The following is a 45,058-nucleotide window of genomic DNA, read 5'->3' as shown; positions in this document are numbered from 1 at the left end:
GCTTTCGCGTCCGTTTTTTTATGCTCAATACTTTATGGCAAAATAGCCGTGATTTCATCCCAGTGCCAATGATAGAACCACAATGCCAGTCCCGTCACAATTGCAACAGTAGCGATGGCCACTCGCCATATAAACCGACTGCTTCTCGGCACTAGCTCTGCTTCACACTCTTCAAATACCGTTTTAAAACGGGTCTTATCATCCAAGCGATACTCATCTTCATGCACCATTTTATTTCTAATCGTGGCAATAAAGCGTAATTTCTTAATCACATCATGTGGCAGGCGCTCTTCGCAACTGCTTATCAATTCATGCAGACCTTTTCCATCTGCATGGTAATGCTCTTTCAGTAAAGTCTCTAGTCTACGACTTCGAACAATCACAAACTCAATATCTGACATGTCTTCCTACCAAAAATATCTCAGTCATTCATTAACTGTACATTAAAAATAGACTCTATTTGAAGCTTATCGTCAAATTTTAACCTTAAGCTTTCATAAACATAACCTTTTCTATAAAATTATTACCTAACCACCATCAATGAAAGAACCTCATGCCTATTATTTATATTCTCTCTCTACTCGGTTTGATCTTACTCGCCGCATTTTTTTACCATAGATTTTATCGAAAACATATGCGTGGTGAAAATGCTCCAGAGCTCAGTACTCTTGTTACCATTTTAGAGACTCAAATTGTTGAGTTACCAGAGACAAAAACAGGAGAGGAGAGCCAACAGTATTGGATTTATGTGCAGAAAGGCGAGCGAGGGCCAAAACGCGAATTTGAGGTGGGTATCCACTACTATCATGCGCTTAAAGCAGGTGACCGCGGTATATTAACGTATCAAGGTACACAATTTTTGCATTTTGCATTACAACGAGATGAGTAGCAGATCATTATGATCTGCTCCATATCACTGACGGTTTACGCCTGTTGACGAGTGGCCGCAATCACAATTTCGCGCACACACACATGCTGAGGTTGATTGTAAGCATAACTGATCGCATTCGCGATATCTTCTGGCGCAATAGCCCCCCCCATGCTCTCTTTCCAATCTCCGTAACCATCAACAATATCTTGATTGGTGGTATGACCTAACAGCTCAGTCTCAACCGCACCTGGTGCAATAGTGATCAAGCGAACACTCTCATCAGATACCTCTTCTCGAATGTTTTCTGTGATGGCATGAACCGCAAACTTGGTACCACAATAAGCGGCATGACTCGGAAACGTTTTGCGACCTGCAATCGAACTAATGTTAATCACGGTTCCTGTATTGCGCGCTTTCATGCTAGCCAGAACTAAATGAATGCCGTTCAACAACCCCATAATATTGACATCAAACATGGTCTTCCACTCAGCAGGGTCTTGCTCGTGAGCCATACCCAAAAGCATCATGCCTGCATTATTGATTAATCCTCCTACAGGCCCAAATTTAACCTCAGCTTCAGTGATTGCATCACGAAATGATTCCACATCAGTGACATCCACTTTCCGTGACATCGAATTAGGCAGATCCATCGCTTCAAGACGATCCACTCTGCGAGCTAATAAAAGAAGCGGATGACCTTCCGCTGACAACTTACGCGCTGTTGCTTCACCAATACCAGAACTTGCGCCTGTTATTACCACTAATGCTTTTGACATAATCTTCACCTATTAAATTACATACTCAAAATGAGAGCTTCTGAGCCGATAGAAAGAAATATACGCGGCATAAGTGTAGAAGAAAAATATCCATTTCTTCTGTTTACGATAAGTTAAAGTTATGGATAATCATATTATTGCATTAATTATTCAAATAATGAGATTAATATGGATTTACGACTACTGCGCAGCTTCGTTGCCGTTTATGAAGAGAAGAACATCACTCAAGCGGCTGAACGCTGTTTTGTTTCTCAGCCCTCGATTTCAAACGCCATTAAACAACTAGAAGAAGAACTACAAACTCAACTGTTCACAAGGCATAAAAAAGGCGTGAATCTAACCGATGAAGCTCACTACCTTTATCCTCTTGCTATTCGTTTACTCAACGACGTCAATAAACTGCCTAACCTATTTAAAGAGAGAACCACAAGGCTACCTATCACTTTGGCGAGTTTTCCAGATTTGAGCCAAAAGATGTTGGCTACTATTTCAAAAACCTTAGCGAAAGCGATCCCGCAACTGCTCATTGAGTTGGTGGATCACGATGCACCTTCTGATGCAAGAATCACGTTAGATATGTTTAAAAGAGATGATGAAATTTTTCTCCCTATTTGGGAAGAGGAGTATGTGTTGTGCATGTTGCCCGACCACCCACTCGCCTCTCAACAGGTTGTTGAACCACACCAACTTCATCAATATGACTTTATTGAGTGCCCACCATGTGAGGCCCACCAGCAAACGATCGGTTTACTGGCTTGCGATGGCTTAGCGGTAAACTTAGTCGCGAAAGCGGAACATAAAACTCAAGTGATGCACTTAGTACAAGCAGGGCTTGGGATCTCATTTCTGCCTACAGGAGTATTAGAAGCCGCCACGACTTTAGTGACTGTGCCGATGAAAGGACCTCGAATGTTTCGCCGTCTTGGGCTCTGTTATCCCTCCAATAAAACCCTTAACCCTGCTCTACTCGAAGTGGTGAAAGTATTAAGTGTGTTTAGGCAGCGCGATAGAGATAACAGTGGTGATCAATAGAAAGGCAAAAGAGACCCATAAGCAGGCTGCAAGGCCTGCAACTTGAAATACCCAGCCAGAGAGTACAGTGCCGATTAAACGGCCCATCGCATTCGCCATGTAGTAGAAACCGACATCCATAGAGACACCATCTCCTTTGGCGTAACTGACAATCAGATACGAGTGCAGTGAGGAGTTAATCGCAAAAACCGCCCCAAAGAGCAACAGACCAATAACAATCACCCATTGAGGTTGCCAGCCAAGCTGCACTAAATAGGCAATGATCCCAGTCACCATGGTAAGCAAGGCGACCCACATCAGTGCCGCGGCGCCATCGGGGGCATCCTGCTTGGTTTTTCCGGTTATCTTAGGTGCAAAACCCTGAACCAAACCGTACAGAATGATCCAGATGGCTAAAAAACCTCCCACCCAGTAGTGATCCCAGCCAAATACAGACCCTAAGTAGATAGGAAGCGCTACCACAAACCACACATCCCTCGCGCCAAACAGGAACATTCTCGCCGCCGACAGAATATTAATACTGCGACTTTTTGAGAACATTTGACTAAACTTGGGTTTGGTTTTAGCTTTGCCGATATCCCCAGAAAGCCACATCAGACTGATACAGAAAACCACGCATAACACAGAGGCCATCAATATCATGGAATGTTGAAATCCGACCAGAGTCAGCAGCAACCCACCCAAGAAGAAACCGGCACCTTTCAGCGCATTTTTAGATCCAGTCAGCAACGCGATCCACTTAAACAGTGCACCTTGCTCATTATCTGGAACTAAGGTCTTTATCGCACTCTTAGCACTCATTTTGTTCAGATCTTTGGCAATACCAGATAAAGCCTGCGCCGCCATCACCCAGGGAATGGTGAGCCAGCCACTGGGCATCGCCAACATCAGCAGCGCAAAGATCTGTAAGCCTAACCCAATGTTCATAGTGCGATTCAGACCAAGCCTAGCCCCTAACAAGCCGCCGATAAGATTGGTCACTACTCCAAACAGCTCATAAAATAGAAACAGCGAAGCGATAGCCAGTGGTCCGTAACCCAGTTGATGAAAATAGAGCACCACTAACATTCGCAAAGCGCCATCAGTTAGGGTGAAATTCCAATAGTTGAAGGTCACTAACATATATTGTCGAACGCTAAAACTGAGGTTATTAAACGATGAGAGCAGTGCCATAATCCATTAATCCATTAATCCGTTAAGCTTTTTAGGTAACGCTGATGACTTTGTAGAGTAAACGCATTCGGTCTGAACTGTTGCACCTCGCTCATGATGGACTCAGCGCTCCAATTGAGTTCAGACAATAAGTGTGCGGCAAGTAGACCCGTTCGGCCTGACCCTCCCTTACAGTGCAATGCGACGTTACCACCAGCGTTCAGAATTTGATGCACTTCGGCACTCGTTTGTGGCCAACTATCCATAAATGCTTGCTGCGGAGTTTTATCATCCTCTATCGGTTGATGGAACCATTCAATGCCCAACTTTTCACACTCAATGCCGATATCCGACACTTGGTTATTCTCAAGTTCACGTTGAGTCATCGCAGTAACAATGCCTTTGACCCCTGCACGTTGTAGCTGAACGAGAGACTCGGTCAGTGGTACCTCTTTTGTCCCAGGGCAAGGAGTGAGCACTAAGTTCGACTTCCCATTCCGTACTGGCAGTAACCACATAGGGTGTGTTGCACTATTATTATCACTCATCGTCACTCTCCTAAGCTAAACCAACACGACGAACCAATTCGGCAGTTCGAGCCGCATACCCCATTTCGTTATCGTACCAGGCATAAATTTTCACCATCTTATTACCGACTACCATAGTTGATAATGCGTCCACTACCGTTGAACGCTGGTCGCCACGGTAATCGATTGATACTAATGGTCGCTCTTCATAACCTAAAATACCGGCAAGCTCACCTTCCGACGCGTCTTTGAGTACTTGGTTAATCTCAGCAATGGTTGTGTCTCGCTGTACATTAAAAATAATGTCTGTTAATGAAGCGTTCGCTAGCGGGACCCTCACCGCATGACCATCAATTTTATTTTTAAGCTCAGGAAATATTTCAACAATCGCAGTGGCTGATCCCGTTGTGGTCGGAATCAAGCTCATTCCACACGCTCTGGCACGACGCAGATCTTTATGTGGTGCATCTAAAATAGTTTGTGTATTAGTGAGATCATGAATCGTAGTGAAGGCGACTTGCTCAATTCCAATTTTTTCTTGGATCACTTTTACAATTGGCGCCAAACAGTTGGTAGTACAAGATGCTGCTGTCACTATCTGGTGTGTTTCAGGGTCAAAAATATCATCATTGACTCCAACTACAATGTTAGCAACACCCGGCTCTTTCACCGGAGCTGATACAACTACTCTTTTAACTCCCTGATCCAAATAGTGTTGTAGCATCGCTTTTTTCTTATGCACTCCTGTCGCTTCCAGCACTACATCGCAACCAGACCAATCGATAGCAGTAAGATCAGACTGCTGACTGCACTGAATAACCTGATTGTCGATAACAATGGTATCGCCTTGCGCAGAGATATTACGCGGCCAGCGCCCTTGAACAGAGTCGAACTCTAAAAGGTGCGCTAAGGTTTTCGCATCCCCAGCCACATCATTAATATGAACAAATTCAACCTCAGGCCAATCAAATGATGCTCTTAGTGCTAAGCGCCCAATTCGACCAAATCCATTAATACCTACTTTTATCGCCATCATTTATCCCTTTTCTCTATTTTTTAGCGCAAGGACGATTTTCCATACGCTGTAATCTTTGAGTGTCTTGTTGATATTGCGTCGCTAAACAGTTCGATTGCTGCAAACCTGAAATTACCTTTCTTAACCAGCCAGGCAGGTCATCAGACACGCGGTAATATACCCACTGGCCTACTCGCTCATCAGTCAGCACCCCCGTTGATCTTAACTGTGCTAAATGACGTGAGACTTTAGGCTGACTCTCATCCAGTGCTGCTGTGAGTTCACACACACACAACGTGCCTTCACGTAGAATCAATAGCAAACAACGTAATCGAGTCTCATCGGACAGCACTTTAAAAAACTGATGGGGTAACATATTACCACCTTATTCTCATATTCGAATATCCATATATACTAGCTATAAAAAAAGCACTCGTCTATAAGTGCTCTCTCATTGTCATATAAATTTCATCTACGAAAGTGTATAGGTACAACTCCAGCTATCTGCCCATGAAAAGCGCTCTTGTACCACACTCTCCTCTATCTCAAGTTGCTGACACAGTTCACGCACTTGCAGCCAATCCCCATGTTCGTAGGCCTCTTGCAAAGAGATAATGTTACCCAACACCCCCTCTCGCTGTAACAGCGCCTGTTTAATCTCCTGATTTACAGGTAAGAGACTGACCAACTCCACAATCGAGTGGTCAAACAGAGAGTCCAATAAGGAGAAAAGTCCAGTCATAAATGCTTGTTCTCGGGTCTCCACTCCACATGTTTGGGCACTGATCAGATCACAAAAACGGGCACGCCTTAAAGAGAGTCGATAGAGCTCTCTGGGTTTTTTATTACTGATCTGAGCCGTTGCGATGACCGATACAAAAATTTTTAACCGCTCTTCTCCCAGATAGATCAATGCTTGCTTAAACGAAGAGATTGGAGACTCAAGCTGAGACAGAGACGTATTCACAAAACGCAATAACTGATAAGAGAGGGGCGCATCTTGAATTATGATCTGTTCAACTGTCGCAAAATCGACCTCTGGTTTACTCACCTGTTGAAACAATTCAAGAATGAGCAGTTGCTCTGCTTTAATTGAACGATTTTTAACTACCTCAGGTTTACTAAAAAAATACCCTTGGAACAGATCAAAACCCGCCTCTCTCGCCATGTGGTACTCATCATAAGTTTCTACTCTTTCCGCTAAGAATTTACATTTAGCACCTAACTCTTTCTGCTGCTTAACGTAATCACACGAATTTAGAATACCTAACTGCATGATATCCAGTTTAATTACATGAATAAAAGGCAAAAAACAGTTCCAATCGGGGTGGGGGTTAAAATCATCAAGAGCGATAATATACCCCTTGCGGTAAAGGTGCTTAATGGCAGAAAAGAGTTCACTGTTTGGAGTGCATGTCTCAAGGACTTCAATAACAATTTGACCCGCGGGTAAAGAGAGAGGGATAAGATTGATTAAGCTGTCGTGAGGGAAGTTAATGAAGCTGCGAACAGACTTAACATTGGGGTTCAGCCCAGCGGAGAGAAAATTCTCAAGAACCAATCGGCTAGTCGCTTCATTTTCATCCATCGATGGAAATGCATTATGTTCACCATTGCGAAACAACAGCTCATGGCCAACAGTGTTCAATTTACGATTTAAGATTGGTTGACGAGCGACATAAGAATACATATTTACCCAATACTAAAAAGCACCGCTATTTATCAAATTTATCGAAAATACACTGTAATATACGAAGAAATTATCAATAGCATTGCGTATTCTAATTCGAGACTATGGTCACAATCATTTTTTGTTCATAATTCCTACCGCCCCTTTAAATGGACCTTGTTTCCAAATATGGTGGTAGCTGTTGCATTAAATTGTATTTTTTTGGCTAAAAGCATCGAATTCACATGTTACTCTATAGAGTAACAAGCTAAATAACAGAGAACCTTATGACTCAATCAGCCTCAATGAAACCACCAGCGTTCACCCAAGAGATTGAGTTTTCTCATGCCATCAATAACCAAATTGCTCAATTTTGGCAACAACGTGAAGAGGGGGCATTCACTGCGGAAGAGGAAATCAAACTACAGTGGGTTAAGTTTACCGATCCAAACCACAGTAAATCCATCACTGTGGTTAACGGACGGATTGAAAGTTTCTGGAAATACCAAGAGCTGTTCTACGATTTTTTCCAACGAGGTTACGACATATACTCTTATGACCATCGTGGACAGGGAGTCTCTGACAGAGTAGCGGACGATCCTCAAATCGGTCACGTAACCCACTTTGAAGACTATATTCTCGATCTACAACGTTTTGTAAATACAGAGCTCCCCAGCGAGCAATACCAGCATAATTTTTTACTCTCTCATTCAATGGGCGGAGCTATTTCCACTCGTTATGTTCAACAGCATACACACCCATTTACCGCTCTGGCCCTTGGCTCCCCCATGTTTGGTATCCACCTCCCTCTACTGCTTCGTCCTTTTGCTTACTCCGTCTCTAAATTAATCGATACGTTATGTCCATTTAATCTATTTGCACTTGGTGAAGGGGGATACAAAAGCAAACCTTTTGCCGGTAACTTACTGACTCAAAGTGAAGTGAGATACTCATGGTTTCGCGATCTCTATCAACACAAACCAGAGTTACAGTTAGGCGGCCCAAGCAGCCGTTGGGTATGGCAAGCGATGCAAGCAGCAAAGCAGTGTATCGAACAGGCAGAGAAAACAGAGATCCCGGTCTTACTGCTGCAAGGAGAAAAAGATGTGATTGTTGATAACAGCGCCCAAGACCGTTTTCACACTAAGATGCAGCAAGCTCATCTACAGTGCATTAAGCATCAAATTCCAGAAGCAAGGCATGAACTATTTGTTGAAAAAGATGCGTTAAGAAATCAATCTCTTGAGAAGGTAGATCAGTTCTACAATCAAACAGCGACTACTATTAAAAGGGGAAGGTAACTTTTACCCTCTTTTGTTTTAAAAAAGTCCTTTAATATAGTCATCTGTTCTGCGTTCCTATATTAACTTTCTTAAAGAGGATTTATGATTAAAATTGTTGCATCTGATCTCGATGGCACTCTATTGATGCCTAATCATCAAATTGCCACCTTCACCAAAGAGACGTTAAACGCTTTACATCATAGTGGAATAAAATTTATTTTTGCGACAGGACGTCACCATGTCGATGTATCAGGCATACGCGAACACGTTGGGATTCCGGCTTATATGATTACCTCAAATGGGGCTCGCGTGCATGATGAAAAAAATAACCTCATCTTCAGTCAAAACTTGGACCCCGATGTTGTCACAGACATTATTAACATGACAAAAAATGACTCCGCGCTCTCTATCCACATCTATGCGGATGATAACTGGTTCATTAATCAAGAAGACGAAGAGTTAAAAGAGTTCCACGCTACGGGGTTTACCTATCAGGTATTTGATACTGAGAACCCTCCGCTCTCAGGGGTTGCAAAAATCTTCTTTACCAATAAAGACCATGACTACCTTACTGAATTAGAGACACGATTTAATAGTGAATTTAGTGGTAAAATAAATGTCTCATTTTCCACACCTTGGTGCTTAGAGGTGATGGCCAAAGATGTCAATAAAGGTGAGGCACTAAAAGCCGTTGCCAAGATTTTAGGCCATGGTTTAGAAAACTGTATCGCCTTCGGTGATGGCATGAACGACGCCGAAATGTTAGCGATGGCTGGCAAAGGGCTCGTGATGGCAACTTCTCATGAGAAAGTGAAAGCGGCGTTGCCGAATAATGAGGTGATTGGCGCCAATGCTGATGAGGCGGTTGCGCACTACCTCAATGAGTTATTACTAAAAACATAATCGAACCAAATAAGGGAATTGAGTGACACTTATTACATTATCACCTCTTAAAATGATAGCTTCACTGCTCTGCTTGGCTTCACTATTGGCTTGCAGCATCCCCCCAAGCAAAACCAATGAGCCTCAAGAAGTGCTAGATGTAACATTAGAAGAGGGTAAGAGTGTCACTCCTCAAACCTTCATGTTAAGTGGCATGGTGAATCTGCAATCCGATATTCAAACTATTCAACCCTGCTCCAGTTCAGTTCAATATTGGTTAGAAATATCCTCTAACCAGTGGAACACGTTGGCTCCCTTAACCAAAAGATCCTCTCTACCTCTGTATGCTGAAGTGATTGGCTACTTTAAAGCACCACCGAAAGGGGGCTTTTCCGCCGACTTCCCTGCTCGATTTATTGTGACGCATATTAACCAGGTAGCCACTGAGAATAATCAAGCTTGCTCCTCTCTTACCTCACCCACTAAAGCATTTGGTAGCGAACCATTTTGGGCAATTAAAATTCAAAGCCAACAACTCACTTATGGTCAACCCGCCAAAAAAACAGAAGTCGAGTCCATCTCAACACAGCAGATCAAACATCATAGCCGAGCTTACCAAAGTGACTCTTTCTCCCTCACAATGCAAAGAGAGTACTGTTCAGATACCATGAGTGATGCGATATACGGATGGAGTAGCCAACTGACAGCCCTAGATACAACTCAATCAGGTTGTGGTGCAATCTCAAATCATGATACCACTCAGGTCTGGGCTGGTGAGTATCAAGCCGTAACTCCTCATGGCTTAGCCATCACCTTAACCCTCAACAGTGATCACTCTGCCACTACGCTCTATCATTCCGAGCAAGAGAATTCCAATACCGAAGAGAGTGGCGTATGGCAACAGGTGAACTCAAACCAAATTCATGTATTGATGAGCCGGCATCAGCGTTTGTATATGATTTCCGAGAGAATATTCACTCGAAAAGAGCAGTCGATTTCCGCGGAGAATGAAAAAGTGAATGGACAGGTTTATGGGCTCGGTCCTAACGGCATCACACTGTTTAAAAAGAAATAACCATGACAATACAATCAAAACCAACAGACGCTTGCTCGCAGTGTGGCTTTATACACAACTGCATCTGTCACTTACAGCCTGAAATCCACAATACGTTTCAATTGGCGATTCTCAGCCATCCCAAAGAGCTGAATAAAGAGACCAATACTGGTAAGTTACTGGAACATAGTCTCTCTCACTGCCAAGCCTACACTTGGAGTCGGGTAGAACCAGTTGAAGAGCTGATCCAAGCGGCTCAAGATCCTAACATTCGTACCTGGTTGCTGTTCCCGCACCCCGAGGCCACCAGCAGCTTAGAGTTTCAAAAACAAACTGAACAAGAGTGCATTCAACCACAACAGAATCTATTCATCATCATTGACTCTACCTGGCAAGAAGCAAAAAAAATGCTACGTAAAACGCTTTGGTTACAAAACCTGCCCTGTTTATCACTGGATCTCACACACACGTCTGAATATCAATTGCGACGCAATCAACAGACAGGAAGTTTATGTACCTGTGAAGTGGGCATTGAACTGCTAAAACTGATGAAGATGCCAGAGTCAGCCCAGCAACTTCATCACTATTTCACTGCATTTAATACCGTTTTCCAAGCCGATAAGAGTGGGCACACCTACCAAAGAGAAGTGAATAACGGCAGTAAAAAATAATTACGCACTCAATTGATGAAACCCTACAGGCTCACTAAAATAGTAGCCCTGTAGATAATCGATACCAAAATCTTCTGCGATACGACAAACCTCATTATTGTGTACATACTCAGCCACCGTTTTCGCTTCAAAAACATGACACAACTTAATGATCTGTTTCGTTATTTTTCGCTGCCGCTTATCAATATCCAGATACTTTATTAATGAACCATCTAACTTAATCGTGTCCGGCTTTAATTGAATGATCCGATAAATATCTGAATACCCAACCCCAAAATCATCAATCACAATGCTAACGCCCAAGCGTCGATAATGTTCGCACATATCAATAATGCGTTTAAAATCATGAATTTGATCTGTTTCTACAATTTCAAAACTCACTCTTGATAGATCGTTTATATGGCTAAGTACCGTTTCTAATAGTCGTACTGTCTGATCATCGACAAAATCTTGATAGGTCAGATTAATCGAGAAGTGTTCCTGACGATCTTTCATGACATCAAACGTTCGTTGGATCATTTTTCGACTCAATTTATTGTAGAGCAGTGTTCCTTCTACCGACGTCAGAAAGCGCGATGGAGAGTAGACCCCTTCTCTATTAGAGATTCGCATTAAACTTTCATAACCATGCAGCCGATGGCTGCATGCATGTACTATGGGTTGAAAGTAGGGTTCGACATGATTATCTAAAATCGCATGTCGAGCGATGCTCATCCAATGTAATTTATCTTGTCGACTTTTTTCTTCAACCAATAGCTCTTGAGCGTTGCATATATAGCGCTTACTGTTCACTGCTAATCGTCTGGCCATCACGAGTTTTACAACAATCTGATCACCGCTACACTGTCGGAAGTCTCGTTGGCTGATTAAGCCACCTGAAATATCTAAACAGATCGCCGCCACAATCGAGGCATCATACAGTTGTTCACTCACATTTTCGGCCAACTCCGCTAAGTCAGTACAACGCTTTAATAATTGCTTACTCATCAGGTTCGATGAAAATACAATCGCCCATATCCCTACCCCCATTCGATAACACTCAGCATTAGAGAGTTTTGTTATCGATTCTGACTGTAGAAATTGGCTAAATTTATTGAGTAACTGGTCACCATTATCGTAACCAAATCTCTCATTAATCACACTCAAGTTGGTAATTTTGAATGTCACTATATGCTCATCGTCTAGTAAGTGATGCGCTCTTTGAATGAGATCTGAACGATTTGGGAGATCATGTGTTGCTGTTCCTTTTGTCTCTTCCTTCAACTCCATTGAATAAGTGTGTAATTGCTTCATCGACGAAACAAACCTTCTGGTTTTAATAAATAATTGTGGGGGTAATAGTGACTCGCTAAAGCGCAGTAAGGACTACCAACACGAACGTGTCATGTGATTTGAGAACGGCGCTAATATGAACAGTTTTTGTCTTTTTCGCAAGCTAAAGATAGTATTAAATATGAGATTAAATAAAATTATTTTAATCTTTATATACAATCAGTTAGAAGTGAAATTAGACCGTCACTCTCAAGAAAAGGAGTAAATAAATCAATACCACTCAATATAGCGACTCCTGAATGCCAAGCTTTCTCAATAGTGACGGATAGCCCCAGCCCTCTTTACCTTCGGTAACAGGCTCTCCAGTTAAGTATTCATACAGAGTAGGTGCTAGTGAACCATTAGCTTCGCTGCTCAACGCCATACCCGGTTTATCAATAGGTGTGCCCCAAAAACCAATAAAGGCATCTTTTTCAAAGTAACTCTCACCCGCATGTCTACCCGGTACCTTAGTATTGAAACCTATGCCTGCACGAGGAAAAAGGTTAATCGTGCCTGCACGTTGCTCAGAGTAGAGTTCAGCCAGCTGCACAACAGAGTCTGGGCGAGGGGTAAACCGAGTTAACGCTCTCCACTGTTCAACATTACACCAAGTGGTGACGTCATTTTTATTCGCTCGATCTAAGCACTGTTGACGAAGTTGAATAAAGTCCCTGCTATCAGCCTCCGATGGGGCTGAAAGGTAGGGGTTTGATTCCGTTATTTGCAATAAAGAGGCATGAGCATCTTCCGCTTGGTAGTAATATTTATCCCCCTGTTTTTCTATCCATTCATCCACACGAGATCCCTCACGGATCGCAATCAAACGCACCTGACAGCTCTGTTCTGAGCAGTCCTGCTCTCGAATCACCATATAATCAAGCGTATCTCCAAGATGATGTAAGGTGTGAGCAACTAGATCCACACTTTGACCGTTATCCGCATTAATCGGCGTCCATTGAGTCAGCTCCCTATAGATAGGTTGAGCAGTCCAACCCTTCTCGGAATTAAATAGATCCAACATGAAGTTCCCTCCAGCGGTAGAAGCAACGACTACGTCTATTCCCTTATTCGTTGGGTAGTTAAGGGCATTGGTCATTTTTGGCCCCTCTCCTTCGTCGGATGATATTTTTTTAATCACCAGCGGGTAGCCGAGCTGTTGCTCCATTGGTTCAAAAATCGATTTTTCTGGGTTTAAGGTGTAATACACTGGCGCTAAACCGTGGTCCCCTGCCATCCCCCATAGAGTTCGATCATAAACCCCCGCTTGCTTATAGGTACTCTCCACTTGTCGAATCCAGTAATCAAGGCGATTAAGTTCACCCGTTGGCATAATTATCTCGTCACTGAAGGGACCCACAAAGTGCGCAAAGTGATCCGGCCACGGGTTATAGATTAAGGTGTAATCGGGCATCCCTTGTCCATCAAGGCTGGCATAGTCCGTAATGTCTTGTTCAATCTTCCATTTTCTGCTCAATTTGGTATAAAAATCCCAAAAAGGAAGCGCTTGATAATCGCGAATATTAGCCATTAACTCACTTCGCATCGCGGTCAGTTCGACCTCAACCTTAGCCCTTTCACTCAACTCTCTCACACAGCGCTTTTCACCAAAATCACGCATTGCCTCCCCTGCCCCCAAGTTCACCAAACTGTCATAGCTGGTGTGGGCATTCCAGTCATATTGTGCATTGCAATTCAGTGTTTTCAGATGCACCAGGCGATCGAACATGGTTTTCACCTGATTCGCCTGCATTAATCTATCTAGCTGCAAGGCATCATTACCAAAGAAGTAATAGGCTCTATCTTCTTGCCTATCGACAAAGTGAAAGTTAGGAATACCGGTACCATGATCACCAGAGACTTTTGCCCCCGTTTTGATGATTGGCAGGTTGCGTACACTGATGGTAGGCGTAGAGGAAACGCCGACTCGTGCAATGGAGTCGTAATGCTCTCCATACAATCGCTTAAAAAAAGGTAAGTAGTGAGGGTCTTTATAGGTTTGTTCTGCTAAGGTCTGCAAAAACCTGACGTCTTGAATATGCTCTGGGCGGTTAACAGCTTGAGTGGAGAGTTCATTTTGGCTGTTCAGGTGGTCTTGATAAACCCGTTTAATAAAAGGCGTATCTGGGTGAACTAACCCTTCCAATAAACCTTGTTGCAGGCCATCGACGGTAATTTGCACCGCCAAACGGCGATTCTGCTGAGAATGTAAAAACTCAATCGCGCTGTTAGGGTTACTATCAAACGCTTGCTGAAGCCACTCATCTAAAGCCACTTCGCGCTCATCTTGAAAGACAAATTGTCGGTACGCTTTGAGAACATTCAAGCGGACAAAATCCACCATCGTCACGGTCAACGCTTGTGCCTTATTGTTCTCTTTCTGCTGATTTTCTGGCTTGGCATCTTCAACAATCGCTAATACTGCACTTTTCATATCGCCAGCGTCCATGCCGCCGGCGGTTTGCTTCAACATTGCAACCACAATGGGCTGAATCGTCTTTATCAAAGCCAAATCTTCGGCGTTATTGGTTAAATAGGTATACTCATCTGGCAGGCGGTCCATATCTTGCCATTCACCAATTTGAACCAAGGCATCATAAACCGTCACCATTGATGCCATGAAGTCAGCATCAATTTTTAGCCCCTCTTGGTGGGCTTGGTCTTTTACATGTTCAGTTTGTTCAGCAATGCTCTTGCCCCCAAGCTGAAACAACGAGTGTTCAAATCCCGTTAACGCTTGTTGATCATAAACCGTCTGCAGATAAGCTTTAAACTCATCATCGTCACTGATTCCCGTATAACGGTCGTAAAACTGATAGAGAAAGTGGCCAAGAGGAATCGAATAGGTTGGATCCGCGAGCTGCCCCATCACTCTCGCTTTAGTTTTCGCCTCTAGCGGTAGGGTTAACAAATAGGCTTCAAGTGTCAGCCCACCAATGGTAAATATGGCGGCATCACGCGTTAGCTTAGTCGAATAAGAAAGAGAGTTGGTGATCTGATTTTTCAGCACCTCTGCAGAATTAAACAGACCGCCAACGATAGGCACACTGCCCACATCAGCTTGAGCAATGCTCAATGGAGCTAACGCCACAAAAAGAGCGGATGAGAACCCCTTACCACCAAACCAAGCCATTGAATACTTTCCTTTTTAACCAAAATCCTGTTGTCCATTCTGGCAGGAATCACTCATAGTGCAAGTTGTAGAGTAATAGAACGTTTTATTTATATATCACAAGCTGATTACTCGCATCAAACTTTCTCATTGATAAACAGATAACTAACTAATAACATCTACTTAACGTTTTCATTAAGGGAAATATAATGACAGCATCAGACAGTAACCAAGATCACAAAGAGTCACTGATAAATACTATATGGAATTACTTATTGCTCTTGGCTGGCCCCTTACTATTGCTTGCCTCATTCTCCGCTTATCATTGGTTTTTCTATGATTTGTCTCAATGGCTAATCGTTTCAGTGGGTTTTATCGGGATTTTTCTCTGCCTGATAAACCTACAATGGAAGTTCACCTTGGGATTATTTACGCTGCTAGCCATTGTATTTAGCTATCTACCTAGAGAGGCGATTCCGCAATCACTCTCGTTAGAAAGAGTCGCCTCACCGGTTATTGGGGATTACTACCCCATGGACGTGTTTGATATGCAGATGGTCAAGGCTCCGGATGAATTTCCCTTTGTCATTCACCGCGTGAAATCTTTTGATGAGATGAGTATTACGTTCCATGTCTCCACTAAACGCTTCTCACAAGAGGGAGTAGACCAACTGCTTGACCCAACCCACAAAAAAGTACAGAAAATTTTCTATCTACGAGAAACAAGAACCTTTAGCAAAAAGGATTTATCAACTGAACTGCGTCTACTTAATATTGCGAACGTCACACGATTTGCTCATGAAGCAGAGCGCTCCATCTATTGCTGTATTGATAGGAAGTAACAACATAAAGAGTAGGAAGGTAATGAGCAGCAATTCGTATTTTTTTGATTCCAATTACTGCTTTCTATAATGTTACGTTCAATTTGCCTGACCTGTTATGCATTCACACCCGCAACAAAACCAGAGCTCCAGGCCCATTGGAAGTTATACCCTCCCAACCAACCGCTGACGTCCATCACTTCACCCACAAAATAGAGGCCCGCCACTTTTTTCGCTTCCATGGTTTTTGAAGAGAGCTCGTTGGTATCTACACCGCCCAAAGTAACCTCGGCTGTTCGGTAGCCTTCAGTGCCATTGGGCGTAATCTTCCACTGGTGGAAATAGTCAGCAATGGCTGAGATATCTTTGGGGTTAAGCTGTTTTAATGGTTTATCATCCAGATCTTTACGCTCAATCAACGCTTCAATCAGACGCTTTGGTAACAGCTTTGCAAGGGTGTTTTTCAGGCTCTGATTGGGGTGTTGTTCCCGCTGAAGAGTCAAGATTTCCAGCAGATCCCTGTCTGGTAGTAGATCGACCGTGACTTTCTCACCAGGTGTCCAGTAAGAGGAGATCTGCAGTACCACAGGACCTGACAAACCTCGATGGGTAAACAGCAAGCTCTCTTTGAAGCTGGTACCATTTTCGGTTTCGATAGTGACAGGGATAGCAATGCCAGAAAGCGCTTCAAAGCTCTCTTTATCAGCTTTATGTAGGGTAAAAGGGACCAAACCAGCCGTTGTTGAGATCACATTCAAACCAAACTGCTGCGCGATTTGATATCCAAAGGGAGTGGCACCCAGCTTTGGCATGGACAATCCCCCCGTAGCCACCACCAGTGACTGGCAGTGCACCATGTCATTATCCAGTTGCAAATTGAAGCCTGCACCCTCTTTTTTAATCACTCCGACTTCACAGCGATATCGATGAGAAACAGAGGGTAAATCGCATTCACTCATTAGCATCTCAACGATTTGTTTGGCTGAATTTTCACAAAAAAGTTGACCATGCAGGCGCTCTTCATACGCAATCTCATGCTTAGAAACGAGCGAAATGAAGTCCCATTGAGTATATTGAGAGAGGGCTGATTTAACGAAATGAGGGTTTTGACAGACGAAATTATTGGCTTCAACATCGTAGTTTGTGAAGTTACAGCGACCTCCCCCAGAGATAAGAATCTTACGTCCAGGTTTCTTGCCACTGTCGACAACCAACACCTTACGGCCTCGTTTGCCTGCTTCTGCTGCACACATCAAGCCTGCTGCGCCTGCACCAATAATTACTACATCAAACTCTGTTGTCATTTTTTACTCTACTGACTGTCAATTACCGCTGCATTCTACCTAGCACAGACAGTCGAGCCAAGACAATAGTTATAAGTTAAAAGCCAACACTGCAAATAACATAACAATAGTGAGTAAAATCAATGCACTTGTCAGCACAAATAGTCGCTTCACTTTGGAGCATTTCGTCACAAATATGGGGTCATGATGATGCAGATGTTCGTTGTAACGAAGATAGTGAAACAGACGAACTTGTTTAGATACGTTGCCATGGCTAGTAAAAAAACCTCGGCCATCAACTTGCTGATATAGCAACGGATGAGCTTCTCGCATCACGACAAGCAAGGTACGAAGGGTGCTAATGTATCGGGCAACATTAATGCCCGACACCAGAATTAACGTAAATAGTATTGTGTCACCACTAACCATCACTCTCTCCTTAACATCGCTAGGAGTAAACCGCTTAAGTGATAATCAATGATGATCGTTATATTGCACGTTAAGCAGTTACATCCATAATCGACGTAGAACCAGATGTTGCCATCTCTTTTAAGTCTTTATCGATAAAGAACAGCGCTTTACCATCTTCACCAACAAGCTCAATTTTATCTAAAATGCCTTTGAACAGTTTTTCTTCTTCGTGTTGTTCAGACACATACCATTGTAGAAAATTGAACGTTGAGTAGTCTTGAGTGGTAAACGCAACATGAGCCAGTTTATTGATTTGAGCTGTAATCATCTGCTCATGCTCATAGGTTTTACGAAAAACGTCACCTAAACTGTCAAATTCATGTTCTGGTGCATCAATCGCACCTAAAATTGGCATTGAGCCCGTTTCGCTTACATAGGTGAAAAGACGCTGCATATGTTCAATCTCTTCCGTCGCGTGAGTTCTTAAAAACTCAGCCGCTCCTTCAAAACCTTTGTCTTCACACCAAGCACTCATCTGTAAGTATAGATTAGATGAGAAAAACTCTAGATTAATTTGTTTGTTAAGTTCAATAACCATTTCTTGAGCAAGCATTAAAAAAACTCCCTTACTATCTTTAAGATGCATAAATAACTGTGGGACTATACCACAAAAACGGTTTGAAATTATTGCGATCAAGCTTCCATGATTTCTATTATTGAAGTGCTAATCTTATAGGCAAGAACGTTATTTTACCCCTTCAAGGAGCCATACCATGTGTTATAAGCATATTTTAGTTGCCGTTGATCTATCTGAAGACAGTAAAGTGCTCGTTGAAAGAGCCGTGGCATTAGCAACACCACTACAAGCGAAAGTCTCACTTATCCATATTGATATTAATTATGCTGAGCTATATACCGGCCTTATTGATATCAACTTAGCGGAAACTCAAAATCGCGCCACCGAAGAGGCTCATTCAGCCTTACAAAAAATGGTGGATGACGCTAATTTCCCAATTACCCGTGCGTTAGTCAGCAGCGGCGATCTTGGCGATGAGTTGAGTGAAGCCACTGTGAGTATGGAGGTTGACCTGGTGGTTTGTGGCCACCATCATGATTTTTGGAGTAAATTTTTATCATCTAGCTCGCAATTAATTAACTCAGCACCTGTTGATGTGTTGGTGATCCCAATTAAATAACAGAGCGATACCCTTACTGTTTTTCCGTTTTTAAAGCAGAACAACTGAGGTACACTGCAGACAAATATTTCTTTAAAAAGAACAAAGTATGGCTTATTTATCTGCAGTAACCCTTTTATGGGCTTTTTCATTCAGTTTAATTGGTGTTTATTTAGCTGGCCAAGTTGACGCTTGGTTTTCGGTATTAATGCGTGTTGCTCTTGCTGCAATCGTTTTTTTACCTTTCCTAAAGCTTAAAAATATCAATAAATCACTCGCCCTAAAGCTGATGGCTATTGGGGGAGTTCAGCTCGGTTTAATGTACTGTTTCTATTATCAGTCCTTCTTACTGTTGTCTGTGCCAGAAGTATTGATGTTCACGATCTTTACCCCTATCTACATCACCATTATCTACGATCTTCTTAAAGGTCGATTCACTCCTTGGTATTTAGTGACCGCTATTATTGCAGTAGCCGGCGCTGCGGTAATGAAATACGCCAATGTTAATGAAGATTTCCTGACAGGATTCTTAGTTGTTCAAGGGGCTAACCTCTGCTTCGCCATCGGCCAAGTCAGCTACAAATTCATTATGGAGAAGGAGTCTAAACAACTGCCTCAGCATACTGTTTTCGGTCTGTTTTATATTGGTGCCTTTGTTGTGGCCTCTGCCGCATTTTTACTGTTTGGCAATATGGACAAGTTACCAACCACTAACCTGCAATGGGGCATCCTAACGTACTTAGGTTTGATCGCTTCTGGGTTAGGTTACTTTTTATGGAATAAAGGAGCTTGTTTAGTCAATGCCGGAGCACTGGCGGCAATGAACAATGCACTGGTTCCTGCCGGGTTACTGGTTAATATTCTGATTTGGAACCGAGAGGTGGATATTCCGCGCTTAGTCATTGGCGGCAGCATCATTCTTTTCTCTCTCTGGTTTAATGAAACATGGGTTAAGTCAAAAGTAAAAAGATAGATACAGAGTAAGTAAGCACTAACTCATGGCCGCTTTGACATAGACATCAAAGCGGTTTTTTTTGGTTTCAATCGCCATGCTCGGTTTCTGCTCGGCTAACCATGGAGCGTAATCAGGGCGTTTGACGACCACCCGCTTACTGGCTAATGCTAATGCCGGAGTCAGCAGTGCATCAGCATCAAGATCCGCTCCCACTAAAGATTGAAACACTCTCATCTCCTTTTTGACTAAAGCTGATTTTTTCTTATTTTCAGGATGAGGGTACATAGGATCAAGATACACTACATCCGGAGAGTCAAACTCTGGGTCATTCACCAAACGACTTAATGCATCATGACTTGATGCATGTATTAGCGACATACGCGCGGTCACCCAGTCGCCAATTTCAACGTCTGTTTTGGCTCGCTCTAATCCATCATCCAATAACGCGGCAACCACAGGATGCCTTTCAACCATCTGCACTTTGCAACCTAGCGACGCTAACACAAAAGCATCTCGTCCGAGCCCTGCAGTACCATCTAGCACCGTTGGCGTCGCCCCTTTGTTCAGCCCAACCGCTTTGGCTATCGCTTGGCCTTTACCACCGCCAAACTTTCGGCGATGAGCCACTGCGCCACCAGCAAGATCAACAAAGATTGCACCTAGTTTCGGCTCATCTAGCTTCCTCAGCTCTAATCGCTGCGCCGTTAACACTAAGGAAAATTGACTCTCATCACTGTGTGTTAACCCCCATCGTTCAGCAACAGCCGCTAACTCTGTTTGACGTTCACTGGCTTCACAAATAAGGCTTAACTGCATTGAATCTCCGACAAGACGAGAGTGAGGTAGTAATATTGGCCCTATTATAACCATGATTCTCTGGCCATGGGACGTCCATCGATGACAAAAAGCAGTTTTTATCATACTGTAAGGCCTCTGTGACTCTACTCTCAGCCGACCATAAGGATAATTTCTCTTAATGAACAATCAATCTCGTATCGACGATCTGGATCGTGAAATCTTAAAAGCCTTAATGGATAACGCTCGTACCCCATATGCAGAGTTAGCAAAGCGATTTGATGTCAGCCCCGCAACGGTTCATGTTCGAATCGAAAAGATGCGTGCCGCCAACATTATAGAACGTACTGAAGTGATCGTGAATCCAAAGTCCTTGGGTTACGATGTCTGCTGTTTTATCGGTATTAATCTCTATGCCGCTCGAGATTATCATTCGGCCATCGCAAAATTGGATGCCCTTGATGAAGTGGTTGAAGCCTATTACACCACAGGTGCTTATAATATCTTCGTTAAGCTGATGTGCAAATCCATTGAAGAGTTGCAGTTTGTGTTGATTGATAAATTGCAGTCTATTGAAGAGGTGCAATCTACTGAAACCTTGATATCACTTCAGAACCCCATTAGCCGTAACGTTAACCCTTAACCTTAGCGACGAAAAGCGAAAAAGCCAACGATTTCTCGTTGGCTTTGCTCTACTTGGTATCTTATTTGTGGCTCTACTAGCTCACAACACCACGATGACGTAACATCGCATCAATCTGCGGCTCTCGGCCTCTAAAGCGTTTAAATAACGTCATTGGCTCTTCACTGCCGCCCATCTCTAAGATGTTGTTCAAGAAAGATTGACCTGTCTCTTTATTAAAGATGCCCTCCTCCTCAAAACGAGAAAACGCATCGGCAGAAAGTACTTCAGCCCATAAATAGCTGTAATAACCCGCACTATATCCACCCGCAAAGATATGGCTAAACGCATGAGAGAAACGGCTCCACTCAAGGCCAGGTAACACAGCCACTTTCGCTTTCACTTCCGCTAAGGTCTCTAACACTTGTGCGCCGACCTCAGGATCGTAATTTGTGTGTAGCGTGAAATCAAACAGACCAAACTCTAACTGACGCAGAATAAACATCGCAGACTGGAAGTTCTGCGCGGCTAACATCTTATCCAACATCTCTTTGGGTAGTGGCTCGCCTGTTTCATAGTGCCCAGAAATAAAGGCCAGAGCCTCCTCTTCAAAACACCAGTTTTCGAGGAACTGGCTTGGCAGCTCTACCGCATCCCAAGGAACGCCGTTAATGCCAGAGACTGATGCCACATCAATTTGAGTCAACATGTGGTGAATACCGTGACCAAATTCATGGAACAGAGTCACTAATTCATCATGAGTAAATAGAGCAGGTTTGTCGCCTACAGGTTTGTTGAAGTTGCACGTTAGGTAGGCCACTGGGGTTTGTAGTTCACCATCAATCGTAGTGCGTCGTACTCGGCACTCATCCATCCAAGCACCGCCACGTTTGTGTTCACGCGCATAGAGATCAAAATAGAAGCTGCCACGAAGGGTTCCCGTGCCATCAAAAATATCAAAGAAGCGGACAGACTCATGCCAAACGTCGACTCCGCTACGCTCTTTCACACTCATACCAAACAGGCGATTTAATACTTCAAACAAGCCAGAAATGGCACGCTCTTCAGGGAAGTATGGGCGTAGCTCTTCGTCAGAAATTTGATACAGTTTCTGTTTTAGTTTCTCAGAGTAATAAGGGATATCCCAAAGGTTCAGATCGTCAACACCACACTCTTGTTTCGCAAAGGCTTTTAGCTCTGCAACTTCACGTTCACCTTGTGGTTTGGCTTTAACCGCTAAATCATTTAAGAAACCCAATACTTGCTCGGGTGTTTCTGCCATTTTAGTGGCCAATGACTTTTCACTGAATGAACTAAAACCAAGTAAACGAGCGATCTCATGACGCAGTTTTAATGACTCGTTCATGATATCAGTGTTGTCCCACTTACCCGCATTCGGGCCGCGATCAGAAGCTCGAGTAACAAAGGCTTCATACAGCTCTTTGCGTAGCTCTTGATTATCGCAGTAGGTCATCACAGGTAGGTATGATGGTATCTCTAATGTTAGCAAGTACCCTTCTAGCTCTTTATCTTCCGCTGCGGCTTTAGCCCCTGCGATTGCTGACTCTGGCATTCCAGACAAATCGGCTTCGTCAGTAATGTGCTTGGTCCAGCCCATCGTCGCATCGAGTACATTATTGCTGTAAGACGAACCCAACTCAGATTGACGCTTACTGATGTCACCATAACGCTTCTGCTGATCAGCAGGGAGCGCAATACCGGACAGTTCAAAATCACGTAGCGCATCGGTAATGGTTTTCTTTTGAGCTTGGTTTAAAGAGTCAAACTCAGCACTCTGCTTGATCGCTTTATACGCGTCATACAAGCCTTTATGTTGCCCTACCCATGTGCCGTATTCTGATAGCAATGGTAAACACGCTTCATACGCTTCACGTAGCTCTGGACTATTAAGCACACCATTTAAGTGACCAATTGGCGACCAGATACGACTCAACTTGTCATCTGTCTCTGTTAATGGCGCGCAGAGGGTCTCCCAGCTTGCGTCAAGATCACTCGCGAGCACCTCTTCAATTTTTGCACGGCACTCAGCAATAGCCTGTTCTACTGCTGGTTGAATATGTTGTGGTTGTATCTGTGAGAATGGCGGTAAATCGGTAAAGGTCAACAATGGGTTCGACATGATCGGTTCCTTGTATATCGAGAGCGAGAGACTGATTAATCATAGATATAGGCGAAGAAGATGTTTTTCAATCCTCATCTTACATTGATATGCTGCATCCATTCATACAATAAGCCATAATAAGCGAAATATTTTTTAAAAGAGTTCACCCATGCTTAGTTATCGTCACAGCTTCCATGCTGGCAACCACGCCGATGTCGTTAAACATATTGTACAAAGCTTGATTCTTGATGCCTTAAAGCAGAAGGATACTCCCTTTGTTTACCACGACACCCACTCTGGCGTTGGTCGTTACGATCTCACCCATGAATGGTCTGAAAAAACGGGTGAATTTAAGCAAGGCATTGCCAAGTTGTGGCAACAAAATAACCTCCCTGAAGAGATGTTAAGTTACCTCAACGCCGTAAAAGAGCTAAACAGTGATGGAGAGCTGCGCTACTACCCAGGTTCACCCCGTGTTGGCCGCGCTCAACTTCGCGATCAAGACCGCATGGTACTAACTGAACTGCACCCAACAGATTTCCCTCTGCTACTGCAAGAGTTTAGAGGCGATCGCCAAGTTCGTATGTACAAAGAAGACGCTTTCGAAAAATTGAAAGCAAGCATGCCACCTAAAGAGCGCAGAGGCTTAGTGCTGATTGATCCCCCTTATGAGCTAGCCAAAGAGTATCGCGATGTAGTCAACGCAATTAAAGAGAGTCACAAGCGCTGGGAAACAGGTATCTATGCCATTTGGTATCCGGTGGTAAATCGATTTGACAGCAGTGACATGATCAATGGTCTTAAAAAAGCGGGGATTCGCAAAATCTTACAAATAGAGTTGGGTGTCTCTCCTGATACTACTGAACGCGGAATGACGGCATCGGGTATGATAGTGATTAATCCTCCGTGGAAATTGGAGAGCCAAATGCAGGCTATTCTTCCATTTTTGCAGCAGGCGATTGCACCAAAAAGCGGACATATTAAGATTGAGTGGGTTGTTCCTGAATAATTAACCCCCAGATCATTTAAAGATAAAATACGAAAATAAAAACAGTGGAGAAACACATGACAACGCATTTTGATTATATCTGTATCGGCGGCGGCAGTGGCGGCATTGCTTCAGCGAATCGTGCAGCCATGCACGGTGCAAAAGTCGCACTGATTGAAGCACAAGACTTAGGCGGAACCTGTGTCAATGTAGGTTGTGTCCCTAAAAAAGTAATGTGGCACGGTGCACAGGTTGCAGATGCAATGAATCTGTATGCGGAAGATTATGGCTTCGACGTTGATGTGAAAAGTTTTAGTTGGGCAAAAATGGTCGAGAGCCGTCAAGCCTATATTGGACGTATTCACCAATCCTATGACCGAGTTCTTGGTAACAACAAAGTAAACGTAATTCGCGGTTTTGCTACATTTGTTGATGAAAAAACCGTTGAAGTGAATGGTGAGCACTATACGGCTGATCATATCCTGATTGCTGTAGGTGGCCGTCCAACCATTCCAAACATTCCAGGTGCTGAACATGGTATCGACTCAAACGGCTTCTTCGATATTGTCGATCAACCTAAACGCGTTGCTGTTGTCGGCGCAGGTTATATTGCTGTTGAAATTGCAGGTGTATTGAATGCCCTTGGCACAGAGACCCACCTTTTTGTACGTAAAGAGTCTCCATTGCGCAGTTTTGATCCACTGATCATTAAAACCTTGGTGGAGGTAATGGAAGCGGAAGGGCCTAAACTTCATACTCACTCTATTCCAACCAAAGTGGTTAAAGAGTCGGATGAGAGCTTAACCTTGCACTTTGAAAATGGTTACACCCAAAATGTAGATACGCTGATCTGGGCAATTGGTCGTCATCCAGCGACTGATGCGATTAACCTAGGTGTTACGGGAGTTGCGACCAACGATAAAGGCTTCATCAAAGTGGACCCGTACCAAGAGACTAACGTGAAAGGCATCTACTGTGTCGGTGATATCATGGAAGGCGGCATTGAACTCACACCGGTTGCTGTTAAAGCAGCTCGTCTGCTCTCTGAGCGTCTGTTTAACAACCAGACCAATGCTAAGATGGATTACGACCTCGTTCCTACTGTCGTCTTCAGCCACCCACCAATCGGTACTATCGGTTTAACTGAACCTGAAGCCGTTGCACAATATGGTAAGGCGAACGTTAAGGTCTATACCTCGGGTTTTGCAGCTATGTACACAGCGGTAACCAAACATCGTCAGCCATGCCAAATGAAACTGGTTTGTGCAGGAGAAGATGAGAAAGTAGTCGGCCTTCACGGTATTGGATTTACCGTGGATGAGATGATTCAAGGTTTTGCCGTTGCAATGAAAATGGGTGCGACAAAAGCTGACTTTGACAGCGTAGTGGCTATCCACCCAACGGGCTCCGAAGAGTTTGTTACCATGAGATAAGCATTTGCTTAACGCATTAAAAAGGGTCACTTCATCTGATGAAGTGACCCTTTTTTATTGTGAGCGTTATTTTATTTAACACACACTACATTCAGTAGAGCGGCACTTTTTAGCTTAGTCGCCTGACCATCCATAAACATGCCTTGCTCGTTTTCGCCCCAATAAGGTAACTGTAATGGCCAACTCTCTTTTTCCATTCTTTTAGAGTCGCGTAACGTTCTCCACTGCTCAGTTGTCACCAGTGCCATATCGAATGATTGGCAGATTTTAGCAGCGGATAAAAAATCCTCTCGGCTCCAAGGAAGTTCGTGCTCCATATAAGTACGCTCCTTCTCTCCTGAGACAAAAGGTACTAAATACGTTCTTCCATCAATCACGGCCTGTCGGCGCACTTCCATATTACTCACGGTTTCCACTGCTTTCTCTTCCATCACTTCGGTCTCTTCCACTACCGGGATAACTTCAACCACTTCAACCACTTCAGTCTCGGCAACAACGGCAACCGCTTCAACACTCGCCACAACCTCAGTCTCAGCCTTTGCTTGAGGTTCAGGTTGAACTTCTGTAGATGCAGGGGCAACAATCGTTGGCTCTGGTTTCACTACCACAGCAGCAACAGTGGCCTCAGCAGCAACACTCTTAGCTTGTGGTTCGATGACAATCACATCACTCAGCTTCACTTCACGGATGAATGAATCTTTGAATATTCTGTTTTTTCGCAGTGCGGTCATATCACCCACCGCATTCTCATACGCTTTATAAGGCCCAACTAAACAGCGTTGATGACCTTTTGATGTTAGCTTCACACTGACCTTTTCAGACACTCGTAATTGAATACGAGCTAAATTTTTACTGCTCACGCCTTTTCGATACACGCCACATTGTAGCCAAAAATCACTGTTTTCATGTTTTGGTTTCATTTTCGCCCATAGGCCATTACCAATAGGGCACTCCGATGAGAGCAGTGATATGCCATTGTTTGTGGTTTCTGCGGTTTCGCAAGGAGGAACGAGTTGGCTGCTATTCGCTGAGACAGTGCTGCTGACTAGCAGAGATGCGGCCAGTAAGCTATGAGTAATAAAAGCAGTGACAAGCGTTTTTTTTATCTGAGTCATATGAGAGTTCTTATATGGATCTATTTAAAATAGATGAATAACAATCGACTACTCATCTTAGATCAAAAGTGAGAGATTTTGATATTTAAATAAAAAAATTGCCCATAATAATGGGCAATTTAGTGTTTATGTGAATCTTACCCCAATTAACCTTTATAGATTTTAGGATTAAATACATCTCTTAGCCAATCACCAAGCAGGTTAATTACCAAGACTAGGGTAACCAATACAATGCCAGGGAAAGCGGTAATCCACCAAGCGCCTGAAAATATATATTTAAAACCAATGCTAATCAAAGCGCCAAGAGAAGGCTGATCAACCGGCAAACCCAAGCCTAAGAAAGAAAGGGCGGCTTCCGACATAATGGCATTCGCCACCTGCACCGTTGAGATAACCAGTATTGGTGACAAACAGTTAGGGAGGATATGCCTGAACATAATTCGTCCCGCTTTAAATCCCATCACCTGAGCCGCTTCTACATACTCTTTTTTCTTCTCGGCTAATACTGATGCACGGATAGTACGAGCGTATTGTGGCCACTCTGCAATACCGATGATCACCACCAGCATAATGACCGCATACTCACTGAAGAACTCACTGCCAAAACTGGCTTTAAAGATGGCAGAAACAATGATCGCAACCATCATGGTAGAGAACGACAACTGAACATCGGCAAATCGCATCAAGAAGCTATCAACACGTCCACCAAAGTAACCAGCTGACAGACCGATCACTATGCCTAATAGTAACTGCACAGCAACCGCTAAGAAACCAATAGTAAGCGAGAGTCGTGAACCGTACAGAATCGTTGAAAAAATATCACGTCCTTGATCATCTGTTCCAAGTACGAATCGGCTATCACCCTCTTCCATCCATGATGGTGGAAGCTCCGAATCCATAATATCTATCGACGTGAGATCGTATGGGTTCGTAGGTGAGATCACTGGTGCTAGCACAGCAGCAAAGAAAAAAGTTAAAAAGACAGCCAGACTAAACATCGCGACTTTGTCTTTTAAGAAATAGTAAACAATGTCAGAATTTTTAATGCTTTCCCAACGAGTAGGAACGTGTGAAGAGGTTATCGTATTCATGCTTACGCTCCTTTACCAGTTAGATTAACTGTTGGGTTAATCAAGCCATATAACAGATCAACAATGGTATTTGTTACTACAAAAATTAATCCAACAAAAATTACATAAGCGGTGATTAATGGCGTATCGACACGGTTGATGGCTTCTAAAAATAGAAAACCGGTACCAGGCCACTGAAAAACAGTTTCAGTCAAAATGGTATAAGCTACCATAGTACCAATTTGAACCCCACCGACCGTAATCACAGGCAGCATGGTGTTTTTAAGCGCATGTTGATAGTAGATTTTGTTCATCGCAATGCCTTTAGCCGTTGCGAATTTAACGTATTCAGAGCTCAACGCTTCTAACATTTCAGAACGAACTAAACGAATAAACAGAGGCAGCATAATGGATGCTAAAGAGACACATGGAAGAATTAAGTGCAATAATCCGTCTTTAGTGAGAAATCCTGTTTCCCAACCTAAGACATTAACCGTTTCGCCACGTCCGTATGAAGGCAGCCAGTTAAGCTCAATCGAGAATAGGTACATCAGCAAAATGGCGGTTAAAAATACCGGAACTGAGATACCGACACTACTCAATGCCATGATGACTTTTGTACAGGTACTGTTTGGGTGTATGGCAGAGTAAACCCCTAGAGGTATAGAGACAAAAACGATAATAAGAGCCGCACCAAAAACGAGTTCTAATGTCGCCTCTAGTTTGTCAAAGATAACTTCAACCGCAGGTCTTTTAAAGAAATATGAGGTGCCAAGATCGCCTTGAACCGCATTGGTAATAAATCGACTGTATTTAGTCATGTAGGGATCATTGAGACCCAGTTCATCACGAAGAGTTTGACGCTCCTCCTCAGAAACAGATTGGCCTACTAACTCACGCAACGGGTCACCTAGGTTATCTTGGATAGCAAAAGCCACCAAACTGATCACAAACATCACTATCAGTGCCTGAAACAGGCGCTTGACCAGAAACGTAAACATTCCTTGTCTCCCAAAACTATGAAAAATTAAAACAGAGAGAAAATTGGCGTTTTCATCTAATGAAAATTTGATAAAAACGCCATGTACGAGTTACTTTTTTAACATCACTTATTTAACAACTAGGTCGCCAAAGTAAGGGAAGTTTAGAGCATTAACGATTGGTTCAACCTGTAGGCTAGACTTAGAGCCCCACGCTAGGTTCTGCCAATGAAGAGGAACAAACGCCGCTTCGTTATACAGAGTCGCTTCTACTTTTTGTAGCATCTCGCCACGCTTAGCAGGATCCGTCTCAGCATTTGCAGAGTTAACCAGGTTATCTACGTCAGTGTTTGAGTAGTGACCACAGTTATATGCGCCTTTACCAGTCTCTTCATTACGAGTCATGGTTAAGAATTCTGAGAAGTTTGCAGAATCTTCTGTATCTGAGTGCCAACCGATCATCATCATGTCTGCTGCACACTTATCAAACTCAGGCCAGTACTGTGCTTTAGGCATCGTCTTAAGGTCAACCTTAATACCAATCTTAGAAAGCATAGCCGCTGATGCTTGAGCGATTTGAGCATCGTTCACATAACGGTTGTTCGGTGCCATCATAGAAAGCTTAAAGCCATTCTCGTAGCCCGCTTCTTTCATTAACTGTTTTGCTTTTTTAAGGTCGTAACGAGGAACTAACTCTTCGCTATAGCCCGCGTAACCAGCAGGGCCCTGTTGACCAGCTGTGGTTGCAAAACCTTTCATGATTTTCTTAACGATACCTTCGTTATTAATCGCATGAACAATAGCTTGACGTACACGTACATCTTTTAGTGCAGGGTTGCTATCTTGGTTCATTTGGAAAGTGATAATACGAGTACCAGCTACTGTTGTCAGATCAATGTTTTTAGCGCCTTTAACACGCTTTTGATCATTTGGAGCAACCGGGTGAATCATATCCACATCGCCAGAAAGCAGTGCCGCTACTCGAGTGGCATTCTCTTTGATAGGAACCAGTGTTAACTTATCAACATTACCTGGAGATTGCTTATCCCAGTAGCCATCAAAGCGTTCAAATACGACTTTCACGCCTTGCTCACGAGAAGCGACAGTAAATGGACCAGTACCTGATACATTGGTTGATGCGTAAGAGCTACCGTGCTTCACGATTTCAGACTTATCTTTACCATCCATTTGCCCAGAATAGAACTTTTTATCCATTGGGAAAATGTAAGTGGCAGTCTGTAGAACCAATGGATACGGTTCAGATGATTTGATCTCTACCGTGTAGTCATCAACTTTGGTCATTTTTTCGTAAGGGGCAAAAATCCCTTTAAAGTCGCCCGAGCTTTTCAGACGGTCAAATGTCCAAATGACATCGTCAGCAGTTAGGCTGTTACCTGAGTGGAATTTAACCCCTTTACGTAGGTTAAAACGGAAAGTGGTTTCATCAACACGTTCCCACTTCTCAGCAATACGAGCTTCAAAGTCAAAAGTTTTTGTGAATCGCACTAACGGATCAAACAGCATATGTGACATCTGCAGAGTACCCCCTGACAGCTGCTCATGCGGATCCAGTGATACTGGATCGGCATCATAAGCAACCGTAATATCTGCTGCTGCAGCGCTAAAACTTAGGCCTGCAGCCATTAGAGCAATTGCTAGTTTGGTCTTTAAGGTTTTCATTGCATAACTCCTTATGCAGGGAGTGAACTCCCTTTCTGTTGTATTTTGTTATTATTGTAATACTCTCTAGATGAACCTACATCTAGAGCATAGGCGCGGCGTTAAGCCGATTCTAATTCAGTTCTAAGCCCTTTGAATTCCGGCATCAAAGAGACTAAATGTTTAGTATATTCATGCTGAGGATCCGTAAAGAGCTGCTCCGTTGGAGAAACCTCTAACAGTGTTCCTTGCTTCATCACCCCGATTCGGTCACAAACCTGACGAATAACAGGTAGATCGTGGCTAATAAACAGCATGGTTAAATTGAGTTCATCTTGCAGATCTTTCAATAAGTTCAATATCTGTGCTTGTACTGATACATCTAACGCTGACGTTGGCTCATCACATATTAATAGACGAGGTCGAGTCGCTAACGCACGAGCAATCGAAATTCGCTGACGTTGACCACCGGAGAATTCATGTGGGTACTTAACCCCCGCCATGCGACCCAAACCAACATGATCAAGCAGGTCATGGACGATTTGACGAATTTCAGCTTCAGAGCTCGCTAATTTATGAAAGCGGATCGGTTCAGAAATAATGTCGTAAATCTTCATTCTAGGGTTCATCGAGGTGTAGGGGTTTTGGAATACCATCTGCATCTGACGACGAATTGGACGTCGCTCTTTCTCAGACTTCAATGCTGTAAGATCCAGCCCTTCAAAGGTCACTTTCCCTTCATTTGGTGGATACAAACCCGCTATGACTCGGGCAATCGTTGATTTACCAGAACCCGACTCTCCCACTAAACCAAACGTTTCTCCTTCGTAGATTTCAAAGCTCACGTCATTGGACGCTTGCACAAATTCACGACGGCTTTCAAAAAAAGAGTCTTTGGTAATAAAACGTAAACTCACATTCTCCACGTTCAGTAGCGGACCAGTATAAGCTCGCTGATCTTCACTTTGACCTAACCAGTGACTTTTTATATCAATCTGCTGCATCTCATGAGCTTCTTCTATATAGCTCACTAAAGGGAAACGATCTAATTTTATGTCAGAACGAGGGACGGCGGAGATAAGGCTTCGTGTGTACTCATGATCAGGGTCACCCAATACTTTTTGCGTGTCGCCAAATTCAACCAAATCACCTCGGTACATAACCGCAACACGATCCGTTACATTAGAGACCACACCCATATCGTGAGTCACTAACATGCAACCAACATTCTTCTGAATACAAAGATCGCGAATCAGAGTCAAAATTTGGTCTTGAATAGAAACGTCTAGGGCGGTAGTTGGTTCATCAGCAATGATGAGATCAGGCTCACCAGAAAGTGCAATGGCAATAACCACACGCTGCCTCATGCCACCAGAAAATTGATGAGGGTACTGCTTAATACGTAAATGAGCTTCTGGAATACCCACTTGCTCCATCAAGATCAATGCTCGTTTTTTGGCCTCCTCTTCAGACACCTTTAAGTTTGCAATGATGGTTTCCGTTAACTGCTGCTCAACGGTAAACAGTGGATTTAAAGAGGTCATTGGATCTTGAAAGATAAACCCTATCTTAGAACCTCGAACCTTTCTCATCTCTTCAGTGGATAGACCGGAGATTTTTTCTCCGTCAAGAAATACATCACCATTAGCAATCACACCAGGAGGGCTTAATAGATCAATAACCGCATTCCCTACGGTCGACTTACCCGCTCCAGACTCTCCAACAACGCCAACAATTTCTCCGCGTTCAATAGAAAAAGAGAGTGACTTAACAGCGGCATGAACACCATGACGAGAAGGGTACTCAATACGAAGGTTTTTTACTTCCAATAACGACATTACCAGACCTCTACAACTTGCCAGTTTTCTGCCTTATTGGCAAAATCGATTCCATTCTTTACCAGACTTTTCTACTGATAAAATTCTCAGGCACTTAATTTGGCAAACATTTCACATAAAATCAACAAACAAAGGATAATAAACTACAAAAAGTAGATTTGTCGCATAAAAAACACGATTTAAGCACTTTAAGGCAATACTTATGCAGATACAATCTGAAAAACACCGCGGTAACACTGGCATATTTAACAAAAAACCTATAATCATGTAGTATTAATATAGAAAAGCAGTTATTACAACCACCCATCCGCACTAGTACGGGACTTAACACTTACCACCTTGGGGCTAACCCTCTCGATAATTGACCGGTGAAATGTAAAAAATGTAAGCGCCTTGTTGCTTATTTTTTTATTCCTTCGCGATCGTAAAAGCCCCGTCAAATAACGAGGCTCTCTAGGTAGTTCAAGTACCTATTTAGGTTCAAATTTTAGACAAAAAAAAGCCTCGTCATTAGACGAGGCTTCTTAAAAGTGGTCGGTGATGAGGGATTCGAACCCCCGACCCTCTGGTCCCAAACCAGATGCGCTACCAAACTGCGCTAATCACCGATGTTTTCAGAGTTAAACTCTGTATTTCGTTTTGATATTCAAAACAGGAAGCAAAGCTACCATTATTAATGGGGTGGCTAACGGGGTTTGAACCCGCGACAACCGGAATCACAATCCGGGACTCTACCAACTGAGCTATAGCCACCAAAATAAGTGGTCGGTGATGAGGGATTCGAACCCCCGACCCTCTGGTCCCAAACCAGATGCGCTACCAAACTGCGCTAATCACCGACGAATTTGTTACTTGAAGCTACGAAAGAGATGCACTATTAAACTGCGCTAATCTCCGACGTTTAAAATATGGGGTGGCTAACGGGGTTTGAACCCGCGACAACCGGAATCACAATCCGGGACTCTACCAACTGAGCTATAGCCACCAATGTACTTTTTTGCCAATGTTTTATCCGGATGGCGCGCCTGAAAGGATTCGAACCTTCGACCTTTGGCTCCGGAGGCCAACGCTCTATCCAGCTGAGCTACAGGCGCATGCCCTATCGGCGGAGTGGAATAATACGTAGTTCACTTACCTCCGTCTACTATTTTTTTAACTTTTTTTTCTGTTTGCCTTCTTTTTCAACGATCATTTTGTAATAAAGCATAGAAATAGTGACGGTAATGGTTWCTTGCAACAATTTAAGTCGATATAATCACTTACTGTTTACACGGAGTTAACTCGCTTTTTTTTACAGTTTAGGCGACTCTAAGTAAATAATTATAAATATAAACAAATGGAATCAGGCACCCGTTTAGGAGTGAAAAGTGAGCTTAATGGATAAACATCTACGCCGAGTAATCATAGCAACCGTTGCTGCATTAACATTTTCAACAGGCGCTATCGCCTCTGATATGTCTGATCAAGCCATTGCTGAAAGAATCAAACCTGTTGGTCAAGTCTATTTAGCGGGTAGTGAGCCTGTTTCTGATGAACCAGCGGGCCCAAGAACAGGTGAGCAAGTTTACAGCATGTTCTGTACTGCTTGTCATACTAGCGGTTTAGCCGGTGCTCCAATCAGCCAAGACGCTGCAGCATGGGCACCTCGTATTGCTCAGGGTAATGATGTACTAAAAGATCACGCAATCAATGGCTTTAATGCTATGCCTGCTAAAGGATCGTGCATGGATTGTAGTGACGACGAGATTGTGGCTGCTATTAACCACATGATTGAAGGCCTATAAAGAGACATGCCTAAAACGTGAAAGGTTGACACTATGGGTCAACCTTTCATCTATTACTACTTTTTAAACATCGCCCTTAGATTAGCAATGTGAGCTTGCCCTTTCTCCATCCTCTCCTCTTTACTTTGCGGCTTCTTCTGACTCTCCCAATCAAGATCATCATGAGGCAACTCCTCTAAGAATCGACTCGGATCTGGTTTTATCAATTCACCATACTGTCGACGCTCTTTACATAAAGTAAAGGTGAGCTCTTTTTGGGCCCGAGTAATACCCACGTAGGTTAATCGACGTTCCTCTTCGATATTATCCTCATCAATACTCGTTTGATGCGGTAAGATACCCTCTTCAGCGCCGATTAAATAGACATAAGGAAACTCTAAACCTTTAGAGGCATGCAGAGTCATTAGTTGAACCTGATCAGCATCTTCATCATCTTCTCCTCGCTCCATCATGTCACGGAGAGTAAGGCGTTGAACCACCTCTTTGAGGCTTTTGACCTCTTTGTCATAATTGTCCCCCTCTAAGTCAGCAACAATCCACTTATAGAGTTCAGAGACATTCTTCATTCTCATCTCAGCAGCTTTCGCACTGGTTGAGGTTTCATACAGCCAATCTTCGTAATTAATATCCCGAACCAGTGCACGTACCGCATCAACGGTATCTCCTCGTTCAGCATTTTCCGATAAAATGACAATCCATTTGGTAAAACGCCGTAGCGCATCCAAACCTCGACCAGATAATGTCTGCTCTAAACCCATTTCAAAGCTCGCTTCAAACAAACTTTTTCCTCGCATATTGGCATAGCTACCTAACTTTTCTAAGGTAGTCGGCCCAATTTCTCGTCGTGGCGTATTCACCACACGTAAAAAAGCGTTGTCATCATCCTGATTGGTTAACAGACGCAAGTAAGCCATGATGTCTTTAATCTCAGCACGTGCAAAAAATGAGGTGCCGCCAGAGATCTTATAGGGGATTCGGTTTTGCATCAGCGCCCGTTCTAAAAGACGCGACTGGTGATTGCCTCGATAGAGAATGGCGTAATCTTTATGCTGAGTTCGATTCATAAAGCGGTGTGCAATCATTTCACCCACCACTCGCTCAGCTTCATGATCTTCATTTTTTGCGGTTAATACTTTTATCTGCTCTCCGTCTGGGATCTCTGAAAAAAGCTTCTTTTCAAATACATGAGGATTATTGGCAATTAAGATATTGGCTGCGCGAAGAATTCGACTGGTTGAACGATAGTTCTGTTCAAGCTTTACCACCCGTAAATTAGGATAATCTTCGTTTAATAGCACTAAGTTTTGCGGCCTGGCCCCACGCCAAGAGTAGATAGATTGATCATCATCCCCCACTACCGTTAAGCGGCCTCGCTCACCCACAAGCAATTTAACCATCTCATACTGACTGGTATTGGTATCTTGATACTCATCCACCAGCAAGTATCGTATTTTCCCCTGCCAACGCTCTCGCACCTCTTGATTGGCTTTTAACAACTGTACTGGTAATGAGATCAGGTCGTCAAAATCTAAGGCGTTATAAGCTTTCATTTGTGTTTGATAAAGCTGATAACAGTGAGCAAATAATTGGTCTTGTTCGGACTGAGCTGCGCCTTTTACTTGCTGTGCTGTCAGCATGTCATTTTTCCAGTTGGAGATAGCACTCATTAACTGACGAAGTAGATCTTTATCGCCATCAATTTTCTTCTCAGTTAACTCCTTGAGCAACGCCATCTGATCTTGATCATCAAACAGTGAAAATCCCGCTTTCAGTCCGAGTACTTTATATTCACGTCGAATGATATCAAGACCTAGAGAGTGAAAAGTCGACACCATCAAACCACGAGCTTCTTGCTTATTTAGGGTCTGTCCGACACGCTCTTTCATCTCTCGAGCCGCTTTATTGGTGAAGGTAACAGCAGCGATATTTCTCGCCTTATAACCACACTCTTGAACTAAATAAGCAATTTTATTAGTAATCACTCTCGTCTTACCTGAGCCCGCTCCGGCAAGAACTAAGCAGGGGCCAGAGACATAATTAACGGCTTCATTTTGACGAGGGTTGAGCTTCATGAGGAGTCCTAAGAAAATAACAACAAACAGCAGCAAGGCGAAAATACTAACTATAATATTAGCCGACTACTAGTGAAAGTTTACTTCACGGAACAAAGAAAACCTTGCAGCTTTCTGCTAACCAGACGATAATGAATGAACGTTCATTTTTTAATTGGTATGATGGATAAAAGACAGCGAATACTCGATGCAACTAAACAGTTACTCTCTGAACATGGATTCCAAGGGATCTCTATGCAGTTAGTGGCGAAAAAAGCAGATGTCGCCGCAGGCACTATTTATCGCTACTTCAGCGATAAAGAGGATTTGATTGAGCAGTTAAAAGTGGAAACCTTAACCCAAGCCGCCAAAGCGATTCAAAAAGGTGTCGACAATGATATGCCTTTGAAAGAAAGATACAGTATGATATTCCTAAATATCTGGAATCTGGCGTCAAAAGATGGCAACCTGCTGCTTAATCGCAATCAATACGAGTGTTTACCGAAAAAAGATTCCTGCAAATTCAGGGAACTAGAACGCAGTTTGTTTGCCCAAGTAGAACAACTATATTCTGAAGGAAAAGAAGAGGGAATTTTTAAACCTTTAGATAATGAAATTTTAATCGGACTTAGCTTAGAAGTGAGCATTATTTTAGCTCGTAAGCATGTTCAAGGGTTTTATCAGTTAGATTCAACAGCATTACAAAATGCGATTGATGCTAGCTGGGATGCAATAATTTTACATTAACTTCGGAGTTACAAAATCAAATGAAAAAGCGCCCCCTACTTTGGAGCTTGGTCATGTTAATCATCGCTGTGTTGTTATTTGGCAGTGTTATTGGCTTTAACATGTTCAAACAGAAGAAAATCGCCGAGTACATGGCAAACATGCCAGAGCCTGAATTTCCCGTAACGGCAGTTGATGTGAAAACAGTCGATTGGATTCCTGCTATTGAAGCTATTGGCTTTATTGAACCTAATCAAGGTGTAAACATCTCAACGGAAGTCAATGGTGTGATTAAAAATATCGCATTTGAATCTGGCAACCAAATTACTAAAGGTGACCCAATCATCTCTTTAGATTCAGAAGTTGAGAAAGCAAATTTAAAAAGTGCGCAAGCTAAAATGCCTGCCATTAAAGCCAAATTCAAGCGCTACCAAGGCCTGTATAAAAAAGGCTCGGTGTCTAAAGAAGCACTGGATGAAGCAGAGTCTAATTTCCACTCGTTAACGGCTGAAATTGAAGGATTGAAAGCCACGATTGCTCGCCGTGAAATTAAAGCGCCGTTCTCCGGTATTATCGGTTTACGAAATGTATTTTTGGGCCAGTACATACAATCCGGTGATGACATAGTTCGTTTAGAAGATACCAGCCTAATGCGCCTTCGTTTTACGATTCCACAAACGGACATCTCTAAAATAACCCTTGGTCAAGAAGTCGATATCTTTGTTGATGCTTACCCTGAAAGTCCATTTAAAGGATCTATCAGCGCTATCGAACCTGCAGTAAATTACCAAAGTGGCTTGATACAGATACAAGCTGACATCCCAAACAATGACGGTCAACTTCGTTCTGGAATGTTTGCTCGTGCGCATGTGATCTTACCCACCATTAAAGATCAAATCACACTGCCACAAACCGCTATCACATTCACACTTTACGGCGATAACGTTTATGTCATCTCAGAAGAAGAGGGTGTACAACGCGTACGACAACATGTTGTGAAAATTGGCGAACGCATTAAAGACATTGCTCATATCTTAGAGGGTGTAGACGTTGGAGATAAGATCGTGACTTCAGGTCAAGTTCGTCTAAGTAATGGTGCTAAAGTGAAAATTGTTGAAAGCGATGCTCTCAATGCCCCTGCTGAAACACCAATGCTGTAACCGGAGGACGTATGCGTTTTACTGATATTTTCATTAAACGTCCTGTTTTAGCGGTATCGATTAGCTTCTTAATTGCGTTGCTTGGATTTCAAGCCATCTTTAAGATGCAAGTTCGTGAATACCCAGACATGACAAATACTGTCGTTACTGTAACAACAAGTTATTACGGCGCCAGTGCGGATCTTATTCAAGGTTTCATCACTCAACCCCTAGAGCAAGCGGTTGCTCAAGCGGATAACATTGACTATATGACTTCAGCCAGTGTGCTTGGTAAATCAACCATCACTGTCAACATGAAGTTAAATACTGACCCGAATGCGGCGTTGGCGGATATTCTTGCAAAAACCAACTCGGTACGATCACAACTACCAAAAGAGTCTGAAGACCCGACAGTAACTATGTCGACAGGCTCTACAACGGCTGTGCTCTATATTGGTTTTACCAGCGATGAGTTGTCCTCAAGTCAGATTACTGATTATCTTGAGCGAGTGATCAATCCGCAATTATTTACGGTTAATGGTGTCTCCAAAGTTGATCTTTATGGTGGTATGAAATACGCGCTTCGAGTTTGGTTAGACCCAGCTAAGATGGCGGCATTTGATCTTACGGCAACCGATGTTATGGGTGTTCTAAACGCCAACAACTATCAGTCTGCTACTGGACAAGCTACTGGGGAGTTTGTTGTTTATAACGGCAGCGCTGACACCCAAGTAAGCAACACTGATGAATTAGAAAAATTAGTGGTGTCGTCTGAGAAAGGTAAAGTGATCCGTTTAGGTAACATTGCCAAAGTAAATCTTGAGAAGAGTCACGATGTTTATCGTGCAAGTGCCAATGGACAAGAGGCCGTGGTTGCTGCTATCAACGCGGCTCCAAGCGCTAACCCTATAAATATTGCTGCTGATGTTATGGAGCTTCTTCCTGAATTAGAAAGAAACATGCCAAATAACATCAAGATGAATATTATGTATGACTCAACGATTGCCATCAATGAGTCAATACAAGAGGTAATAAAGACCATTGTAGAAGCGGCATTGATTGTATTGATCGTTATTACGCTGTTCTTAGGCTCACTGCGAGCAGTATTAATCCCAATTATTACGATCCCACTATCCTTAATCGGTGTTGCATTGGTTATGCAGATGTTTGGTTTCTCTTGGAACTTAATGACACTGTTGGCGATGGTTCTGGCGATTGGACTGGTGGTTGATGATGCCATCGTTGTATTGGAAAACGTCGATCGACACATTAAATTGGGTGAATCACCTTTTCGCGCAGCGATTATAGGTACTCGTGAAATTGCGGTTCCGGTCATTGCTATGACACTCACATTGGGTGCGGTATATGCTCCAATTGCAATGATGGGTGGTATTACAGGTTCACTATTTAAAGAGTTTGCTCTAACGCTAGCTGGTGCAGTATTTGTATCCGGTATCATTGCATTAACACTCTCCCCTATGATGTGTTCTGTGATGCTGCAAGCAAATGCTAAACCAAGTAAATTTGAAACCGTCGTCCATAACTTTCTCGATCGCATGACCAATCGATATGAAAAAATGCTGAACGCGGTAATGTTACATCGTCCAGTATTCATTGTATTTGCTGTGATCGTATTTGCCAGTCTTCCACTTCTATTCAAGTTCATTCCAAGTGAGCTCGCACCATCTGAAGATAAAGGCGTGGTGATGATGATGGGTACTGCACCATCAAACGCTAACCTTGATTTCATTCAGGCGGGCATGAACAAAGTTGATCAGTTGCTGATTGAGCAAGATGAAATTGCCTTTGCTCAGATTTTCTCTGGTGTACCGAATTCAAACCAAGCGTTCGGTATTGCGTCTATGGTTCCTTGGAGTGAGCGAGAAGCAAGTCAGGCTGAAATCACAAAACGTGTCTCAGAATTAGTAAAAGAGATACCTGAAGTATCAGTGACCGCATTCCAAATGGCAGAACTACCAGGAGCGGGTTCTGGTCTTCCGATTCAGTTTGTTATCACAACCCCGAATAACTTTGAAAGCTTATTCCAAGTAGCCAGCGATGTGTTAACCGGCGTGAAAACCAGCCCACTGTTTGTCTACTCTGATCTCGATCTGAATTACGATTCAGCCACTATGAAGATCAATATCGACAAAGACAAAGCGGGGGCTTACGGCGTGACCATGCAAGATATCGGTATTACCTTAGGTACGATGATGTCAGATGGTTATGTTAACCGTATTGACCTTAATGGTCGTTCGTATGAGGTCATTCCTCAAGTAGAGCGTAAATATCGCTTAAACCCTGAATCAATGAAAGGCTACTATGTTCGTGCCGCTAATGGAGAGTCGATTCCTCTAGGCAGTTTAATTAAGATTGATGTTGTCGCTGAGCCTCGTGCACTGCCACACTTTAATCAGCTAAACTCAGCGACCGTTGGCGCAGTTCCTTCGCCTACCGTTGCTATGGGTGATGCCATTAACTGGTTTAATACCGTTGCGGTCGACAAGCTACCCAATGGTTACAGTTATGACTTTATGGGTGAAGCTCGCCAATACGTTACTGAAGGGAATGCGCTATACACAACCTTTGCACTGGCATTAGCAATTATCTTCTTGGTTTTAGCTATTCAGTTCGAATCATTACGAGACCCATTAGTTATTCTCGTCTCTGTACCACTGGCCATTTGTGGTGCTTTAATTGCACTTGCATGGGGTGCAGCTACAATGAATATTTACTCCCAGGTCGGTTTGATCACCTTAATTGGTTTAATCACCAAACACGGTATCTTGATTTGTGAAGTGGCTAAAGAGGAGCAGTTGCACCATCAGAAAGACCGTATTGCGGCAGTAACCGAAGCGGCTAAAGTGCGTTTACGCCCAATCCTGATGACTACTGCGGCAATGATTGCAGGTTTGATTCCTCTAATGTACGCGTCTGGTGCTGGTGCAGCTCAACGCTTTAGTATCGGAGTTGTTATTGTATCCGGTCTGGCTATTGGTACGGTGTTTACCCTGTTTGTATTACCGGTGATCTACAGCTACTTAGCCAGTATACACAAGCCTCTACCTATTTTTGTTGAAGACAAAGAACTGGAGAAGTTGGCACGTGTCGATGAAGCTCGGTTAGCAATGAAAGAGAATAGAGCAGAGTCTTAATTTCTCACTCTATGAATAAAAAGCTGCTTCGGCAGCTTTTTTATTGTTAAATAGAGCCAGAAAATTGATAAGGAGTTAACGATGTTTGATCCAAAGAAATTAGAACAGATGGCAAAGCAGATACATGACTCTATGCCAAAACCAGTCAAAGAGCTTGGTGCTGATGTAGAACAGAAAGTAAAACAAGTGATTCAAGGCCAGTTAGGCAAACTTGATGTTGTCAGCCGAGAAGAGTTTGATGTACAGACACAAGTACTGTTAAGAACGCGTCAAAAGCTGACTGAAATGGAAAAGAAACTGGCAGAGCTCGAAGAAAAGCTCTCTTAATGTTATCTCTGCGCTATATTGATACAAAAAAGCCCAGCTACTTAGCTGGGCTTTGTCTATCTAGTATGTGCTAACCATTAACCGCCTACTGCGATGGTTTTCATGTCCGTCATGTAACCACGAAGCTCTGCACCAATTTTTTCAACAGGGTGATTACGAAGTGCTTCATTAACAGCAATCAGTTTTGCATTATCTGCAGCGTTACCTTGCTCAGCAAGACCACGACCAATCACATCGGTTTCAACACTTGGCATAAACTTTTCACGAAGAAGAGGTGTAGCCACGTTTGCGAACAGGTAGTTACCATATTCAGCAGTATCAGAAATAACCACGTTCATCTCATATAGACGTTTACGAGCAACGGTGTTTGCAATCAATGGAAGCTCATGCAGTGACTCATAGTAAGCTGACTCATCAATAATGCCAGAAGCCGTCATAGCTTCGAATGCCAGTTCAACACCCGCACGAACCATTGCAACCATTAAGATGCCATTATCAAAATACTCTTGCTCTGAAATTTCAATATCGCTTTCAGGGTATTGCTCGAATTGGGTTTCGCCCGTCTCTTCACGCCAGCCTAAAAGGTTCTTATCGTCCGCAGCCCAGTCAGCCATCATTCCTGAAGAGAATGCACCAGAGATGATGTCATCCATATGTTTATTATACAGTGGACGCATTAAGTCTTTAAGCTCTTCTGAAAGGTCAAACGCCTTAACTTTAGCTGGGTTAGATAGGCGATCCATCATGTGTGTCACACCGCCAAACTTAAGCGCTTCTGTTACTGTCTCCCAACCGTACTGAAGAAGTTTACCTGCGTATCCTGCTTCAATACCATCAGCAATCATTTTTTCATAACATACGATAGAACCTGCTTGCAGCATGCCACAAAGAATGGTCTGCTCACCCATAAGGTCAGATTTTACTTCAGCAACAAATGAAGACTCTAGAACACCTGCGCGATGTCCGCCTGTACCTGCTGCCCATGCTTTAGCAATCTCAAGTCCATCACCTTGTGGATCATTTTCAGGGTGAACTGCGATAAGTGTTGGAACACCAAAACCACGTTTGTACTCTTCACGTACCTCTGTGCCTGGGCACTTAGGAGCAACCATAACAACGGTAAGGTCTTTACGGATTTGCATGCCTTCTTCAACAACATTAAAACCGTGTGAGTAACCTAATGTTGCTCCCTGCTTCATTAACGGCATCACCGCTTTCACAACGTCAGTGTGCTGCTTATCAGGAGTCAGGTTAACCACTAAATCTGCTTGAGGAATAAGATCTTCATAACTACCGACAACAAATCCGTTATCACTCGCATTTTTGAAAGATTGACGTTTCTCATCAATTGCCGCTTGGCGTAAAGCATAAGAGACATCCAGACCAGAGTCGCGCATGTTCAAACCTTGGTTCAAACCTTGAGCACCACAGCCAACAATAACCACTTTTTTACCTTTAAGGTAGTCGGCTTCTGCTGCAAACTCAGAGCGATCCATAAAACGACAACGACCAAGTTGGTCTAGCTGCTCACGCAAATTTAGAGTATTAAAGTAGTTATTAGACATAGGTTGAACTCCGTAAAATATATTCCATTTAGTTGATACGTTTTGTATCGATGAGTTGATACTAATTGAGACAATCAATTGCTTAAAGTGTTATATTTACAACCTCACGTTGCAAAAAATGCAAGTATAAATATAAGGCCGCCATGAACCAGAAGTTACTGCATATGTTTATCCATATTTGTGAAAGCAAAAGCTTCAGCAAAACAGCCATTGCTATGCATATTAGCCCCTCAGCACTAAGTCGCCAAGTTCAGAAATTAGAGGAAGATATAGGTCAATCTGTGTTTGTTAGGGATAACCGCAGCGTCGAGCTGACCGATGCCGGAAAAAAGCTATTACCCGTCGCACTTCATATGCTCTCAGAGTGGCATCGATTAAAAACCAACCTCTCTAGCCAAGATACATTACTTACTGGTGAACTTCATATTTTTTGTTCCGTTACAGCAAGCTATAGTCACCTTCCTGAGTTGTTAAGTAATTTCCGCATACACTATCCACAAATTGAAATAAAGCTCTCTACGGGCGATCCAGCGCAAGCAATCGGTATGATATTACAAGATGGTGCGGACATTGCTATCTCCGCCAAACCGAATGTATTACCGAATAAGCTCTCTTTCAAAACCATTGGTCATATTCCACTGTCTGTCATCGTGCCTAACGGTATTAGCAGCTTTGCCAAAGAGCTACAACAAAACCCAGTTGACTGGAGTAAGGTTCCATTTATTGTTCCAGAAGAAGGGACAGCAAGAGAGAGGGTAAACACCTGGTTTAAGGAGCGAAAAATCAAACCTACAATCTACGCTCAAGTGTCTGGTCATGAAGCAATTGTTAGTATGGTAGCTCTTGGTTGTGGGGTAGGAATTGCACCCGATGTCGTCATCAATAACAGTCCTGTTAAAGAAAAAGTAACTCGGGTAGACGCCATTAGTATTGAAGGGTTTGATCTCGGGGTCTGTTGTAAGCAGTCACAGCTACAAAATCCGCTGGTTGATGCCTTCTGGAATTTAGTCGAAAATTGATTTACCTCAGAACGCAAAAAGGCCACCTATTAAGGTGGCCTTTTTGACTGAATTAGAGCCTAGTAATGTCCTACTCTCACATGGGGAAACCCCACACTACCATCGGCGCTACTGCGTTTCACTTCTGAGTTCGGCAAGGAATCAGGTGGGTCCACAGCGCTAAGGTCACTAAGCAAAATCTTTAAACTGGTGCTGATACCCAGACTCGAACTGGGGACCTCACCCTTACCAAGGGTGCGCTCTACCGGGCTGAGCTATATCAGCGAATACAGAGAAAATCTGAACCTAAGTTCAGATTCTCATAAATTTGAAGCCTGGCGATGTCCTACTCTCACATGGGGAAACCCCACACTACCATCGGCGCTACTGCGTTTCACTTCTGAGTTCGGCAAGGGATCAGGTGGGTCCACAGCGCTAAGGTCGCCAAGCAAATTCTTACAATTCGGAAAGGTCTTAGCAATCGACTAAATCTTAAAGTTTCTCAAAACACACTTAAGCGCTCATCTTATTTGAATCCGAACAAAACCACTTGGGTGTTGTATGGTTAAGCCTCACGGGCAATTAGTACCAGTTAGCTCAATGCCTCGCAGCACTTACACACCTGGCCTATCAACGTTGTAGTCTCCAACAACCCTTTAGGACGCTTAAAGCGTCAGGGATGACTCATCTC

At 43.2% G+C, this 45,058-nt stretch carries 39 protein-coding genes, 6 tRNA genes and 3 rRNA genes; 18 read left to right on the top strand and 30 right to left on the bottom strand.

Annotated elements, in window-relative coordinates; genetic code table 11:
- Nucleotides 1-32: 32 nt before the first annotated feature.
- The gene (locus tag L4C32_RS11955; protein WP_428197107.1) at nt 33-401 is read right to left on the bottom strand and encodes a DUF4145 domain-containing protein; all 369 of its coding nucleotides are present in this window, start codon (nt 399-401) and stop codon (nt 33-35) included.
- A gap of 152 nt (nt 402-553) precedes the next feature.
- On the opposite strand from L4C32_RS11955, the gene L4C32_RS11950 reads away from it, so the two are divergent.
- On the top strand, nt 554-889 hold the full coding sequence (locus L4C32_RS11950; protein ID WP_428197106.1) for a DUF2500 domain-containing protein: 336 nt from the start codon (nt 554-556) through the stop codon (nt 887-889).
- Between the two features lie 35 nt (nt 890-924).
- On the opposite strand, the gene L4C32_RS11945 is transcribed toward L4C32_RS11950, so the two are convergent.
- Nucleotides 925-1,647 (bottom strand): SDR family oxidoreductase, encoded by a 723-nt coding sequence (locus L4C32_RS11945; RefSeq protein WP_428197105.1) that lies wholly within the window; start codon nt 1,645-1,647, stop codon nt 925-927.
- Between the two features lie 168 nt (nt 1,648-1,815).
- Here L4C32_RS11945 and L4C32_RS11940 point away from each other — a divergent pair, with 168 nt between their 5' ends.
- Nucleotides 1,816-2,679, top strand: a complete 864-nt coding sequence (locus tag L4C32_RS11940; RefSeq protein WP_428197104.1) for a LysR family transcriptional regulator — start codon at nt 1,816-1,818, stop codon at nt 2,677-2,679.
- Here L4C32_RS11940 and arsJ read toward each other — a convergent pair.
- The 5 genes from arsJ to L4C32_RS11915 all read right to left on the bottom strand — a co-directional run bounded on the left by arsJ (nt 2,632) and on the right by L4C32_RS11915 (nt 7,063).
- Nucleotides 2,632-3,852, bottom strand: coding sequence for an organoarsenical effux MFS transporter ArsJ (gene arsJ / locus L4C32_RS11935; protein WP_428197103.1), 1,221 nt, complete (start codon nt 3,850-3,852; stop codon nt 2,632-2,634). The genes L4C32_RS11940 and arsJ overlap by 48 nt on opposite strands.
- 14 nt (nt 3,853-3,866) lie before the next feature.
- Complete coding sequence (locus L4C32_RS11930; protein WP_428197102.1) at nt 3,867-4,379, bottom strand: phosphatase domain-containing putative toxin; 513 nt, start codon at nt 4,377-4,379, stop codon at nt 3,867-3,869.
- Nucleotides 4,380-4,389: 10 nt separating this feature from the next.
- Nucleotides 4,390-5,391, bottom strand: a complete 1,002-nt coding sequence (locus L4C32_RS11925; protein WP_428197101.1) for an ArsJ-associated glyceraldehyde-3-phosphate dehydrogenase — start codon at nt 5,389-5,391, stop codon at nt 4,390-4,392.
- A gap of 16 nt (nt 5,392-5,407) precedes the next feature.
- Nucleotides 5,408-5,749: a metalloregulator ArsR/SmtB family transcription factor gene (locus L4C32_RS11920; protein ID WP_428197100.1), complete on the bottom strand. Its 342-nt coding sequence runs from the start codon at nt 5,747-5,749 to the stop codon at nt 5,408-5,410.
- A gap of 96 nt (nt 5,750-5,845) precedes the next feature.
- Nucleotides 5,846-7,063, bottom strand: coding sequence for an EAL and HDOD domain-containing protein (locus tag L4C32_RS11915; protein WP_428197099.1), 1,218 nt, complete (start codon nt 7,061-7,063; stop codon nt 5,846-5,848).
- Nucleotides 7,064-7,329: 266 nt separating this feature from the next.
- Here L4C32_RS11915 and L4C32_RS11910 point away from each other — a divergent pair, with 266 nt between their 5' ends.
- The 4 genes from L4C32_RS11910 to L4C32_RS11895 all read left to right on the top strand — a co-directional run bounded on the left by L4C32_RS11910 (nt 7,330) and on the right by L4C32_RS11895 (nt 10,932).
- A complete protein-coding gene (locus L4C32_RS11910) occupies nt 7,330-8,343 on the top strand; it encodes an alpha/beta fold hydrolase (RefSeq protein ID WP_428197098.1) in 1,014 nt (337 codons plus the stop codon).
- A gap of 84 nt (nt 8,344-8,427) precedes the next feature.
- Nucleotides 8,428-9,228, top strand: coding sequence for a Cof-type HAD-IIB family hydrolase (locus tag L4C32_RS11905; protein WP_428197097.1), 801 nt, complete (start codon nt 8,428-8,430; stop codon nt 9,226-9,228).
- 22 nt (nt 9,229-9,250) lie between these two features.
- Entirely contained in the window at nt 9,251-10,282 is a 1,032-nt protein-coding gene (locus tag L4C32_RS11900; RefSeq protein WP_428197096.1) for a COG3650 family protein, read from the top strand.
- Between the two features lie 2 nt (nt 10,283-10,284).
- Nucleotides 10,285-10,932, top strand: coding sequence for a tRNA-uridine aminocarboxypropyltransferase (locus L4C32_RS11895; RefSeq protein WP_428197095.1), 648 nt, complete (start codon nt 10,285-10,287; stop codon nt 10,930-10,932).
- On the opposite strand, the gene L4C32_RS11890 is transcribed toward L4C32_RS11895, so the two are convergent.
- Nucleotides 10,933-12,225: an EAL domain-containing protein gene (locus tag L4C32_RS11890; RefSeq protein ID WP_428197094.1), complete on the bottom strand. Its 1,293-nt coding sequence runs from the start codon at nt 12,223-12,225 to the stop codon at nt 10,933-10,935. It lies immediately after the preceding gene.
- A gap of 259 nt (nt 12,226-12,484) precedes the next feature.
- Nucleotides 12,485-15,376, bottom strand: coding sequence for an alkaline phosphatase family protein (locus L4C32_RS11885; protein WP_428197093.1), 2,892 nt, complete (start codon nt 15,374-15,376; stop codon nt 12,485-12,487).
- A 188-nt stretch (nt 15,377-15,564) separates the two neighbouring features.
- Here L4C32_RS11885 and L4C32_RS11880 point away from each other — a divergent pair, with 188 nt between their 5' ends.
- Nucleotides 15,565-16,197 carry a hypothetical protein gene (locus L4C32_RS11880; RefSeq protein ID WP_428197092.1) on the top strand — a complete coding sequence of 211 codons (633 nt, stop codon included), beginning with the start codon at nt 15,565-15,567 and terminating at the stop codon, nt 16,195-16,197.
- A 95-nt stretch (nt 16,198-16,292) separates the two neighbouring features.
- Here the strand turns inward: L4C32_RS11880 and L4C32_RS11875 are convergent, their stop codons facing one another.
- The 3 genes from L4C32_RS11875 to ftnA form a co-directional block, all read right to left on the bottom strand.
- Entirely contained in the window at nt 16,293-17,480 is a 1,188-nt protein-coding gene (locus tag L4C32_RS11875) for a BaiN/RdsA family NAD(P)/FAD-dependent oxidoreductase (RefSeq protein ID WP_428197091.1), read from the bottom strand.
- 69 nt (nt 17,481-17,549) lie between these two features.
- A complete protein-coding gene (uspB, locus tag L4C32_RS11870) occupies nt 17,550-17,888 on the bottom strand; it encodes a universal stress protein UspB (RefSeq protein ID WP_428197090.1) in 339 nt (112 codons plus the stop codon).
- A gap of 70 nt (nt 17,889-17,958) precedes the next feature.
- On the bottom strand, nt 17,959-18,483 hold the full coding sequence (gene ftnA, locus L4C32_RS11865; protein WP_428197089.1) for a non-heme ferritin: 525 nt from the start codon (nt 18,481-18,483) through the stop codon (nt 17,959-17,961).
- A gap of 160 nt (nt 18,484-18,643) precedes the next feature.
- On the opposite strand from ftnA, the gene L4C32_RS11860 reads away from it, so the two are divergent.
- Nucleotides 18,644-19,066, top strand: coding sequence for a universal stress protein (locus tag L4C32_RS11860; protein WP_428197088.1), 423 nt, complete (start codon nt 18,644-18,646; stop codon nt 19,064-19,066).
- Between the two features lie 88 nt (nt 19,067-19,154).
- The gene (locus L4C32_RS11855) at nt 19,155-20,018 is read left to right on the top strand and encodes a carboxylate/amino acid/amine transporter (RefSeq protein ID WP_428197087.1); all 864 of its coding nucleotides are present in this window, start codon (nt 19,155-19,157) and stop codon (nt 20,016-20,018) included.
- An 18-nt stretch (nt 20,019-20,036) separates the two neighbouring features.
- Here the strand turns inward: L4C32_RS11855 and L4C32_RS11850 are convergent, their stop codons facing one another.
- Nucleotides 20,037-20,816 (bottom strand): class I SAM-dependent methyltransferase, encoded by a 780-nt coding sequence (locus L4C32_RS11850; protein WP_428197086.1) that lies wholly within the window; start codon nt 20,814-20,816, stop codon nt 20,037-20,039.
- A 160-nt stretch (nt 20,817-20,976) separates the two neighbouring features.
- Here L4C32_RS11850 and asnC point away from each other — a divergent pair, with 160 nt between their 5' ends.
- On the top strand, nt 20,977-21,438 hold the full coding sequence (gene asnC, locus L4C32_RS11845; protein ID WP_428197085.1) for a transcriptional regulator AsnC: 462 nt from the start codon (nt 20,977-20,979) through the stop codon (nt 21,436-21,438).
- Between the two features lie 76 nt (nt 21,439-21,514).
- Here the strand turns inward: asnC and prlC are convergent, their stop codons facing one another.
- The gene (gene prlC, locus L4C32_RS11840; RefSeq protein WP_428197084.1) at nt 21,515-23,557 is read right to left on the bottom strand and encodes an oligopeptidase A; all 2,043 of its coding nucleotides are present in this window, start codon (nt 23,555-23,557) and stop codon (nt 21,515-21,517) included.
- A 151-nt stretch (nt 23,558-23,708) separates the two neighbouring features.
- Here prlC and L4C32_RS11835 point away from each other — a divergent pair, with 151 nt between their 5' ends.
- Nucleotides 23,709-24,548, top strand: a complete 840-nt coding sequence (locus tag L4C32_RS11835) for a 23S rRNA (adenine(2030)-N(6))-methyltransferase RlmJ (RefSeq protein ID WP_428197083.1) — start codon at nt 23,709-23,711, stop codon at nt 24,546-24,548.
- 56 nt (nt 24,549-24,604) lie between these two features.
- Complete coding sequence (gene gorA, locus L4C32_RS11830; protein WP_428197082.1) at nt 24,605-25,960, top strand: glutathione-disulfide reductase; 1,356 nt, start codon at nt 24,605-24,607, stop codon at nt 25,958-25,960.
- Between the two features lie 71 nt (nt 25,961-26,031).
- Here gorA and L4C32_RS11825 read toward each other — a convergent pair whose 3' ends face one another.
- From L4C32_RS11825 to L4C32_RS11780, 10 genes are all read right to left on the bottom strand, one after another.
- Entirely contained in the window at nt 26,032-27,075 is a 1,044-nt protein-coding gene (locus L4C32_RS11825) for an SPOR domain-containing protein (protein ID WP_428197081.1), read from the bottom strand.
- A gap of 146 nt (nt 27,076-27,221) precedes the next feature.
- On the bottom strand, nt 27,222-28,166 hold the full coding sequence (locus L4C32_RS11820) for an ABC transporter permease (protein WP_428197080.1): 945 nt from the start codon (nt 28,164-28,166) through the stop codon (nt 27,222-27,224).
- A gap of 2 nt (nt 28,167-28,168) precedes the next feature.
- A complete protein-coding gene (locus tag L4C32_RS11815) occupies nt 28,169-29,146 on the bottom strand; it encodes an ABC transporter permease (RefSeq protein ID WP_428197079.1) in 978 nt (325 codons plus the stop codon).
- A gap of 108 nt (nt 29,147-29,254) precedes the next feature.
- A complete protein-coding gene (locus L4C32_RS11810) occupies nt 29,255-30,805 on the bottom strand; it encodes an ABC transporter substrate-binding protein (RefSeq protein ID WP_428197078.1) in 1,551 nt (516 codons plus the stop codon).
- 101 nt (nt 30,806-30,906) lie between these two features.
- Nucleotides 30,907-32,622, bottom strand: coding sequence for a dipeptide ABC transporter ATP-binding protein (locus L4C32_RS11805; protein ID WP_428197077.1), 1,716 nt, complete (start codon nt 32,620-32,622; stop codon nt 30,907-30,909).
- Between the two features lie 531 nt (nt 32,623-33,153).
- Nucleotides 33,154-33,230 (bottom strand) — tRNA-Pro (locus L4C32_RS11800).
- A gap of 69 nt (nt 33,231-33,299) precedes the next feature.
- Nucleotides 33,300-33,375: transfer RNA gene (locus L4C32_RS11795), tRNA-His, on the bottom strand.
- 9 nt (nt 33,376-33,384) lie between these two features.
- Nucleotides 33,385-33,461, bottom strand: a tRNA-Pro gene (locus L4C32_RS11790).
- A gap of 70 nt (nt 33,462-33,531) precedes the next feature.
- Nucleotides 33,532-33,607, bottom strand: a tRNA-His gene (locus tag L4C32_RS11785).
- Between the two features lie 32 nt (nt 33,608-33,639).
- Nucleotides 33,640-33,716: transfer RNA gene (locus L4C32_RS11780), tRNA-Arg, on the bottom strand.
- A gap of 282 nt (nt 33,717-33,998) precedes the next feature.
- Between L4C32_RS11780 and L4C32_RS11775 the strand changes: the two genes are divergently transcribed.
- Nucleotides 33,999-34,406: a c-type cytochrome gene (locus L4C32_RS11775; protein WP_428197076.1), complete on the top strand. Its 408-nt coding sequence runs from the start codon at nt 33,999-34,001 to the stop codon at nt 34,404-34,406.
- A gap of 56 nt (nt 34,407-34,462) precedes the next feature.
- Here L4C32_RS11775 and rep read toward each other — a convergent pair whose 3' ends face one another.
- On the bottom strand, nt 34,463-36,478 hold the full coding sequence (gene rep / locus L4C32_RS11770; protein ID WP_428197075.1) for a DNA helicase Rep: 2,016 nt from the start codon (nt 36,476-36,478) through the stop codon (nt 34,463-34,465).
- Nucleotides 36,479-36,613: 135 nt separating this feature from the next.
- On the opposite strand from rep, the gene L4C32_RS11765 reads away from it, so the two are divergent.
- The 4 genes from L4C32_RS11765 (at nt 36,614) to ubiK (ending at nt 41,804) form a co-directional block, all read left to right on the top strand.
- Nucleotides 36,614-37,204 carry a TetR/AcrR family transcriptional regulator gene (locus L4C32_RS11765; RefSeq protein ID WP_428197074.1) on the top strand — a complete coding sequence of 197 codons (591 nt, stop codon included), beginning with the start codon at nt 36,614-36,616 and terminating at the stop codon, nt 37,202-37,204.
- Between the two features lie 20 nt (nt 37,205-37,224).
- Entirely contained in the window at nt 37,225-38,343 is a 1,119-nt protein-coding gene (locus L4C32_RS11760; RefSeq protein WP_428197073.1) for an efflux RND transporter periplasmic adaptor subunit, read from the top strand.
- 11 nt (nt 38,344-38,354) lie between these two features.
- Entirely contained in the window at nt 38,355-41,477 is a 3,123-nt protein-coding gene (locus L4C32_RS11755; RefSeq protein WP_428197072.1) for a multidrug efflux RND transporter permease subunit, read from the top strand.
- A gap of 81 nt (nt 41,478-41,558) precedes the next feature.
- Entirely contained in the window at nt 41,559-41,804 is a 246-nt protein-coding gene (gene ubiK, locus L4C32_RS11750; RefSeq protein ID WP_428197071.1) for a ubiquinone biosynthesis accessory factor UbiK, read from the top strand.
- A gap of 77 nt (nt 41,805-41,881) precedes the next feature.
- Here the strand turns inward: ubiK and ilvC are convergent, their stop codons facing one another.
- Nucleotides 41,882-43,369, bottom strand: coding sequence for a ketol-acid reductoisomerase (gene ilvC / locus L4C32_RS11745; protein WP_428197070.1), 1,488 nt, complete (start codon nt 43,367-43,369; stop codon nt 41,882-41,884).
- Nucleotides 43,370-43,512: 143 nt separating this feature from the next.
- Here ilvC and ilvY point away from each other — a divergent pair, with 143 nt between their 5' ends.
- A complete protein-coding gene (gene ilvY / locus L4C32_RS11740) occupies nt 43,513-44,388 on the top strand; it encodes an HTH-type transcriptional activator IlvY (RefSeq protein ID WP_428197069.1) in 876 nt (291 codons plus the stop codon).
- Between the two features lie 57 nt (nt 44,389-44,445).
- On the opposite strand, the gene rrf (L4C32_RS11735) is transcribed toward ilvY, so the two are convergent.
- The 4 genes from rrf (L4C32_RS11735) to L4C32_RS11720 form a co-directional block, all read right to left on the bottom strand.
- Nucleotides 44,446-44,561 (bottom strand): 5S ribosomal RNA (rrf, locus tag L4C32_RS11735).
- Nucleotides 44,562-44,575: 14 nt separating this feature from the next.
- Nucleotides 44,576-44,652: transfer RNA gene (locus L4C32_RS11730), tRNA-Thr, on the bottom strand.
- 48 nt (nt 44,653-44,700) lie between these two features.
- Nucleotides 44,701-44,816 (bottom strand): 5S ribosomal RNA (gene rrf / locus L4C32_RS11725).
- A 112-nt stretch (nt 44,817-44,928) separates the two neighbouring features.
- A 23S ribosomal RNA gene (locus tag L4C32_RS11720) occupies nt 44,929-45,058 on the bottom strand; the annotation flags it as partial.

Origin of the sequence: Aliivibrio kagoshimensis (assembly GCF_050337105.1) — a bacterium.
Classification (GTDB): Bacteria; Pseudomonadota; Gammaproteobacteria; order Enterobacterales; family Vibrionaceae; genus Aliivibrio_A; species Aliivibrio_A kagoshimensis.
This window is presented reverse-complemented; position numbering and strand designations above follow the sequence as displayed.

Coding starts and splice junctions, on each gene's coding strand:
- ilvY (WP_428197069.1), top strand. CDS start 43,513: ATGAACCAGAAGTTACTGCATATGTTTATCCATATTTGTGAAAGCAAA.
- L4C32_RS11850 (WP_428197086.1), bottom strand. CDS start 20,816: ATGCAGTTAAGCCTTATTTGTGAAGCCAGTGAACGTCAAACAGAGTTA.
- L4C32_RS11930 (WP_428197102.1), bottom strand. CDS start 4,379: ATGAGTGATAATAATAGTGCAACACACCCTATGTGGTTACTGCCAGTA.
- L4C32_RS11895 (WP_428197095.1), top strand. CDS start 10,285: ATGACAATACAATCAAAACCAACAGACGCTTGCTCGCAGTGTGGCTTT.
- L4C32_RS11765 (WP_428197074.1), top strand. CDS start 36,614: ATGAACGTTCATTTTTTAATTGGTATGATGGATAAAAGACAGCGAATA.
- ftnA (WP_428197089.1), bottom strand. CDS start 18,483: ATGCTTGCTCAAGAAATGGTTATTGAACTTAACAAACAAATTAATCTA.
- L4C32_RS11860 (WP_428197088.1), top strand. CDS start 18,644: ATGTGTTATAAGCATATTTTAGTTGCCGTTGATCTATCTGAAGACAGT.
- L4C32_RS11945 (WP_428197105.1), bottom strand. CDS start 1,647: ATGTCAAAAGCATTAGTGGTAATAACAGGCGCAAGTTCTGGTATTGGT.
- L4C32_RS11875 (WP_428197091.1), bottom strand. CDS start 17,480: ATGACAACAGAGTTTGATGTAGTAATTATTGGTGCAGGCGCAGCAGGC.
- L4C32_RS11820 (WP_428197080.1), bottom strand. CDS start 28,166: ATGAATACGATAACCTCTTCACACGTTCCTACTCGTTGGGAAAGCATT.
- L4C32_RS11955 (WP_428197107.1), bottom strand. CDS start 401: ATGTCAGATATTGAGTTTGTGATTGTTCGAAGTCGTAGACTAGAGACT.
- L4C32_RS11825 (WP_428197081.1), bottom strand. CDS start 27,075: ATGACTCAGATAAAAAAAACGCTTGTCACTGCTTTTATTACTCATAGC.
- L4C32_RS11890 (WP_428197094.1), bottom strand. CDS start 12,225: ATGAAGCAATTACACACTTATTCAATGGAGTTGAAGGAAGAGACAAAA.
- prlC (WP_428197084.1), bottom strand. CDS start 23,557: ATGTCGAACCCATTGTTGACCTTTACCGATTTACCGCCATTCTCACAG.
- L4C32_RS11910 (WP_428197098.1), top strand. CDS start 7,330: ATGACTCAATCAGCCTCAATGAAACCACCAGCGTTCACCCAAGAGATT.
- L4C32_RS11925 (WP_428197101.1), bottom strand. CDS start 5,391: ATGGCGATAAAAGTAGGTATTAATGGATTTGGTCGAATTGGGCGCTTA.
- asnC (WP_428197085.1), top strand. CDS start 20,977: ATGAACAATCAATCTCGTATCGACGATCTGGATCGTGAAATCTTAAAA.
- L4C32_RS11885 (WP_428197093.1), bottom strand. CDS start 15,376: ATGGCTTGGTTTGGTGGTAAGGGGTTCTCATCCGCTCTTTTTGTGGCG.
- L4C32_RS11775 (WP_428197076.1), top strand. CDS start 33,999: ATGGATAAACATCTACGCCGAGTAATCATAGCAACCGTTGCTGCATTA.
- L4C32_RS11915 (WP_428197099.1), bottom strand. CDS start 7,063: ATGTATTCTTATGTCGCTCGTCAACCAATCTTAAATCGTAAATTGAAC.
- L4C32_RS11760 (WP_428197073.1), top strand. CDS start 37,225: ATGAAAAAGCGCCCCCTACTTTGGAGCTTGGTCATGTTAATCATCGCT.
- L4C32_RS11855 (WP_428197087.1), top strand. CDS start 19,155: ATGGCTTATTTATCTGCAGTAACCCTTTTATGGGCTTTTTCATTCAGT.
- ubiK (WP_428197071.1), top strand. CDS start 41,559: ATGTTTGATCCAAAGAAATTAGAACAGATGGCAAAGCAGATACATGAC.
- L4C32_RS11815 (WP_428197079.1), bottom strand. CDS start 29,146: ATGTTTACGTTTCTGGTCAAGCGCCTGTTTCAGGCACTGATAGTGATG.
- L4C32_RS11755 (WP_428197072.1), top strand. CDS start 38,355: ATGCGTTTTACTGATATTTTCATTAAACGTCCTGTTTTAGCGGTATCG.
- gorA (WP_428197082.1), top strand. CDS start 24,605: ATGACAACGCATTTTGATTATATCTGTATCGGCGGCGGCAGTGGCGGC.
- L4C32_RS11920 (WP_428197100.1), bottom strand. CDS start 5,749: ATGTTACCCCATCAGTTTTTTAAAGTGCTGTCCGATGAGACTCGATTA.
- rep (WP_428197075.1), bottom strand. CDS start 36,478: ATGAAGCTCAACCCTCGTCAAAATGAAGCCGTTAATTATGTCTCTGGC.
- L4C32_RS11880 (WP_428197092.1), top strand. CDS start 15,565: ATGACAGCATCAGACAGTAACCAAGATCACAAAGAGTCACTGATAAAT.
- arsJ (WP_428197103.1), bottom strand. CDS start 3,852: ATGGCACTGCTCTCATCGTTTAATAACCTCAGTTTTAGCGTTCGACAA.
- L4C32_RS11905 (WP_428197097.1), top strand. CDS start 8,428: ATGATTAAAATTGTTGCATCTGATCTCGATGGCACTCTATTGATGCCT.
- ilvC (WP_428197070.1), bottom strand. CDS start 43,369: ATGTCTAATAACTACTTTAATACTCTAAATTTGCGTGAGCAGCTAGAC.
- L4C32_RS11810 (WP_428197078.1), bottom strand. CDS start 30,805: ATGAAAACCTTAAAGACCAAACTAGCAATTGCTCTAATGGCTGCAGGC.
- L4C32_RS11805 (WP_428197077.1), bottom strand. CDS start 32,622: ATGTCGTTATTGGAAGTAAAAAACCTTCGTATTGAGTACCCTTCTCGT.
- L4C32_RS11940 (WP_428197104.1), top strand. CDS start 1,816: ATGGATTTACGACTACTGCGCAGCTTCGTTGCCGTTTATGAAGAGAAG.
- L4C32_RS11950 (WP_428197106.1), top strand. CDS start 554: ATGCCTATTATTTATATTCTCTCTCTACTCGGTTTGATCTTACTCGCC.
- uspB (WP_428197090.1), bottom strand. CDS start 17,888: ATGGTTAGTGGTGACACAATACTATTTACGTTAATTCTGGTGTCGGGC.
- L4C32_RS11835 (WP_428197083.1), top strand. CDS start 23,709: ATGCTTAGTTATCGTCACAGCTTCCATGCTGGCAACCACGCCGATGTC.